This is a genomic window from Kaistella yananensis (genome assembly GCF_026107505.2).
GTDB lineage: Bacteria > Bacteroidota > Bacteroidia > Flavobacteriales > Weeksellaceae > Kaistella > Kaistella yananensis.
In genome coordinates this window covers 1-57,671 of record NZ_JAPCHZ010000007.1, presented here as the reverse complement: position 1 = coordinate 57,671, position 57,671 = coordinate 1, and the positions used below count along the sequence as shown (strand labels likewise).

The 57,671-nt window shown below is 38.9% G+C and carries 54 protein-coding genes, 1 pseudogene and 1 riboswitch (1 of these 56 running past the window's edge); of the genes and pseudogenes, 23 read left to right on the top strand and 32 right to left on the bottom strand.

Annotated features, from left to right (window positions below; translation table 11 throughout):
- The 10 genes and pseudogenes from OK344_RS13070 to OK344_RS13025 all read right to left on the bottom strand — a co-directional run.
- On the bottom strand, nucleotides 1-2,213 hold the 5' portion of the coding sequence (locus OK344_RS13070) for an efflux RND transporter permease subunit (protein ID WP_265145179.1). It extends 946 nt beyond the left edge of the window; only the first 2,213 of its 3,159 coding nucleotides appear in the window; its start codon is at nucleotides 2,211-2,213; the stop codon falls past the left edge of the window.
- A gap of 18 nt (nucleotides 2,214-2,231) precedes the next feature.
- The gene (locus OK344_RS13065) at nucleotides 2,232-3,614 is read right to left on the bottom strand and encodes a TolC family protein (protein ID WP_265145178.1); all 1,383 of its coding nucleotides are present in this window, start codon (nucleotides 3,612-3,614) and stop codon (nucleotides 2,232-2,234) included.
- An 85-nt stretch (nucleotides 3,615-3,699) separates the two neighbouring features.
- Complete coding sequence (locus tag OK344_RS13060) at nucleotides 3,700-4,128, bottom strand: HYC_CC_PP family protein (protein WP_265145177.1); 429 nt, start codon at nucleotides 4,126-4,128, stop codon at nucleotides 3,700-3,702.
- A 43-nt stretch (nucleotides 4,129-4,171) separates the two neighbouring features.
- Nucleotides 4,172-4,564: pseudogene (locus OK344_RS13055) on the bottom strand (YkgB family protein); the annotation flags it as partial.
- A gap of 53 nt (nucleotides 4,565-4,617) precedes the next feature.
- Nucleotides 4,618-5,016: a hypothetical protein gene (locus OK344_RS13050; RefSeq protein WP_306400632.1), complete on the bottom strand. Its 399-nt coding sequence runs from the start codon at nucleotides 5,014-5,016 to the stop codon at nucleotides 4,618-4,620.
- Nucleotides 5,017-5,714: 698 nt separating this feature from the next.
- Nucleotides 5,715-6,053, bottom strand: coding sequence for a CRISPR-associated endonuclease Cas2 (cas2, locus tag OK344_RS13045; protein ID WP_265145176.1), 339 nt, complete (start codon nucleotides 6,051-6,053; stop codon nucleotides 5,715-5,717).
- Entirely contained in the window at nucleotides 6,050-6,943 is an 894-nt protein-coding gene (cas1, locus tag OK344_RS13040) for a type II CRISPR-associated endonuclease Cas1 (RefSeq protein WP_265145175.1), read from the bottom strand. The genes cas2 and cas1 overlap by 4 nt, the downstream gene beginning before the upstream one ends.
- A complete protein-coding gene (gene cas9, locus OK344_RS13035; protein WP_265145174.1) occupies nucleotides 6,940-11,265 on the bottom strand; it encodes a type II CRISPR RNA-guided endonuclease Cas9 in 4,326 nt (1,441 codons plus the stop codon). The genes cas1 and cas9 overlap by 4 nt, the downstream gene beginning before the upstream one ends.
- 474 nt (nucleotides 11,266-11,739) lie before the next feature.
- Nucleotides 11,740-11,940 carry a hypothetical protein gene (locus OK344_RS13030; RefSeq protein ID WP_265145173.1) on the bottom strand — a complete coding sequence of 67 codons (201 nt, stop codon included), beginning with the start codon at nucleotides 11,938-11,940 and terminating at the stop codon, nucleotides 11,740-11,742.
- Nucleotides 11,941-12,091: 151 nt separating this feature from the next.
- Nucleotides 12,092-13,018: a malate dehydrogenase gene (locus OK344_RS13025; protein ID WP_088469833.1), complete on the bottom strand. Its 927-nt coding sequence runs from the start codon at nucleotides 13,016-13,018 to the stop codon at nucleotides 12,092-12,094.
- Between the two features lie 607 nt (nucleotides 13,019-13,625).
- Between OK344_RS13025 and epsC the strand changes: the two genes are divergently transcribed.
- Together epsC and cysK are read left to right on the top strand one after the other, a co-directional pair.
- On the top strand, nucleotides 13,626-14,441 hold the full coding sequence (gene epsC / locus OK344_RS13020; protein WP_265145172.1) for a serine O-acetyltransferase EpsC: 816 nt from the start codon (nucleotides 13,626-13,628) through the stop codon (nucleotides 14,439-14,441).
- 272 nt (nucleotides 14,442-14,713) lie between these two features.
- Entirely contained in the window at nucleotides 14,714-15,646 is a 933-nt protein-coding gene (cysK, locus tag OK344_RS13015; RefSeq protein ID WP_265145171.1) for a cysteine synthase A, read from the top strand.
- Nucleotides 15,647-15,784: 138 nt separating this feature from the next.
- Here the strand turns inward: cysK and OK344_RS13010 are convergent, their stop codons facing one another.
- The 6 genes from OK344_RS13010 to OK344_RS12985 form a co-directional block, all read right to left on the bottom strand.
- Nucleotides 15,785-16,519 carry a hypothetical protein gene (locus OK344_RS13010; protein ID WP_265145170.1) on the bottom strand — a complete coding sequence of 245 codons (735 nt, stop codon included), beginning with the start codon at nucleotides 16,517-16,519 and terminating at the stop codon, nucleotides 15,785-15,787.
- A 1-nt stretch (nucleotide 16,520) separates the two neighbouring features.
- The gene (locus OK344_RS13005) at nucleotides 16,521-17,537 is read right to left on the bottom strand and encodes a catalase family protein (RefSeq protein ID WP_265145169.1); all 1,017 of its coding nucleotides are present in this window, start codon (nucleotides 17,535-17,537) and stop codon (nucleotides 16,521-16,523) included.
- 49 nt (nucleotides 17,538-17,586) lie between these two features.
- Entirely contained in the window at nucleotides 17,587-18,141 is a 555-nt protein-coding gene (locus OK344_RS13000; RefSeq protein ID WP_265145168.1) for a biliverdin-producing heme oxygenase, read from the bottom strand.
- Nucleotides 18,141-20,330 (bottom strand): ATP-binding protein, encoded by a 2,190-nt coding sequence (locus OK344_RS12995; protein WP_265145167.1) that lies wholly within the window; start codon nucleotides 20,328-20,330, stop codon nucleotides 18,141-18,143. The genes OK344_RS13000 and OK344_RS12995 overlap by 1 nt, the downstream gene beginning before the upstream one ends.
- Nucleotides 20,331-20,386: 56 nt before the next feature.
- Nucleotides 20,387-21,403: a nucleoid-associated protein gene (locus tag OK344_RS12990; protein ID WP_265145166.1), complete on the bottom strand. Its 1,017-nt coding sequence runs from the start codon at nucleotides 21,401-21,403 to the stop codon at nucleotides 20,387-20,389.
- A gap of 206 nt (nucleotides 21,404-21,609) precedes the next feature.
- Nucleotides 21,610-21,819 carry a LytTR family transcriptional regulator DNA-binding domain-containing protein gene (locus OK344_RS12985; RefSeq protein ID WP_407936716.1) on the bottom strand — a complete coding sequence of 70 codons (210 nt, stop codon included), beginning with the start codon at nucleotides 21,817-21,819 and terminating at the stop codon, nucleotides 21,610-21,612.
- A 242-nt stretch (nucleotides 21,820-22,061) separates the two neighbouring features.
- Between OK344_RS12985 and OK344_RS12980 the strand changes: the two genes are divergently transcribed.
- The 4 genes from OK344_RS12980 to OK344_RS12965 all read left to right on the top strand — a co-directional run bounded on the left by OK344_RS12980 (nucleotide 22,062) and on the right by OK344_RS12965 (nucleotide 26,496).
- Nucleotides 22,062-23,969 carry an oleate hydratase gene (locus OK344_RS12980; protein WP_265145165.1) on the top strand — a complete coding sequence of 636 codons (1,908 nt, stop codon included), beginning with the start codon at nucleotides 22,062-22,064 and terminating at the stop codon, nucleotides 23,967-23,969.
- A gap of 65 nt (nucleotides 23,970-24,034) precedes the next feature.
- Complete coding sequence (locus OK344_RS12975; protein WP_265145164.1) at nucleotides 24,035-24,934, top strand: 3-hydroxyacyl-CoA dehydrogenase; 900 nt, start codon at nucleotides 24,035-24,037, stop codon at nucleotides 24,932-24,934.
- 116 nt (nucleotides 24,935-25,050) lie between these two features.
- Nucleotides 25,051-26,049 carry an alpha/beta hydrolase gene (locus OK344_RS12970; RefSeq protein WP_265145162.1) on the top strand — a complete coding sequence of 333 codons (999 nt, stop codon included), beginning with the start codon at nucleotides 25,051-25,053 and terminating at the stop codon, nucleotides 26,047-26,049.
- Between the two features lie 81 nt (nucleotides 26,050-26,130).
- On the top strand, nucleotides 26,131-26,496 hold the full coding sequence (locus tag OK344_RS12965; RefSeq protein WP_265145161.1) for a Crp/Fnr family transcriptional regulator: 366 nt from the start codon (nucleotides 26,131-26,133) through the stop codon (nucleotides 26,494-26,496).
- Nucleotides 26,497-26,707: 211 nt separating this feature from the next.
- Here OK344_RS12965 and OK344_RS12960 read toward each other — a convergent pair whose 3' ends face one another.
- The 7 genes from OK344_RS12960 to OK344_RS12930 all read right to left on the bottom strand — a co-directional run bounded on the left by OK344_RS12960 (nucleotide 26,708) and on the right by OK344_RS12930 (nucleotide 30,331).
- Nucleotides 26,708-27,286: a c-type cytochrome gene (locus OK344_RS12960; RefSeq protein ID WP_265145160.1), complete on the bottom strand. Its 579-nt coding sequence runs from the start codon at nucleotides 27,284-27,286 to the stop codon at nucleotides 26,708-26,710.
- An 86-nt stretch (nucleotides 27,287-27,372) separates the two neighbouring features.
- A complete protein-coding gene (locus OK344_RS12955) occupies nucleotides 27,373-27,852 on the bottom strand; it encodes a beta-barrel fold lipoprotein (RefSeq protein ID WP_265145159.1) in 480 nt (159 codons plus the stop codon).
- Nucleotides 27,853-27,900: 48 nt separating this feature from the next.
- A complete protein-coding gene (locus tag OK344_RS12950; protein ID WP_265145158.1) occupies nucleotides 27,901-28,410 on the bottom strand; it encodes a DUF6252 domain-containing protein in 510 nt (169 codons plus the stop codon).
- On the bottom strand, nucleotides 28,407-28,895 hold the full coding sequence (locus tag OK344_RS12945; protein WP_265145157.1) for a hypothetical protein: 489 nt from the start codon (nucleotides 28,893-28,895) through the stop codon (nucleotides 28,407-28,409). Before OK344_RS12945 ends, OK344_RS12950 begins: the two co-directional genes overlap by 4 nt.
- A 123-nt stretch (nucleotides 28,896-29,018) precedes the next feature.
- Nucleotides 29,019-29,642 (bottom strand): porin family protein, encoded by a 624-nt coding sequence (locus OK344_RS12940; RefSeq protein ID WP_265145155.1) that lies wholly within the window; start codon nucleotides 29,640-29,642, stop codon nucleotides 29,019-29,021.
- A 135-nt stretch (nucleotides 29,643-29,777) separates the two neighbouring features.
- Nucleotides 29,778-29,999, bottom strand: a complete 222-nt coding sequence (locus tag OK344_RS12935; protein ID WP_265145154.1) for a hypothetical protein — start codon at nucleotides 29,997-29,999, stop codon at nucleotides 29,778-29,780.
- Between the two features lie 116 nt (nucleotides 30,000-30,115).
- Nucleotides 30,116-30,331, bottom strand: a complete 216-nt coding sequence (locus OK344_RS12930) for a hypothetical protein (protein ID WP_265145153.1) — start codon at nucleotides 30,329-30,331, stop codon at nucleotides 30,116-30,118.
- Nucleotides 30,332-30,586: 255 nt separating this feature from the next.
- Between OK344_RS12930 and OK344_RS12925 the strand changes: the two genes are divergently transcribed.
- Nucleotides 30,587-32,551, top strand: a complete 1,965-nt coding sequence (locus tag OK344_RS12925) for an ATP-binding protein (RefSeq protein WP_265145152.1) — start codon at nucleotides 30,587-30,589, stop codon at nucleotides 32,549-32,551.
- A complete protein-coding gene (locus OK344_RS12920) occupies nucleotides 32,541-33,173 on the top strand; it encodes a response regulator (RefSeq protein WP_265145151.1) in 633 nt (210 codons plus the stop codon). The genes OK344_RS12925 and OK344_RS12920 overlap by 11 nt, the downstream gene beginning before the upstream one ends.
- 492 nt (nucleotides 33,174-33,665) lie before the next feature.
- Here the strand turns inward: OK344_RS12920 and dnaK are convergent, their stop codons facing one another.
- Together dnaK and OK344_RS12910 are read right to left on the bottom strand one after the other, a co-directional pair.
- Complete coding sequence (gene dnaK, locus OK344_RS12915; RefSeq protein WP_265145150.1) at nucleotides 33,666-35,564, bottom strand: molecular chaperone DnaK; 1,899 nt, start codon at nucleotides 35,562-35,564, stop codon at nucleotides 33,666-33,668.
- A gap of 282 nt (nucleotides 35,565-35,846) precedes the next feature.
- Nucleotides 35,847-36,233, bottom strand: coding sequence for a c-type cytochrome (locus OK344_RS12910; protein WP_265145149.1), 387 nt, complete (start codon nucleotides 36,231-36,233; stop codon nucleotides 35,847-35,849).
- A 148-nt stretch (nucleotides 36,234-36,381) separates the two neighbouring features.
- On the opposite strand from OK344_RS12910, the gene OK344_RS12905 reads away from it, so the two are divergent.
- The 8 genes from OK344_RS12905 (at nucleotide 36,382) to OK344_RS12870 (ending at nucleotide 43,462) form a co-directional block, all read left to right on the top strand.
- Entirely contained in the window at nucleotides 36,382-36,879 is a 498-nt protein-coding gene (locus OK344_RS12905) for a c-type cytochrome (protein WP_088469821.1), read from the top strand.
- A 32-nt stretch (nucleotides 36,880-36,911) separates the two neighbouring features.
- Complete coding sequence (nosZ, locus tag OK344_RS12900) at nucleotides 36,912-38,912, top strand: Sec-dependent nitrous-oxide reductase (RefSeq protein WP_265145148.1); 2,001 nt, start codon at nucleotides 36,912-36,914, stop codon at nucleotides 38,910-38,912.
- 50 nt (nucleotides 38,913-38,962) lie between these two features.
- Nucleotides 38,963-39,547, top strand: a complete 585-nt coding sequence (locus OK344_RS12895) for a hypothetical protein (RefSeq protein WP_188320441.1) — start codon at nucleotides 38,963-38,965, stop codon at nucleotides 39,545-39,547.
- 39 nt (nucleotides 39,548-39,586) lie between these two features.
- Nucleotides 39,587-39,997, top strand: coding sequence for a nitrous oxide reductase accessory protein NosL (locus OK344_RS12890; protein ID WP_253313039.1), 411 nt, complete (start codon nucleotides 39,587-39,589; stop codon nucleotides 39,995-39,997).
- A 6-nt stretch (nucleotides 39,998-40,003) separates the two neighbouring features.
- Nucleotides 40,004-41,230 (top strand): nitrous oxide reductase family maturation protein NosD, encoded by a 1,227-nt coding sequence (locus OK344_RS12885; protein ID WP_265145147.1) that lies wholly within the window; start codon nucleotides 40,004-40,006, stop codon nucleotides 41,228-41,230.
- A 78-nt stretch (nucleotides 41,231-41,308) separates the two neighbouring features.
- On the top strand, nucleotides 41,309-42,022 hold the full coding sequence (locus OK344_RS12880) for an ABC transporter ATP-binding protein (protein WP_265145146.1): 714 nt from the start codon (nucleotides 41,309-41,311) through the stop codon (nucleotides 42,020-42,022).
- On the top strand, nucleotides 42,019-42,786 hold the full coding sequence (locus OK344_RS12875) for an ABC transporter permease subunit (protein WP_265145145.1): 768 nt from the start codon (nucleotides 42,019-42,021) through the stop codon (nucleotides 42,784-42,786). The genes OK344_RS12880 and OK344_RS12875 overlap by 4 nt, the downstream gene beginning before the upstream one ends.
- A gap of 121 nt (nucleotides 42,787-42,907) precedes the next feature.
- Complete coding sequence (locus tag OK344_RS12870) at nucleotides 42,908-43,462, top strand: fasciclin domain-containing protein (protein ID WP_265145144.1); 555 nt, start codon at nucleotides 42,908-42,910, stop codon at nucleotides 43,460-43,462.
- An 84-nt stretch (nucleotides 43,463-43,546) separates the two neighbouring features.
- On the opposite strand, the gene OK344_RS12865 is transcribed toward OK344_RS12870, so the two are convergent.
- Both OK344_RS12865 and OK344_RS12860 read right to left on the bottom strand, forming a co-directional pair.
- Nucleotides 43,547-44,761, bottom strand: coding sequence for a hypothetical protein (locus tag OK344_RS12865; RefSeq protein ID WP_265145143.1), 1,215 nt, complete (start codon nucleotides 44,759-44,761; stop codon nucleotides 43,547-43,549).
- Nucleotides 44,761-45,357: a Crp/Fnr family transcriptional regulator gene (locus tag OK344_RS12860; RefSeq protein ID WP_265145142.1), complete on the bottom strand. Its 597-nt coding sequence runs from the start codon at nucleotides 45,355-45,357 to the stop codon at nucleotides 44,761-44,763. Before OK344_RS12860 ends, OK344_RS12865 begins: the two co-directional genes overlap by 1 nt.
- 107 nt (nucleotides 45,358-45,464) lie before the next feature.
- Here OK344_RS12860 and ppk1 point away from each other — a divergent pair, with 107 nt between their 5' ends.
- The 3 genes from ppk1 to OK344_RS12845 all read left to right on the top strand — a co-directional run bounded on the left by ppk1 (nucleotide 45,465) and on the right by OK344_RS12845 (nucleotide 50,647).
- Complete coding sequence (gene ppk1 / locus OK344_RS12855) at nucleotides 45,465-47,534, top strand: polyphosphate kinase 1 (protein WP_265145141.1); 2,070 nt, start codon at nucleotides 45,465-45,467, stop codon at nucleotides 47,532-47,534.
- Between the two features lie 3 nt (nucleotides 47,535-47,537).
- Nucleotides 47,538-47,734: riboswitch (cobalamin riboswitch) on the top strand.
- A gap of 27 nt (nucleotides 47,735-47,761) precedes the next feature.
- On the top strand, nucleotides 47,762-49,585 hold the full coding sequence (locus OK344_RS12850) for a TonB-dependent receptor plug domain-containing protein (protein ID WP_265145140.1): 1,824 nt from the start codon (nucleotides 47,762-47,764) through the stop codon (nucleotides 49,583-49,585).
- 15 nt (nucleotides 49,586-49,600) lie between these two features.
- Nucleotides 49,601-50,647 carry a DUF5074 domain-containing protein gene (locus OK344_RS12845; RefSeq protein WP_265145139.1) on the top strand — a complete coding sequence of 349 codons (1,047 nt, stop codon included), beginning with the start codon at nucleotides 49,601-49,603 and terminating at the stop codon, nucleotides 50,645-50,647.
- Between the two features lie 46 nt (nucleotides 50,648-50,693).
- On the opposite strand, the gene OK344_RS12840 is transcribed toward OK344_RS12845, so the two are convergent.
- The 4 genes from OK344_RS12840 to OK344_RS12825 form a co-directional block, all read right to left on the bottom strand.
- Nucleotides 50,694-52,115: a CCA tRNA nucleotidyltransferase gene (locus OK344_RS12840; RefSeq protein ID WP_265145138.1), complete on the bottom strand. Its 1,422-nt coding sequence runs from the start codon at nucleotides 52,113-52,115 to the stop codon at nucleotides 50,694-50,696.
- A gap of 70 nt (nucleotides 52,116-52,185) precedes the next feature.
- Nucleotides 52,186-52,314, bottom strand: coding sequence for a hypothetical protein (locus OK344_RS12835; protein ID WP_265145137.1), 129 nt, complete (start codon nucleotides 52,312-52,314; stop codon nucleotides 52,186-52,188).
- A gap of 75 nt (nucleotides 52,315-52,389) precedes the next feature.
- Nucleotides 52,390-52,635, bottom strand: a complete 246-nt coding sequence (locus tag OK344_RS12830; protein ID WP_265145136.1) for an oxidoreductase dimerization domain-containing protein — start codon at nucleotides 52,633-52,635, stop codon at nucleotides 52,390-52,392.
- A 41-nt stretch (nucleotides 52,636-52,676) separates the two neighbouring features.
- On the bottom strand, nucleotides 52,677-52,928 hold the full coding sequence (locus OK344_RS12825; protein WP_088469808.1) for a hypothetical protein: 252 nt from the start codon (nucleotides 52,926-52,928) through the stop codon (nucleotides 52,677-52,679).
- A 221-nt stretch (nucleotides 52,929-53,149) separates the two neighbouring features.
- Between OK344_RS12825 and OK344_RS12820 the strand changes: the two genes are divergently transcribed.
- Genes OK344_RS12820 through OK344_RS12805 form a run of 4 tightly spaced genes read left to right on the top strand, consistent with a single transcriptional unit; the run spans nucleotide 53,150 to nucleotide 56,934 of the window.
- The gene (locus OK344_RS12820; protein ID WP_265145135.1) at nucleotides 53,150-53,608 is read left to right on the top strand and encodes a GtrA family protein; all 459 of its coding nucleotides are present in this window, start codon (nucleotides 53,150-53,152) and stop codon (nucleotides 53,606-53,608) included.
- A 54-nt stretch (nucleotides 53,609-53,662) separates the two neighbouring features.
- Nucleotides 53,663-54,388: a lysophospholipid acyltransferase family protein gene (locus OK344_RS12815; RefSeq protein ID WP_265145134.1), complete on the top strand. Its 726-nt coding sequence runs from the start codon at nucleotides 53,663-53,665 to the stop codon at nucleotides 54,386-54,388.
- A 40-nt stretch (nucleotides 54,389-54,428) separates the two neighbouring features.
- Nucleotides 54,429-55,877 (top strand): MFS transporter, encoded by a 1,449-nt coding sequence (locus tag OK344_RS12810; RefSeq protein ID WP_265145133.1) that lies wholly within the window; start codon nucleotides 54,429-54,431, stop codon nucleotides 55,875-55,877.
- Nucleotides 55,867-56,934 carry a DUF3810 domain-containing protein gene (locus OK344_RS12805; RefSeq protein WP_265145132.1) on the top strand — a complete coding sequence of 356 codons (1,068 nt, stop codon included), beginning with the start codon at nucleotides 55,867-55,869 and terminating at the stop codon, nucleotides 56,932-56,934. The genes OK344_RS12810 and OK344_RS12805 overlap by 11 nt, the downstream gene beginning before the upstream one ends.
- 550 nt (nucleotides 56,935-57,484) lie before the next feature.
- Here the strand turns inward: OK344_RS12805 and OK344_RS12800 are convergent.
- Nucleotides 57,485-57,671: hypothetical protein (locus tag OK344_RS12800; protein WP_407936714.1), on the bottom strand; the 187-nt coding region annotated here is incomplete at its 5' end.

The following is a 57,671-nucleotide window of genomic DNA, read 5'->3' as shown; positions in this document are numbered from 1 at the left end:
ATATCTTGTGCGTCTAAACCTAACTGTGCCGCACGAGTACGATCAATGTTGATTTGGAGTCCAGGATAATCCATTGACTGTGGAATTTGCTGATCACGCAAATATTCAATTTCCTTCAATTCCGCCAATATTTTGTTAGCGTACATCCGGTTCATTTTTTTCATCATCCCCGAAACACGAACCTCAATAGGTGTACTGGTCCCCTGACTTAAGATTTTCTCCGTTAATTCAATCGGTTCAAATGAAATAGACAATTCCGGCATTTTTTCTTTGTAATAAGCACGCAGTTTGTCTTTCAGTTCGTCTGAGTTTCCGGTGGATTTTTTCAATGCTACCTGCATCAATGCCTCATGTGGACCTGCATTGTAAAGATAAATTGGGCTAATCGCAAAAGAAGAAGGATGTTGACCAATAAAAACTGAAGAAATTGCTATATTGTCTGCACCAACATTATTTTTCAGGTGCTCTAAGAATTGTTTTACTTTCATTTCTGTCACTTCAATCCGGGTTCCTTCGGCTGCTTTTATACGAACCTGAAATTGTTGGGAATTGGATGTAGGTAAAACATCTTTTCCTGTTATTTGATACAACGCAAATCCTCCGACCAATGCTAAAACTAAGCTTAAGCTGACAATTATTTTTTTGCGATTGGTTAATCTCGATAAAAAGGCTACAAATCGACTTCTGAATTTGGAGAACCAGTCTTCTTTGTGTGCAGGATTTTCACAATGATCTTTTTGGTGTTTCATGAGCCAATTTGCCATTACTGGAACAAAGGTTTGAGACAACAAGAATGAAACGATCATCGAAAAACCAATTGCCATTGCCAACGGCATGAACAACGAACCTGGAATTCCTGTCATCATAAATGCTGGTGCAAAAACCGCCAAAATACAAAGCATAATTAGCAATTTCGGAAAGGCGATTTCTTTACATGCATCCCAAATGGCTTGCGCTCGGGTTTTCCCCATCGCAAAATGCTGGTGGATGTTTTCGATGGTTACGGTACTTTCATCTACCAGAATTCCAATAGCCAATGCCAAACCGGAAAGCGACATGATGTTGATGGTTTGTCCAAATAATTTCAGGAACAATACCCCGGAAATAATCGAAATAGGAATGGTCATGATAACGATCAAAGCAGCTCGTCGATCGTTCAAAAAAAGCATGACCATTAGACCTGTTAAGAGTGCGCCCAAAACACCTTCTATAACTAAACTTTTCAACGCATTGGTAATATAAACCGACTGATCAAATTCGTAAGAAATCTGTACGTCATCAGGCATATTTCGTTGAATGCTGGGTAATTCTTTTTTCAAAGTATTTACCACATCCAATGTGGATGCATTTCCTGCTTTTGCAATATTAATATAAACCGAACGCTTTCCGTCAATCAATGCGTAACCAGTTGCAATATCGGCTCCGTCTTTTATCGTGGCTACATCACGCATGTACACATTATCAACCGAGCCTTTAAAAATAGGAATATCGCCTAATTCAGCAACTTCTTTCACGGTGTTATTCGTTGGTGTCAGATAGTTTTTATCTCCGATATACACATTTCCAGAAGGCGACGTAATGTTGTTTCGACTTATGGCTTCAACGATCTGTTCAGGTGATAAGTTATGAGCACGAAGTTTATACGGATCGATATTAACCTCAATAGTTCTTGGGCTTCCACCGAACGGAGGAGCCGTTGTCAACCCCGGAATTTTAATCAAAAAAGGCCGTGCATTGAAATTGGCAATATCCTGCAATTGATTGTTAGTTTTTGTAGCACTTCTAAATACCAGCTGTCCCACAGGTTGTGATGAAGCATCAAATCTGATGATGAACGGCGGCGGTGCCCCGGGTGGTAAAAACACCTGAGAACGGTTGGACAGTGCATTGATCGTAGCAATTGCTTCCCCCATTTCAGTACCTTCATAAAAGGTAACTTTCATTAAGGTAAGTCCTTGCGTATTTTTAGATTCGATACTTTTGATACCATTGGTAAAAAGCATCATATTTACATACATTTTCGTAAAGTATCCTTCCATCTGTTGTGGAGTGTAACCATTGAACGTGTGCGCAATGTACACCACCGGTAAATTCATTTCGGGAAGAATATCTACTTTAATATCTTTGGTTGCTTTGAGACCAAAAAATAATAATCCCAATACCAAAACCATAATTGCTATGGGTTTTTGAAGGGCAAATTTTATCATATTCATAAACGAATGCTTTAAAAATTATGGCGTTAATAATTGAATGTTTCCTTGTGCAGATGCCAGTAGTAATAATGCTTGCCACACATTATTCTGTGCAATTTCATAATCAATTTCGGCTCTGTTCAAGCTAAACAAGGCTTGCGTATAATCAACTAAAGTAGTTAAGCCATTTTCATACAAAGCGGTTTGTTGTTTGTATGCCAAAGCAGCCGCACCTAGTTGAATTTTTGTTTCCTCGAAAGTGTCATAGGCATTTTTTAATTGGGCATTTGCCTGATGAAACAATGTATTTAATTCCTTTTGTTGTGCATCAAAGGTGTATTGAAGAGATTGTGTAATATATTTCTGTTCCTTCACTTTTGTATTGTAGCGAAAAAGATTGGTGATGTTCCAGGTAAGTGAAACCCCTAATAAATAGTTGCTACGATCTATTCCAACACCTTTCAAATAATTAGTGGAATAAGCTGAAAGATCTTGCGCATAATTGGACTGGAACCCAGAACCACGACCTTGAACTACACCAAAAGCCGATAGATTTGGTTTTCTATGCGCTTTTAACACTTCGACACTTTGTTCGCTTTCATCGATCTTTGTTTGTTGAAATTTTAAATACGGATGATCGGAAACTTTGATTGCTGTTATTTCCATTGATTTTACTGGCAGCGTAGTACTGTATAGGCTATCCAACTTGTAGGTTTTAAAATCGTCATTCATTAAATCTGCCAGTTGCTTTGACCACATTAGTTCTTTATCGTATGCCTTTATTAGCAACGATTTGGCATTAGACCATTCCGCTTTTGCCAACTGTGCATCCACTTCCGGTATCAGCCCGCTTTTGGCTCTGGCGTGGGTCATTTCATAAAAAATCTGCGCTCGTTCAGTGTTTTTTTCCTGCACATATTTAACTCGCTGGCTTGCCAGCAAATTGAGGTAAGCGGCTGCCACTTTTATCTGTTGCTGAAATACTTCCTGTTGCAGATCGGCTTTAGCTGTCAATTCTTTTTTACTTCCTAGTTCCACCTGGTTTTTAATTCGTCCGAAAGTGAACAAATTCCAGTTGACATTTGCGAAGTAAAGCGAACCAAATGCGGCATTCCAGTTTTGTTCTGCCAAAGGCATAGAGGTTGCCGCAGAACCCAATCCGCCATAGGCATACATTGGCCCATGCAATGCATTGATGGTGCCGAAACTTTGTTGTGCCGAAAGGGTGAAATCGGGGAGGTATTGTTGCTTTTGAAAAGCGGTATTTTGAGCCGAGGCGTCGACTACTTGTTGTTTTGCTTTGATTTTATCGTACTGGTTTTCTGTACGATGAAGGGCATCTTGCAATGTTAAAACTTGTCCGTAACTATTGGTATAGCCTGCAACTAGCAAACATGCAGATGCAATGAATTTTAATTTCATTATATATAAAATTTAAAAATTGGGTATAAAAAACTATTGCAACTCCGAAACTTTCGAAATCGCTCGCATAGATTTTAGTCTAAAATCAAATTCTATAAACGCAATGTAAAATGTAAAGAGGATTGCCCGGAATCAGGACTTTAGTAGAAGAATAAGCGGTGTTTTTTTCTATATCTAAAACAATAGGTTCAAAATCGAAAACCGTACCCAACATTTTGTTAGGAATAGCATCGCCCCAGAATTTTACCGAAAAATCAAAATTGTTATGTTTTTTTACACTGTCATCAAGTTTTATAATTTTCGATACATGCTTACAACAATTCTTCTTCTGATCTTTTAAACCCTTCTCCTTTGCAGAACAAATTGGACAAGGTTTGTCCTGATTTTGCTGTTGGGTGTTTGAAAAGCTGTAAACTTTACTCGCCGTTCCTTTACATAAATGTGCATATTGGGTAAAGCCCGAGGACAAAACCAAATAGCAAAGTGAAAGAAATATGACGAACAGTTTTTTCATAGTTTAAAGTACAAAGATAAACACTTTTTTTTTAGAGCTTATATTATTTAGGTAATTTATTGTAAGATTTTGGGGTTCTTTGAAGTATTCTTTTTGCACTATCAGAAGCAACAATTAGCGCAGCTCCCAACATGATAATATCTTTTATCACCAACCTCCCTGCACCTGATAGATATGGAACCCCATATTGCGGGGTTGGAAAATCTCCACCTAGATTGGGGACATACACTTCAGGCGTGGTAATCAGGAACGATAAGGTAACAATAGACATTATGAATGTCAACAGGCCACCTATTAGACCTATTTTTGGGAACCAAATTCCGAGTATTACCGCCAATCCTATCAAAACAATGACCGTTCCTAAGCCGTATGAAAATAAGTATGTGCCATTACCGGTATGCCAATCTACATTTTTCTGTACAGTTTTTCCTTCCCTTTGCTGCCGCACGAAATGAAATTCGACGAAGTCAATCCTTTCGTGTGGTCACATTAAAAATCAAACGTTCTAAATACTTCAATATCATCTAAAAGTCCTTTTTCATCAGCATAATCTCTTGCACTGCTGTAAATATATTCTTCTGCTTTATAAACCAAACCAGCTTCCACAGGGTTTTGGTGCACGTAATCTATTTTTTGTTTAATTACCTTGTTGCTCCACAGTTCGATCGGTTTATTATCATGTCGCCAAAACTGATAATGGGTTACGTTCGAACTTTTTGCTGCTTCTTTTCGAAAGAATTCCAATAGAAACTCTTTCCTGCTTTCTCTCGGATTTTCTCCAATGGCTTTAACAATAGCTCTACTGGTAAACCTTTTCAAATCACCAATCAGCAATTCAGGTTTTTGTCCTTTTATACTTCTAAAAACCAAATGAATATGGCTCGTCATGATGCACCATGCATGAATTTTTAAACCTTTTTCTTTCTGGCAAAACCTCACACTTTCCAAAAATAATCTTTATATTCATTCCGTGTAAACACATCAAGCCATCCCACCGCAGCAAAACTGATAAAATATAAACCTTCAGGGTTTAGAAGTTTGTAATTTCTGCTCATATTAAATCATTCTTTAATAAAGATAAAAATAATTTAATGAACTAAAAAAATGGTTTTATTGCAATGGCCACACGAAAGGATTGACTTCGTCGAATTTCATTTCGTGCGGCAGCGGGGGAATTGCTTTCAAAAATTATTATCTTCGTGACACGACACAACAAATTGAATCTGTAATCGACGCTATTTTTAGTTGTGAATTGCTTTCAAAAATTATTATCTTCGTGACACGACACAACGAAATTATTATGCCTAATCTTACAGTTTATGTTGTGAATTGCTTTCAAAAATTATTATCTTCGTGACACGACACAACGTTTGGACAGGGATTCTTTCTTCATCTGCTGTTGTGAATTGCTTTCAAAAATTATTATCTTCGTGACACGACACAACCTCAATCAAAAAAACCTCCTGAATCAGGAGGTTCCTGAGGTTTTTTCAGGATTTTAAATTGGTAGATTTCAATTCGATTTTTTCTCAAAATAGGCTTGTTTTTGAAATGCTATTTTTATATTATTCCTCACAAAACAAATTCTAAAAAAGTTCTAATTGCTGATACATTTGTGGTGGCTCCTCTTTATTTCGAGCAAAAAATATTTCAATATCCCCAAATTGTTTATCGGTAATGCACATAATGGCAACTTTTCCAGCTTTGGGCAAGATGGCTTTTACCCTTTTTATATGAACTTCCGCATTTTCTCTACTTGGACAGTGGCGCATGTACATCGAAAACTGAAACAATGCAAAACCGTCGTCCAGCAATCTTTTTCTAAAAAGATTGGCATCCCTCATGTTTGCTTTGGTTTCCGTCGGCAAATCGTATAAAACTAAAACCCACATAATTCGGTATGCATTAAACCTTTCGGCATTCATATCAATTCAGGATAAGAAATTTGTCGTTTTTCTCCGGTGTAGCATTTGTACAAAGACGAAACCGTTGTTTTCACCGCAACCATCAAAGGTCTTGTTTTATCATCAATCTTCACGTCTTTGGTGGCAATTTGGAGAATATGCGCCTTGAATTCTTTGGTTAAATCTTCCGTTTCCGGATTTCGGGTGAGCCAATCCATAACCAGCCAATCCACAAAAGGGCGATAAGGTTCCATCATATCATCCGCCAAACAATAAGGATTGTATTTGTTTTTATGAAAAATCCCCAAAACAGGAAGCAAACCTGTTTCTACAATCGCTCTTGCAACAATACTTCTTAAAACAGAATACCCAAAATTGAAAAACTGATTGGGTGAATCTCCAAACCTTTGCCGAAGAAAATCCAGACTGATGAGGTACTTCCAGTAATGTTGCGCAGCAATGCCTTCCATATTGGTAAGATCGCCACTTTTCACATTATTTCGGTAATCGATCATCGGTTCATAATAATTGCCTAATCTTCGGAGGACTTCTTTCTGGTTTTCGATTTTACATTCTATGGTCTGTTTCCAAAGTTGTTTTTTGAGCGGTTCGCTCGCCTCCATTTGATCCTTTATACGGTCGGAAAATTCGGTATGCCCGTGAAGCGGAAGCATGATGCCGTGTGGAAGATGATGGGCGTCGCAACTTACAACGACCACATTATTCCCCATCATTCGCTGGATGAGCTGATGTGATATGGTAATCTGAAAATGATCCAACATCAGCAATCCCAAATCTTCAACAGGGACTTTCCCTTTCATCTGACCACTTTCCGGCTCCATAATATACATTTGCTCATCTTTGAGTTTGAGGTAAGCGGGATTTCCAATGTAGATGGAGCGGGTGATCATAGTTTTGAAATATTTCCTAAGCGGTCAAAATTAATTTTTAAACAAAACTCTTTAATCGACTTTTCCCCAACTTTTTCATAACAGTCTTGTGAACCATATTCTACTTTTTTTGCTATAGTATCAGCAATAGTATGCTTTAAAAAATAAATTTGTTTTTTGCTGAATTTTTGTACTACATAAATACTTTTGCTTCTTTCCGATATATTGTTCCAATAATCTATAAATAGAGGACTTGATTCATCCAAGACAACTTCTTCATTATCATCTGGGAAATATACAAAGTCACCTTGTTTTACAGTAAAAAGTAATCGTGCGTTATTTCTTTCTTCAAAATATTTTTTAAATAATTCTTCTTTATTGAAATTTTTCTTATCATCTGAAACATTAAATTCGGATTTTAAGAGATTGGCTGCATCAAAAAAGGTAATTAAATCATAATGACGTTCCGTTTTATTTTGTTTTAATTTTTTATCAAAGACTTCTTTTTCCATTATTGCAAAAAGATAATTATCACCTGTCTTTACATACAGAGAATTATTAAAAGACTTTTGCCTGTCTAATTTTTGCAATGAAATATCATCTTCATCATCAGTTTTTTTCTTTTTAGATTTTGCTGGATCTTTATAATAAATTTTTATTGTGGAAATTGGTGGGTGAGGTTTTGAATTTCCTTTTTCATCTTTTCGTTCTGCGAGTTTTTTATTTAAATCCAAAACTCCTTCTGCTGAAAAAGCATCTTCTTTTTTCCCATAGGATTTTAGATGATCAGAAATAGTTTCTTTTAAGAAAGGATGTACTATTTTTTCAATTGTTTTCTCGGTTGCAAATGCCTTTCCAGCCAATTTAGTAATCGGAATTCTGTATATCTCTTTTCCGCCGGAAAGTCCATACAAAGTCCCTTCGTGCAATTGTCCTCGTAATTTAATTTGTTTATTTCCTCTAATATCGTATTGCAACAAAAGTTTATCTTTGGGTTTATGGGAAACTACTATTTCCTTCATTTTTTGTTCCGCTTGTTCAGGGAAACCTTTCCAAGGCATTTCAATAGCTCTAAATTTTTCCAGTTGCTTAAATATTTCTCGTCTTTTTTCTTCTTCTAAATTCAAAACTTCATCAAGCAACTCGGTCTGACTACCCGTGAAACCGGGAAAGAACATTTCTTTATTTTTATCTAACCATATTTTCAGAACCTGATTGAGATCGTTTAATCTTTTGATATGAGCTGGTTGCGTACATGCAATTACGAGAGCATCCATTGCGTGATGTCTGTGATCTATTCTTTTACTCCAACCTTTTATGATCAGTTTATTGTTTTTCTTTCTTATAAATTCACTTTTAAATTTCTTTATAAAAACATCCTCATCTAGAATTGGTTCGTTAAAATCTACACCTGCCTTTTCACATTCCTTAGCTTTATTTTCCGTCTCTTTCTTATAATTATCATATTCTAATTGCGCAAGTTTTGGCAATACTGTTTCATATCTTTCCTTTAATAAAACTTTAAACTTATCGGTTAATCCCCAATGATTTCTCAGATAATCCGTCACACCTCCTGTTGTGGTTTTTACATTCTCATTTCCGACAATTTTATTCAATTCTTCACGGATTCGGATAGAAATATATTGTGTATCTTTTATCTGTCTTTGGATTGGATCTTCGGGAATAGATGTTGCCAAAAGATTTTTTCTTTTCTTCCCTGAAAAATATTTGTTGGCGTGATCAATGAATTGTTGTTTTGTATAGATTAGATGATTCACAGAACCCGCCTCAAAATATTCCATAGAAGTCCTGTTTCCTTTTTCATTATTTATAGATTTTTCACAAATGATTTTATTTGCCAAAGAATCATCAAAATATCTTGATTGAGGAATGATGTGATCTACATCGTACCTTTCACGATTAAACAATTCTGAAAGTGGAATTGGCTGACCAGTATAAGGCGATATGTGACCTTGCGATTCCCAAATTTTTAACTTTTCTATTTCAGATTTTGAAGGATCATTATAGTTTTTGATATAGGCTTCTTGCACGTTTTCCTGAGAAACCCATAATTTATACTTTTCGATATTTGCAATAGAAATCTCTTGTTTAAGTTCTATCAATTTGCTTCTTATTTCAGCATTGTGTTTTTGACTTTTTAAATTTGCAGAATACATTTTGCCCCGTTCAATGGCATTGTTTTTAAGTTCTCTTGCTAACTCCACTCTTATTTCGTCAGGCTTGAAACCGTATTTTTTCCAAATCTCTCTGACAATAATCAAAGCTTCATTAATGATTTGCTCCGCCAAAGGATTTCTTAGTTCTCCTTGTTTTAATCTTGAAATTTGAGTGAATTCTTTTATTAATTCGTCTTTAGAATATTCTTTGGCTGTGTGTTTATCATAAACTAATATTGTTGCAATAGCGTTTACAATTCCTCCATCAGATAGAAGATCCTGATTCTTGTCTAAAAATTCCTGTGCCGACTTTTCAAAAGGATCTTCGACGTTTTCATTTAAAAGTTTAATAATTTTATCATTTAGCGTATCAGAAAAATTCTGATCAAAAAACTTTCCTGCTCTAACCAATGGTAAAATATTTTCAATTGCTTTTAAACTTAAATTAGAATAGTTTCTGCTGAATTTTATTTTAGAAGTTTTAATTGCAACAGATTCCTTGTTTTCTAATTCAGGTGAATATTTTTCGATAAAAGCTAATATCTTTGAAGTTCTGTCACTTGTCAAATCATATTCATTACCTTTACCATTATAGAGTATATCCCAAACTTCAACCTGTCTTTCTGAATCATCCAGACCAAATCTATTCCACAAGTCACCTAAAGTTTTTTGCAGAATTGCTTTTGTATCATTTCCTTTCAATTTGTCTTTGGCATTCATTCCGTTAAGAAAATCCACGTTTTCTCTCAAGTTAAATTCTTTTTTAAGTTTGGTTAAAATAGGACCAAAGGAAACTTCTTTTTTACTCTGCAATTCTTCATACAACCATTCCTTTAGAGCAGTCGGTATTGGTCTGTCGATATATTTGTATTTGATTTCGCCTTTTCTGTTTACACCATTTTCCGTTTTGGTATTAATGACCAACTTATTGATTTGTTCCCAAATTTTATATTCTTGAAATACAGGATGACTTTTTGCTACAACTTTTTCAGTAGGTTCGAAACGACAGTTAGAAATTAAGTCTGATTGGTCTTTTAATTCTCTTTGGTAAAATACCACCTGATTTTTGACCACATATTTCAATCCTTTTTCTAAACCTGTTTGTCGTAATTTTTTCTGACTTTCTTTTTGTCCAGGAAAAATGAATTCTAATATTTTTTGTAATCTGTTCTTTTCTAAACCGTCAAGAAACGGATAATATTTCGCTTGTTCTTTCCAAACTGCTTCAAACTCCGATTCGTATCTTGAACGTAAAATCACATTATTACGGATTTTTGCCCATTTATTTTCTTTCAGAACATCGAATAACAGTTCTGAGATAAAATATTCCCGACCAATTTCTTTTGATTTATCAGCTAACTGTTTTTCGATGTTTTCCATTTTTTTCCTCCAACTTGTTTTGTTAGGAAGTTTTATGGTAATTGTATCTCCGGATTTAGCACGACGAATATTAACCTGAAGTTCTGAAGAATCATTTTCTTTTAAGCTATCTAAAAAAGTTTCAGCGTCAATAGTTCCGTCTTCTGTTTCAATCTTAATTTTTCTTTTATTGAGTTTTTTACCTTTAAAAGTAAATTCCTCTGGTAATCCTAACGATAGAATTTTAGAGAAAACTACAAAACTTTCATTTGTTTTTTCTTTTTCTAGATTTTCATCATCGTTACTATCTTCCTTTTCTGGTTCTGAATTTCCTCCAGAATAACCTCTAAGTTGATTGTATTTATAAATGATTTTTCCTAACTCTTCTAATTCAATCTTCTCTGTCAAGGCTTTTACACGCAATTCTATTAAATCAAAAGCCGTCAACTGTTGCTGATTTTTAGAAATTGGAAGTATTGAAATTTTATCTAATCTATTTGGGTCAGAAAATTCGTTTACCAGTTTAATTTGGTTTGGTAACATTCCCAGTTGTTGCAAAATATAAATCAGCTTATTTCTTCTCTGCTTATATCTCTTATTAAGTTTTCTTGTTCCTCTAGCAATTCTCCTGTTCGCATTTTTAGTTTGAGCCTGACCTTGTTCAAACTTACTTAATTCTGCACCCATCGGTATAATCCGACTTCCCATTCCAAGAATTTCACCTTGTTTGTTTTCAAAATCTTGTTTGATTAAAGCCCATCCTATAGAGTTTGTTCCCAAATCCAGTCCGAGTATGTTTTTTTTCATAGTTTGTTTTATAACTTCCTAATTTAGTAAATTTTTTTCAATCTTTATTGGACAACCTTTTCATGTTAGAAACATTTTGTATCTTTGCTATGAAAGCAATTCACAATAAGGATTATTCCGTTGTGAAAACATTTGGGTTGCCTCTTGTCCATAATCAGGGGGCTTTTTTGTATCCACAATCTATCGTATTTACGTAAATTCTCCTGCGCTAACAAATCAACGATTCTTCTGTAACCGAAATCTATTATTTTCTAAGCCTCTTTTATAAAATTATAACCATACTGTATTCATAAATTACTCATGAACTATCCATGAAGTATCCATGAAGCATCTATGAAGCATCTATAGAGATGACCAATTTGTGACCCGTCCTCAACTAACTACAAATATTATAGAACATCCTGAAAACGCTATATAACAGTACTTTTTACATCTGAAGGAGTGACTCTCTTGTGTATATCGGAAGTGCAAAATTTAAGTTAAGATATAGAAAATATTGGCTTTTTTGACGCCAAATCTGTCTGAAAAACCAAAGAATTTCGGTTTAAAAAAGACTCTTTTGGGAAGTTTTAGGGCGTGATTTTCCCAATTTTTATGCTGAAATTTTTGTGCTTGGGACATTTCGAGTCGGTTTTGGACGATTTTTATTTCCTTTCGTACATTTTTTAATTTCATTAGTACGGAATTTTTGTTTCATACTAATGAAATTTTTTTTCATACGTACGAAAATATTTTTTGTCCTTACGTTTTCAGGCTATTTTCAGTATAAAAAAAGAAAAAACCTTCCAAAAAGCGGAAGGTTTTAACTATATGATGAAAAGTCGAATTAGAATTTCAGATCTCCGTTTACTTCTCTTACCGCCTTAGCAGCTGTTTCGAATTTTTCTTTTTCAGCGTCTGTAAGTGCGATTTCCACGATTTTTTCAACACCGTTGGCACCGATAATCGCCGGAACGCCTAAACAGATATCGCTTTGCCCGTACTCGCCGTCGAGCATCAGGGAACATGGAATCATTTTTTTGTGGTCGCAAAGGATCGACTGTACCATTACGGAAACCGCCGCTCCCGGTGCATACCATGCAGAGGTTCCTAAAAGTTTGGTTAATGTCGCTCCTCCTACTTTGGTTTCCTCTTCCACATAAGCCTGTTTTTCAGCATCCAGGAATTCAGTTACAGGAACGCCGTTTCTTGTTGCTTTGCTCATTAGCGGTAGCATTCCAGTGTCGCTGTGCGCCGCGATCACCATCCCGTCCACATCTGAAATCGGGCATTCCAGAGCTTCTGCCAGTCTGTATTTGAAACGTGCGGAATCCAGGGCTCCACCCATTCCGATAATTTTGTTTTTCGGAAGTCCTGAAGTTTTATGAACCAGATACGCCATGGTATCCATTGGGTTGGAAACCACGATGATGATAACATCCGGAGAATGTTTTACCAAATTCGCGGTTACTTCTTTTACGATTCCGGCGTTGATTCCGATGAGTTCTTCTCTTGTCATTCCCGGTTTTCTTGGGATGCCGGAGGTGATTACGGCTACTTTCGAGCCTGCGGTTTTGCTGTAATCTCCGGTAGTTCCGGTAATTTTGGTATCAAAACCATTCAGCGAAGCGGTCTGCATCAGATCCATTGCCTTACCTTCGGCAAAACCTTCTTTAATATCCACCAGAACTACTTCGGCGGCAAAATTTTTCATCGCAATGTATTCTGCACAGCTTGCGCCCACTGCTCCTGCACCTACAACGGTAACTTTCATATCTTTTTATTTATTGTTTTTTAATGGTGATATGGAACCTTACGGTGTCATATCTTTTTATTTATTGTTTTTTAATGGTGATATGGAACCTTACGGTGTCATGTCTTTTTATTTATTGTTTTTTAATGGTGATATGGAACCTTACGGTGTCATATCTTTTTATTTATTGTTTTTTAATGGTGATATGCAACCTTACGGTGTCATATTTCTTGATTTATTTGTTTTTTAATGGCAATATGGAACCTTACGGTGTCATATCTTTTTATTTATTGTTTTTAATCGTAATAGGAAACCTTTCGGTTGCATATCATTTACTTTTTTAAAAGTTTTTTCTGAAGTCAAATTTACAAAATATTGAAGTTGCAGACAAAAATGAGCGTGTAAAGTTTTATCAAAAAATCGTTATCCCCCAATATTCTGATCACAACCTCTTACAGAACGTTTTCTGTTACGTGCCGGAGTAAGCGGAATCTGATGACTTCCGACAGAGCAGACTGTTGCCGATCATCTTTTTTATGAATCGCTCTATTCAGTTTTTCTTACCATGAATCAATTATTTTTGGATAAATTCTTGCATACCTTTGTGTCAACTTTCCGAAAAATCATTATGAGTTTTACAGAACATCTTCACCAGGGATACCGCAACAGAAAATTTGATATCGACAAAAGGAAAACCGAAGATTTTATCGACCGGTTTTTCCGGTTTATATTTTTCCTCGAATACCATCGCTGTTCGGAAATCCCACAGATTGAAGAGCGTCTTGAACGTTTTAAGACTGAATTCAAAGAAATTCTTTCGAGTGTCATGAAAGGCCAGGAGGCCGTAGAAAGCGATGTTTTTTTCGCGAAATTTCCTAAAATCTACCGCAAGCTCGAAAACGATGCTCGGTATATCTGCGAAAACGATCCGGCCGCAAAGAATATGGAAGAAGTTATGTTCTCCTATCCCGGTTTTTTTGCCATTGCAGTGTACCGTTTTTCGCACGAACTTTTTAAAAATAATGTTCCGCTAATTCCCCGAATCTGGACCGAATTTGCACACAGCAAAACCGGAATCGATATTCATCCCGGGGCAGAAATCGGCGAAAATTTCTTCATCGACCACGGAACCGGAATTGTGATCGGAGAAACAACGGTGATCGGAAAGAATGTGAAACTTTACCAAGGCGTCACGTTGGGCGCGCTATCGGTGACTAAAGATTTGGCCAATGAAAAACGGCACCCGACCATTGAAGATAACGTGGTAATATATGCCAACGCAACTATTTTAGGTGGTGAAACCATAATCGGAGCACACGCACTCATCGGTGGTAACGTATGGATTACCGAAAGTGTCGCGCCGAACTCTGTCGTATTTCACAGGGGATTGGTGACGGTGAAAAATAAACTGCCGGTGAATGAACCGATAAATTTTGTTATTTAAATACGGGGTGATGGGTGATGGATGATGGGGCGGTTTTTGAAGAACTTAGGGGAGATGCAAAGTTACCACAGAGAACACAGCGTTCTATTTAGAGGACACAGAGATTAATCATCACCTTTTGGGGTCTTTTGAACAAATAAGATTAAATTTTGTGGTTGGTGTGGTTTTTTTACCACAGTGTGCACAAAGATTTCACAAGGAGGCACACTGACGTGCATTGAAATTGAAAGGCAAAATCTGCCGGCAATTGAAATAACTTAAAAACAGAATATATGAAACTGAACAATGTTTTGGAAGCCATCGGGAATACTCCCACGGTAAGAATCAATAAACTTTTCGATAAGAACGTAGAAGTATGGATGAAACTCGAAAGACAGAATCCAGGTGGCAGCATTAAGGACAGAATTGCCCTCTCGATGATTGAAAAAGCTGAACGGGAAGGCAAAATCGACAAAGACACACTGATTGTAGAGCCTACTTCGGGCAATACGGGCGTCGGGCTCGCTATGGTGTGCGCTGTGAAAGGTTACAAACTCGTGCTGGTGATGCCAGAAAGCATGAGTGTGGAGCGCCGCAAACTGATGTCGGCGTACGGCGCACAGTTTGTGCTTACCCAAAAAGAACTGGGAACGTCGGGTGCCGTAAAAAAAGCGCAGGAAATGGCACAGGAACTCGACAATGTGTGGATTCCGCAGCAGTTTGAAAACGAAGCAAATCCCGATATTCACCAAAAAACTACCGCCCAGGAAATCCTTACCGATTTTCCCGAAGGTTTCGATTACCTCATCACCGGCGTGGGAACAGGCGGACATATCACCGGTGTTACCCAGGTACTGAAGCATAAATTCCCCAACCTGAAAAGCTTTGCCGTAGAACCACAGGACTCCCCTGTAATTTCAGGTGGAAAACCGGGACCACACCCGCTGCAGGGCATTGGTGCCGGATTTATTCCCGGAGTTTTAAATACCGGTCTTCTCGACGGCTCTATTCAGGTGGAAAAAGAAGAAGCCTATGAATTCAGCAGAAGACTCGCACGTGAGGAAGGAATACTTGCAGGAATCTCCACCGGGGCATCGCTGGCCGCCATCAACAGAAAACTTTCGGAAATTCCCGAAGGTTCGAAAATCCTCACCTTCAATTATGATACCGGAGAACGTTACTGGTCTACAGAAGGGCTTTTCGGAGAAAATGTTTTCGAATCTTAACGGACGCTAAATTTCCCGCAGATTCCTGATTTTTTCAATATGATCATATTCAAAAGTTTAAGTCAGTGAGATCTGCTCAATCAGCGAGAGAGAAAATTTCCCATAGAAAATTAAAATCCTGCGGCATGCAGGATTTTTTTATGAATACATTTTCTGGCATTTGGGGCAAACGTAAGTCTTGCGTTTTACTTTTCCCATCTCATCAATAATGAGCTCTGTTTTGTCTTTAGGACAGATCTTTTTTCCATAGATCAGCGTTTTTTCTTTTACCTCATCTGTTTTCAGCTGATCGAGAAATTCGTAGGCGTAATTCACCACCGTTTCGATCAGGTAAACCAATTTTTTCTCAGGGATGTTTTTCACGGGACTGTCAGGATTAATTTTCGCACGGTAAAGCGCTTCAATCCTGATGATGTTACCAACGCCGGTAAACAGCTCCTGGTCCAGCAGCGCATCACCGATCATCTGGTCGGCATAATGTTGCTGAAGTGTGCTCAGGACGAACTCTCCGTCGAACTCCTCTTTTAAAATATCTGTTTTAAAATTAAAATAATCGGTTGGTTTTCCCTCGTACAATTTGGGATGGGCGACATAAAAATTTATTTCAGAATGAGGAAAATGAAGCGAAAAGCTGGCATTCACCTTTTTTCTTTTATTCACAAGCATGCTTCCGAAAAGCCCAAGATGCACACCCACAAAGAAATCCTTAAACACGAAAAGCAGATTTTTCCCGTAGGCATCAATGTCAAAAATTTTAATGTAGTCGATGGCAGATTTATCCATTTCGCTGTAGCCGGAAGCTTCAGAAACGGTTTTTCCTTTGAAACGCTGGAGTCTGTTTTTTAAATGTAAGATGGAAGGTCCTTCGGGCATGTTATTTCGCTTGGTTTAAAAACTGCCGGGTGGCGACAGACTGGTTATAGATTTTCTGGCGGATTTTCTGCATTCGTCCTACCGGCTGCAATTCTTCCGGGTTTTCAAAAGGGTTGAATGAGAGGTTTTCGTAACTGATGGTTTCGTAATCTGAAATATTCTGTTTCGGTAATCTAATTTTCCCTACCGTAATGAACTCCGAATGTTTTTCCTTCCAATCTTTCAGCAGATTATTTACCGGCGTTTTCTTTTCATCAACCGCCAGCTGAACCTGAAAATCGAGTAAAAGTTCACTATTCAGAAAATAGTTCCTTAGGGTTTTTGCCTGGTCCACCTCTTCGCCTTTCTGCGCTTTTTTGCCCGGTGAAGGTTTCAGACGGATTTTCACCATGCGTTCTCCGAGCCGGAAACAGCCAACAGAATGAAAATCGTACGAGGAAATCCACTGTTTTTCAATATCCAGCACCTTCATGACGTTGTTGAGGATGGGCAGAATTTCTTTATCAAAAAAGAGACTTAACCCCGCTTTAATTAGTCCGGGAATCTTTAAAAATGAAAGCGAAAACGGCGTTCCCCGCGAAATTATAAACCGGTTGGCTTTGATGTGAAGTTTTAAAAACTTCGAAACCGAATTTGTTACAAAAACCGGAAGATTTACCAAAGGAAATTTTGCGCTTACAGGAATGTTTTTATTATAGATTTTTACGGCACATCCATACAGCGGATATTCGCCGCTGCCTTCTGAAACAAAGGCATTCGGATGCGAATAACGGATAATGACGCCTAAATTGTGGCCCTTTAAAAATTCAGAAAAATCAGCCACTTCATTGACGACGGGAATAAAATCTCCGCGCACAAAACCAAAAGATTTGGCATGGGCATTACGGGTAGAAATTCTCTTTTCATTGAGTTTATGGGAAACCGAGACGGCTTTTTCGATGAGTTCAACATCCTCATTCAGGAGCTGTTCTTCTTCGGCGGTTAGGTGATCATATTTTGGCGAATAGGTAAGGTACATCTTGAGAGATTTTTCTATTCAGAGTAACATCAAATATGAAACCACGAATTTACACCGAAAGGCTCAGCAGGAACTGATAAGCTTTTTCTGCCCCGGAAATACAGTCCTGATGCCTTTCAACAGTGATCTCCTGATCTAAAACCTGTTTGAAATTCTTCCAGTAAGAACCAGTATTTTCGCCATAACACCGAAAATAACTGAAAGACAAATCTTGAAAATCCGGATGCTTTGAAAGCTGTTTTGCGATGACATTTCCACCTAAAGTGGAACCTTCCATCACGTATAAAATCCCGAACGCTTCGGCTTCATTATTTATTTCCATAGGCGTTAGGGTTGCTGATTCTTCAATATTCAGCACTTCCATATCCTTTTTAATAGAAGCCAGTTTTCTTCTTTTTTCAAGATTGAGTTGCTGTGCATTCTTAGGAGTTATCGCAGAAAAAACAGCATCTTCAAACTGCAGAAGGAAAAGGTAATTGTAGTGGATGAGATTTCTGTAATCAACGACTGAAAAACGACCGTCGAAAATCCTCTGGGAATTGAAATGTGCCTCCACACGGTCGTGCAGGATTTTGGTATTTGCTTTTAAAGTTTCAGAAATCATTAAGGTTTTTTAAAGGTCAAAATAAAGGTCGTTCCTTCATTTTCTTTACTTTCATAGGTAATATTTCCGCCCAGACGTTTCATAATTCGATATGCAATGGAAAGACCTACGCCATTCCCTTCAAAGGATTTGGCATTGTCCATCCGGTTGAAGATCTTGAACATATGGGCCTGTGCTGATTCGGGAATTCCGATTCCGTTATCTTTTACTGTGTAAATTACATAGTCGCCTTCCACTTTCCCATTGATTTCCACTTTTGGATTCTCACTTTTGGAAGAATATTTCACGGCATTGCCAATGATGTTCAGGAATACCTGGGTAAGCATGGTTTCGTCTCCCATTACATTAGGCAGGTCGCCCACGATAATTTCGGCATTTTGGTTAAGTGTTAGCTTCATATCGCAAGAGACTTTATTGATAATAGCGGTGGCAGACAACTCCTGAACTGTGATTTCGGATGATTTCGCACGGCTAAGGTTCAGTACGTCACGCATCATGTTTTCCATACCCAGGATTTCCTTTAAAATATTGGCGATTCTTTTGCGGACTTCAGGATTATCGTGATGGGATTTCTCGAGGAGCTGGGCATTGAGTTTAATCACGGTTAAAGGCGTGCCCAAATCATGTGAAATGGTGTATGAAAAACTGTCGAGTTCCTCATTAAGATTGCGGAGTTCTTCATTTAATTCCTGCACCCTTCTGAACTGGGTGTAGGTTGTTTCCAGAATGGTTGCCACCACTTTTTTAGCGGCGAAAATATCTTTGTTTTTCCAGGGCTGTGCTTTTCCTTTGATTTCTTCGATATAGGTTTCAAAAGATTTGCGCGGGGAGATTACAATCAGTTCCTCACCGTCAACGATTCTGGCTTCGGTTTTTTTCGCGGGATTGCCTGCCCACAGGATCTGCCCGTCGATTTCTTTGCGGAACCAGATTAGCAGCTCATTACGTTTGTCGTCGGTAAACCCGAACATCACGCCTGCTGCATTCTCTATCCTACCCAGATTTGTCTGCTGAGGGTTACTGAAATGATTGGTGGCGTAAAAATTCTTCAGGGGATTTTCTCTTGCGTACTGTACTATTTTGAGGATATTTTCATCGGAAGGTACCTCGCCTGAAGTCCTGATGTGATGTCCCACAATAATGGCCAACCCATCGGCCTGAGGATATTCCTGCATTATGGCAACGTTGCTGAAAAGAGACTCTTCCAGATTATCATGCGCCATGAGTTTGGATTTCAGAGCTACAATTTTGCGGTCGAGGGCCACACTGTCGGCAAGCAACTGTTTCGATTTATAGGAGGTGTAAGCGTTTGCCGCGATGACGGTAAAAACCTCAGCATGGATTCGGTTCACCAGATCGATATGTTTGGGTTCAATATTCTGGCAGGTGACCATGCCCCACAATTTATTATCGACGACAATGGAAGTGCTGAAACTGGACGACACACCTGTATTTTTGAGATACTGGCCATGAACCGGAGACATCGCCCGCACCGAGGAGTAGGTTAAATCTATCGCCCCGTCTGTACTGCTGATGATTGGAATTGGATCAGCATATACATTGCTGAAGATCCGTTTGCGCTTTTTAAGGTAAAGTTCCCTTGCCTGTCTCGGGATATCGCTTTCAGGATAATGAAGATTTAAAAAACTCTCTACCTTATTCTTAACAATCTCGGCAATGACTTTACCACTGCCGTCTTCAAGGAAACGGTAGACCATGATTCGGTCGTATTCCACCACCTCGGATACCGAGGCCAGCAACGCGTTCCAAATTTCTTTGGAATCGGTTGCATTGTGAATATTCTCGTATTTTTTGGTGATATAGTTCTTGTGGTTAAAGTGTTCGATAATCTGCTCAAACTCCAAAAACACATTTTCTAAATACCTGTAAATGGTTAAGTGAAAAGGTTTTCCTTTAATTTCTATTCTGTCGAGAAAAACATCTGTTTCTCTCATGGTTTTAAAATCAAGGTTGGTAAGAACAACCGAATCCAGCAAAGCGCGGAAGGCCTGGGGATTGTCACTTATTTTTTTACCAAAAGAGCCTTTATCCATAGGAAAAAGCTCTGAAATATTCTGTGAGAAAAATTTCACTGTTTGCGAATCAGCATCCAGCCCGATAAGGTATCCAAAATCCTGGATATGACCCGAAATATGTATTTTTTCCTCGTGGCAATCCACAAAATTCATAGGCAGAAATAATGAATGTAATAAACAAATATACTACTTTTATTTAACATAATAATCTACTTTTCTTCTTCGAAATAAAGGCGGTAATATTTGCCTTTTTCATCCTGGCCCGTCTCAATCATCTTGCGGTCGCCGTGAACATAGATATGAAAGTTCTTATCGAGCTTTATGACGCTTTTGAAGCCCCGGCTCTGTTTTTTAACGGCCGCTTCGCTGATCGCAAAATCTTCTGAGATGGAAACCTGCATTTCCTGTTCGTAATCGGATTTGAAATTTCCGAAACTTTCAATCACATTGGGATCTTCCAGCACTTCTCTGGTAAATTCATCGTAATCGAAATTCTCCTTTTCGTTGAAAAAAGTGATCGATTTATTCAGAAAATCTGCCTGATCGGCTTTGGTGGTTTCAAATTCCTGAGGAAGTTGCTTGGTGATATATTCTTTGTACACCGTGAGCGTTTCCTGGGTTTGAAAATATTCGTCGTCGCGCTGTTTTACTTTCAAGAAATCCTCGAACCAATAGTACATATCGCCATTTTTGTTGTTATCCACCACGGAAACGGCATAGCCTGTTTCTTTACTGCTGTTGTAGATCAACGCACCTTTATCGAGTTTGGAAAGCCCGATTCCGTAATCTTTTTCAATTTCAAAAGCTTCATTCTGAGGGGAAATTTTCAGGAAAGGATTTTTATTTTCAGTTTTGAATATTCCGATATAATCAATCTTATTCCCGTCTGCATTTTCTTCACCTTCAAAATAGACGATAAACAGCTCACCACTCTGCACACGCGGATTTTCGGCCACTTCGTAAAGGTGCTGCGCAATATTTTCAGCTTCGTAAACAAATTTGTCTCTGTCGTCGAAAATTTCAGAAACCGAGCTGTACACCGGATTATTGACCAAATAGGTATCGCTATAGAAACTAAACTGTTCTTCGGATTTAAAGGCTTTCAGGAAGAAATCTTCCAGCAGTTCCTTCATTTCATCTTCAAGCTGAAGCTCCTCCTGCGAAAGAATTAGTGATTCCTGATTGATTCTGTTTCCAACTTTATGTACAATGATTTTTGAGAGCATTTTTAAGTTTTAAATAAAGTTGCAAAGATATTCTAAAAGGAAGAAGCGAGAAAGTTTCCATGGAAATTTCCACAGAAAACATTTTATTCAAAAAAATGGCTGATTTTAATGATAAAAACTTTGAAAATAACGATTACAAAAGCTGATTACCTTCCATAAATTTCCGGAAATCATCGCGGTGCGCTTCGGAAATATTGATTCTCTGATTATTGATAATCGATTGATGCGCTCAATTTGTTCAATCTTATCCAAAGCGACGATGTAGGATCAATGCACGCGCATGAAATTGTTTTTGGCAATTCTTCTTCGAGTTTTTTGAGCGTCATCAAAGTGAGAACCGGCCTTTGTTCTGTGGTAAGATAAATCTTCACATAATCCTTCAAACCTTCAATGTAGAGGATGTTTTCAAAATTGATTTGAATTTATTTATAGTCGGATTTCGCAAAGAAAAAATCGCTTTGTTGCGGCGCGATTGAATACGGAACTGTGTGTTTAAAGAAGAAATTTCGAATAAACTTTTGGTGCGCTTCTCTAACCTCTAACTTCTAAAATGCAACTTCGCGCTTCTTACTTCTAATCACTTTTTGACAAATGTCAAAAGATAAAAAAACCTGCGGTCGTACCTTTGAGTCATCATTAATCCACAAAAAAATTAAGTATGAACACAACCGAAAATCACAGAAAAGTCAATCATCAACCCGATGCAAGCCAAACGCGCCTGCAGAATGTTCCTACCAACACAATGCCTTTTCCCGATCAGATTGGGAATTACCAAAGAAATATCGGACTTCCGGACGGCAAATTTAAAGACAGCAAAGTTTATATTGTAGGTAGCGGAATCGCCGGACTTTCTTCTGCCTATTATTTCATTCGGGATGGCCAAATTCCTGCCGGAAACATTACTTTTTTGGAGCAACTCCATATTGAAGGCGGTTCTTTGGACGGCTCGGGAAATGCGGAAACAGGATACATTATTCGCGGCGGACGTGAAATGGATTTTACCTACGAAAATTTATGGGATATGTTTCAGGATATTCCCGCTTTGGAACTTCCCAAGCCTTATTCCGTGCTCGATGAATACCGGATTGTAAACGACAACGACCGCAACCACTCCAAAGCAAGGCTCATTCACAACAAAGGCAAAATACAGGATTTCAGCAAATTCGGGCTCAACAAAAAAGATCAGTTGGCGGTGATGAAACTTTTGCTCGCGAAAAAAGAAAATTTGGACGATTTAACGATTGAAGATTGGTTTTCCGAAACCTTTTTGGAAAGTAATTTCTGGTGGTTTTGGCGCACCATGTTTGCTTTTGAAAACTGGCAAAGTTTACTGGAACTGAAACTCTATTTTCACCGTTTCCTTCACGCGATCGATGGTTTGAACGACCTTTCGTCGCTGGTTTTCCCGAAATACAACCAATATGACACATTCGTAGTGCCTTTAAGAAAACATTTACAGGAACTCGGCGTAAAAATTCAGTTTGGAACCGTGGTGAAAGATTTGGATATCGAAATAAATGCTGACAAAAAAATCGTCAGAAACATCATCACCGAACAGAACGGTTCTGAAGTGAACATTGCATTACGCGAAAATGATTTTGTGATCGTCACTACTGGATCGATGACGGAAGATACACGCTACGGCGACAATGTTACGGCGCCATTGGTAGATTTTACCAAAGAAAATTCCGGCAAATCAAAAGGATGGACTGTTTGGAATAATCTGGCAAAAAAATCTAAAGTGTTTGGCAAACCTGAAAAATTCAATTCGGATGTTTCCAAATCGGCGTGGATGTCGGCAACGCTCACCTGCAAACCGTCTGCTTTTGTAGAAAAACTGAAAGAGTATTCGGTGAACGACCCGTATTCCGGCAAAACCGTTACAGGCGGTATTATTTCGATTACCGACAGCAATTGGGTGATGAGTTTTACCTGCAACAGACAGCCCCATTTCCCGAATCAGCCGGATGATGTTTTGGTCGTCTGGGTGTATGCTTTGCTGATGGACGAAAAGGGAAATTACGTTCAGAAAACAATGCCGCAATGCACCGGTAACGAGATTTTGGCAGAGTTGGCCTATCATTTAGGTATTGAAAATCAACTGGACAATATCATACAGAATACGATTGTGAAAACCTCTTATATGCCGTATATCACCTCGATGTTTTTACCGCGTGCCAAAGGTGACCGTCCACAGGTGGTTCCCGATGGTTGCGTGAATCTCGGACTTGTCGGACAGTTTGTGGAAACCAATAACGATGTGGTTTTTACAATGGAAAGTTCGGTGAGAACAGCGAGAATTGCGGTTTATGAACTTCTTGACAGCAATAAACAGGTCCCTGATATCAATCCGTTGCAATACGACATCCGTCATTTGTTGAAAGCCGCCAACACTTTGAACGACGGCAAAGGTTTTCCGGGAAGCGGAATTCTGAACAAAGTTTTGAAGAATACCTATTTTGAGCATATTCTGCCGGAAATTTCGCACGACGAACACGATGGTTTTTTCGCGCAGCAATGGGACAAACTGAAAGGTCTCTTTGAGCATAAGCAAGAAGGGGAGTAATTATTAAACCTGAAAAACCTGAGAGGTCTTGAATACCTGTAAGGTTTTCTAAAATTTAAAAAAAAATGACAACAATAAAAAAAATCACCGTAGCTGGAAGCGGCGTTTTGGGTTCGCAGATTGCTTTTCAATCCGCACTGCACGGCTATGACGTGACCATTTACGACATCAACGCTGAGGCAATTGAAAAATCCAAAAAACTGATTGATACTTTTCTGCCCCGATACAAATCGGACCTTCAGATTTCATCTGAAAAACTGGAAAAAGCCTATCAAAAACTGCAGTTTTCCATCAGCCTTCAGGAAGCGGTTTTCGAAGCGGATCTGCTGATTGAAGCCATACCGGAAAGTATCGGCATTAAAAAGGAATTTTACCGAAATTTATCCAAAATCGCTCCCGAAAAAACCATTTTTGCCACCAATACTTCCACACTCTTGCCGAGTTTATTGATGGATGAAACCGGAAGGCCGGAAAAATTTCTCGCGTTGCATTTCGCCAACGAAATCTGGAAACACAACACGGCGGAAATTATGGGTACCGAAAAGACCAGTCCCGAAGTATTTGAAACACTCGTGGAATTTGCAAAATCTATCGGAATGATTCCACTTCCACTGAAAAAAGAACAGCCGGGCTACATTCTTAACACGCTTTTGGTGCCGCTGTTGAGTTCGGGAATTCTGCTGTATGCTAAAGGCGTTGCCGACATTGAAACTATCGACAAAACCTGGATGCTCGGAACCGGTTCGCCAATAGGGCCGTTCGGTATTTTGGATGTAGTTGGTTTGGGAACGGTATATCACATTTTTAAAACCGAGGCGGAACGTACCGGAAATGAGGAAAAAATGAAGTTTGTCAACGTGCTGAAAAATCAGTTTATCGATGCCGGAAAACTCGGCGTTTCAAGTGGCGAAGGCTTTTATAAATATCCTAATCCGACTTTTCAGGGTAAAGATTTTTTGAAATAGAAAGTTTTCATTGTTACAGCAAGGGCGTCCGGAAATTTCCGGGCGTTCTTTTTTGATATATGTCAAAACTAAATTTAAAAGAAAGCCCGAACTTTGCCTTAACAAACAACTGGAGAATGAAAAAGAACTTTTTACTGCTGCTGATTTTCCTTTCGGGGTTTTTCTTTTCGCAGGAATATACGCCGGATATTTTGGGAAACGGTTTCGAGCAGAAAACATTGAATTTTCCGAACGATTACGAAGGAAAAGTTACCGCAACTATCATCCGCAAAAAAGCGGAAATTCCGACCCATAAAGCAGTGTTGTATATTCACGGGTTTAACGATTATTTTTTTCAGGCGGAAATGGCTGAAAGATTCAATGAAAAGGGGTTTGACTTTTATGCTTTGGATTTAAGAAAATATGGGCGTTCGTATTTGACGCATCAAACTTTTAATAATGTCAGAAATCTGGACGAATACAATGCCGAAATCGATGAAGCTTTAAAAATCATTGCTGCTGAAAATCATAACAAAATTCTGTTGGCAGGGCATTCAACCGGCGGCTTGATTACGACACGTTATTTGAAATATCACACTGAAAATCCGAACATTGCCGGACTTTGGGTTAACAGTCCGTTTTATGATTTCAATATGGGTTTTCTGGCGAAAAAAATTGGGGTTCCCATCATCAGCGGTTTGGGAAAACATCATCCTGACACCAAAATTGGCGGTGGATTTTCCACTTTCTACGGTGAAAGTCTGCATAAAGATTTTAAAGGTGAATGGAATTATGATTTAAAACTGAAACCCAATGCCAACGGGAAAGTCAATTTTGGATTTATCCGTGCCATTCATCGCGGACAGAAAGACATCCGCAACGCAGAACTCAAGGTTCCGGTATTGGTGATGCATTCTGAAAAATCGGGCTATCCAAAAGTCTGGAATGAGGAAGTGACTTCCACCGATATCATCCTGAACGTTAAGGATATTCATAAAAATGCTGAAAATTTTAGGGGGAATCTCACGATAATTCCCGTTAAAGGCGGCATTCACGATTTGGTGCTTTCCAAAAAACCGGTGCGAGAAAAAGTATATTACGAACTTTTCAGTTGGCTACAGAAGATTAATTTTTAATAGTTTATTTTTAATGTTTAGTTTGTGAATAATGCCTCATTTCTGGGGCATTATTTTTATTTTTGTACAAATTGAATCCTGATGACTTTTCCCGAATTCCTTTCCACCTACATCACCATCGATGATGATATCCGCAGTTTTCTGAACACCCAGACCGAAAAAATTTCTGTGAAAAAAGGAACCGTTATCAGCGATCAGAACACTTTAAACCGCAAGGTGTATTTTGTAGAAAAAGGGCTTCTGCGCTCGTTTTATTTTGAAAAAGGAAAAGACATCACCACCAATTTTTACCCAGAAAACAGCATTCTCGCCAATAAAGACACTATTTTTGAGAAAATTCCGCCACGGCATTCCATTGAAGCCACAGAAGACAGTGAGATTGTCTTTTTCCGTTATTCGAAAATGGAAGAGCTCTGCGAAACTTCGCTTATCCTTTTCAATAGTTGAATTAGGAAATAATTTGTAATAGCCACTACTTGATGTGACAGTTTGGGCTTAAAAATAGTTTTCAGAATACTCCCACTTTGTTTTTGATAATTTTCTGTTGTTTTGTCATTTTCTTAATCTGTTTAAAAGTTAAAGTTTTTTATCTTAACTGTCAGATTAAGTTTTGACTAATTCAAAAAATATAACGTAAAGTTCTTCTAAGGAAAACTCTTTAGTTACTGGCAGTTACAGGACTAGGCACCACATTTTCAACAGGTTTAATAGATTTTAAATAAGCGAAAATTGCCTGCAAATCCTCGTCTTTCATTTCCGTAAAGTTGAACCAGGGCATCGGTGGAAGCAGTGGTCTTCCGTTGGCCATTCCTTTGTATTTCCCCTGCGTCATGGCGGTTTTAAACTGTTCGAAAGTCCAGTTGCCGATACCGGTTTCGTCGGGAGTTAAGTTGGCTGCGAACGAAATTCCCCACGGTCCGGCCGCGGCCGTCATATCCGGACTCATCTCGGCAAAACCTTTCTGGGTTTTTTCTTTATCAAATTCAGGTATGGCGTTCTTGCCCTGAAAACCGGAAAGGAGCAGTTCTTCAATCAGTTCCGGACCTTTTGGCCCCATTTTCTTGGGCGTGTGGCAATCGTTGCAGCCGGTGATGGTGACGAGGTATTTTCCGTATTGAACCAGTTCGGCAGAATCTTTCTTTACAAAAGGTTTCTGATCCGGATCGGGAGCAGAGGTTTTCTGGCAAGAAATTAAAAATATAGCTAAAAAGGCGGCGGATATAGATATTGTTTTCATGATTTTTTTTTAAAGAAAGAAAGTCCCGGTTGCAACCCCGAGATTCTTTTCTGAAAAATTATTAACTGTATGAACTATGAAACTACTTAAAAATTAAACTGTTTGCTCCAACTTGCTCCATCTGTTGAGAGATTTATTGTCTCATTAACTTCTTCTTTTCCGTTTTTTTCAATCTTGTAAGATCCGGTAATAGCACCGCCATAGTTTATGATCTGTCCTCCTGCCGCTAATGCTATAACTTTAAAATTTGTTTCCAGTACGTAAGTTTTGGTGCTTCCCGTAAAATTGGTGTTGTTTAGGCCTACACCAACTTGCCCATTCTGTGTTACACCGTTGATCTTCCATACCGAGGTGGTAGCTGCAGCATCAGACGCTGCTGCGGCTAAACTGACATAATCATTGGCATCTACACCATTCAGGGTTATGGTGATTTTATACATATTTCCATCCTCAGTAGAACCGCCGCCATCATCATCTCTGCTGCACGACGAAATTCCAAACACAAGGCCTACAGCCAATAGAAGCATCAAGCTTCTCAACACGATTTTTTTGTACATTGTTTTCATAAATTTATTTTTAATTGTTATTCCTTTTTTTTCCTATACGATTTCACATTAAAGTACATTTTTCTGTGCTTCTAAATAGAATTCACCGTTTGTGATACTAACCGACTGCCCGGTTTCGTAATTTTTTCCAACAAATTCAAAAGTTCCTCTCACTTTATTATCCTTAAATTCGGTTATAATCATTTGTCCTGAATGCTTGGGATAAATTTTACTGCTGTTGTTTACATCTTCGCCGTATTGTGCAGTGGTCCATGGGTCGTCTTCGGCAAGAGAATAGGTTCCCACACCTGTGAATTCATTAAGAGAAAATGATAGCATTTCAAAATTTTTTCCGTTGAGCTTAGTTGAAACAACCATAAGTTGAGTAAAATTCTTTTGAGTATCTCCCACTACAGCCTGATAATCTGTCAGGAAGCTTCGTGTTTGGGAGATATCTCCCTTTTTTAGGCTTCCGTTCTCCTCCATCCGGATAAAATAACCACCTGATCCGCTGCCTTCATCTCTGCATGAGAGGCAGAAAAAAAGACCAAATGCCAAGTATAGAATCACAGATCTCATAACTTCAATGTTACAAGACCATCTTCCATTTCAGTAATATTCTGGCTGGTGTACACACCGTTAGCTTTTGCATTTATTTTACGCATCAGGTTTTGGGTATCGCCTTTGTGAATGACTGTAATCGTAGATTTCCCATTGCTGTATTTCATTTTAGAGGAGGTTACACCGTCTGTATTTTCTAAAAGGTCATTCAGTTTCTGCAATTTTTCCATCTCCATGCCGGAGACGGTTATTACCGTTTTGTTCGCTCCATTTGTATCAGTGAGGGAAGCTGTTGAGTTTTCTTTTTTCTTGCCAAGCATTCCTGCCAGTTTTCCTCCTGTTTTTCCTGCCCTGTCTGCTGCGTTTGCAGCTCTGTCCACCTTATAGGTGGCACTTTCTACCTTTCCTGCGAGCCTGTCTATTTTATCGAAGATACTTTGTGCTTTCGCATTTGCCGTGAATGCAGCTGTAAATATTATTGCTGCTAATACTGCATTTTTCATAATGTGTTTGATTTTAAAAGTTTACTTATTTCGTTTGTTTCTCTGATTACAAATTTTGACCTTTTGGGTTCTGGTTTCAATCGCTGCAAATCAGTATTTTTTTCTACTTATTTTTTGGTAGTTTTAAAATTTATAAGCAATACCTGCCTGTAGAAAGCTCATGGTCATTTTCTCGTCATTGGTGGGGTTTTTAATCATGTTGGAGAGGCCGAGGCTGTATCTTGCCTCTATGTACACGCTTTTGAAGGCTCTGTAATCTATGCCGAACTGCACGCCAAGTTCTGTAGACTTAAGGTTATCGTCCAGGTATTTTTTGTATTCTTTTTCCAGTTCTTTCAGCTCTTCATCGGTTACACCAATATCTCCTGATGTTTTAAACTTTACATTGTTGCTTATTTTCGAGGATAAATAACCTCCGGCAAAAACTCCCAGCTCATAGGTTACGTTATATTTTAGCGACACAGGAACCACCAGCCGGTGTAGGTGGTTGATCTGCTTTATAGTAACACCAGCATTTTCGTAAGTAGTCTGGCTGCCCAAATTAGCATACATTGCCTCTATCTGCATTGCTAATTTTTCGCTCAATCGTTTTTCTGCGCTAAGTCCGGCGTAGTATCCGGATTTTGGTTCAAATTTTTCGTTAGCTGTTTCAATATTTGAGTTGAAATTGGAGTAGGTATAGCCGGCTTTTAGTCCAAATCTGGTCTGCTGGCTGTACATTCCGGAAAAGATTATTCCGGCAGACATTAATAAGATTTTTCGAATCATAGCTTTATTGTTTTTATAGGTTATTCTATTTTCTGTTCAACATCCTTGTATATTTCCACGGTCGCAGTTTCATATTCGATAGGAGACCAGTGCTAAGTATTTTTTCTTATATCGTTAAACTTTAATGTCGACGGTTGTTCCGTCTTCCTTTACGGTCACAATCTTTGATTCTACTTTTGAATCCAGATAAGTGTAATTATAGCCTTGATAAATGGGTTCTGAACGCATATAATTACCGTAACCGTTGTAATAATCTGTACGGCCTGCCTGAACATAGGCCAGACCAGTTCCTACATAAGTGAAGTTGGTTTCGATATAATATTTGCCGGGCTTCATTTGTGGAAAGCTAAATTTTCCGCCGCGCCCCACTTTTGCTTCCAAACGGTGGCTGAAGGCGTCTTTCGACAGTACGGCAACGTACTTTCTGCTCTGTGCGTACCGGTCTCTTAATTTTAGATACTCCTTAAAATATTCGGTATAGGGAAAAGCATCACTACAGTTCCTTCCGGAGCGAAGTGTTTGGTTCCTGTAACATCCATTCCGATGATGGCGTTCAGATAATTTTTTCTGATGTTGTTGTCAGTATATTCACGGATAACGGCCGTTCCGTTGATCGTAGATTTTCCCAGTGCCAGCATTTCTTTGGCTTCAGCGCTGTTGAACTGCACTTTTTCCGCAATACTTCTTTACGGTTATCCGTCTGTGCACTCACCCACGTCGCAGCTGTTAGTATTATCAGGGGCGTCAGCAGGTTTTTCATAAGTGTCATTTTTTTTAGGTGTTTTAATAATCCAAAAATGAGAAACCATTTAAGGTAATGCCACGCCTGTAATTCAGTATTTTTTTCTACTTGTTTTTAGGTATTTTTTTGATATTCATCTCTTTTTATTTTTGATTAACTTTAAATCAAATTAATACTGATCATGTGCAGGGTTCTCATTTTTAGTGCGCTAGTCTTAATTAACCTCGTATTTGCGCAGAAAGCGGACAGCCTGCTGCGTGTTGCTGCCATGGAGAAAGATCCGGTTAAAAAAGCGGAAGTTTATCTGAAATTGGTCAAGTTTACCGCACAAAGCGATTCGGCTAAGGCTCTTTCTTATCTGAAAAAGGCGGAAGAGCTAACCCCAAAACATCATAAAGTAGGACAGGCTAGAATACAAAATTCGTGGGGCTTCTATGAAATGCCTAAAAATCCAAAAAAAGGAAAAACACATCATCTGAAAGGATTGGAAATTTTAGGAAACGAAAATTCTGAGGAGGCACAAAACCTCCGCGCTATGCTGTGGACCAATGTAGTAGCCGATGAGCAGCGCATGGGAAATGCACACGAGGCGATGAAGCTGATGATGAACCACGCAATACCCGCATCTAAAAAAGCAGCCGACAAATCTTTTCTTGCCAACAATTATCTTACAGCAGCGATCATTTTCTATAACGACGAAAATTTGGACAAGGCCTTACAATATGCGGAACAGGCCATCAGTACAGCAAACCTGAAGGGAAATACCGCTCAGTCAAAGGAAGTCGCGGAAACAGCGCAACTGGTGTCTGCAGAAATTTTTTTGAAGAAAGAAGACTATCCCAAGGCAAAACGCAGACTGGATCTGATGCAAAAATCCTTATCCGAAAATAAAAATCCCGATTTCCATAATGAACTGCTGCACCTACAAAGTATTTATTTCTTATATACGGGCAATGCAGCTGAATCGTTAAGAAAGGCTTCGGAAGGCTTGAGCTTGGCAGAAAAAAATCAAAACCCCTACCACCTCACACGCCTCACCTTTATGAAATCGAAGGCAGAGGCAAACTTGGGTCTTTACGACGAAGCTGCTGCTACGCTGAAAAATCTTTTGAACAATGAATTCTATGTAAAAAATTATGCGGACAACCTTGCTACCATCTACGATGAATTGTGGATGTTGGAAGAAAAACGCGGTAATTTTAAGAATGCCTTTCAGTATGCCAAAAAGAGAATTGCCGTTTCAGACAGCATGAAGATTATTGACCAAAACGAAGCCATCAACGAAATGGAAACCAAGTTCCGCACCGCCGAAAAAGAAAAACAGTTGGCGGTTCAGGAGCTTGAAATCAACAAAAAAAACCAATATATGTGGACGTTTATCATCACCACGCTAATCTTTTTGGGCAGTGGCCTATATACCTTTTTTTATTACCGCAACAGAAAAAAACTTTCGGAGCAGCGCGAAATAAACCTTCAGCAAAAACTCAGGGAAAAAGAACAAACCGAAGAACTCAATCTAACCAAAGCCATTCTGGATGGGGAAGAACGCGAGCGCGAACGCGTGGCAAAAGACCTCCACGACGGTCTTGGCGGTATGCTGGCCGGTGTGAAGATCAACCTGTCCACCTGGAGCAGCAACCATCTCGAGGAAAACCAGTATGAAAGTTTTCACAGAATTCTGAACCAGCTGGATTCCTCTGTTTCCGAACTTCGGCGTGTTGCCAGGAATCTGATGCCGGAATCACTTTTAAATTTCGGACTGGAAATCGCTTTGAAAGATCTCTGCGAATTTTACATGAAAGACGGTTTAACCATCGATTTTCAGGCGATTAATATTGAGAAAAATCTGCCGCTGAATTTGCAGGTGAATATCTACAGAATTGTTCAGGAACTGCTGAACAATGCCGTGAAACATTCGAATGCAGATAATATTCTGGTGCAGTGCTCACAAAACGCCGAGGAATTTTATATCACGGTAGAAGACAACGGCAAAGGCATCACCGAAAGTGAAATGAGCAAAGTGAAAAGTCTCGGTTTGAAAAACCTTCAAAACCGGGTCGATTATCTGAAAGGTAAAATGGAAATACAGTCCACAGAAAACCAGGGAACCTCCGTTAATATAGAAATCAATACCCATGTCGCATAACATCAACATCGTCATAGTAGACGACCATCCCATCGTCATTCAGGGTCTCAAAATGATGCTTGAAAATAAAAAATATTTTCAAATTGCTGCAACTTTTAATGATGGTGCCGGAATTCGAAATTTCATTAAAACAAATGAAGCAGATATCGTTCTGCTCGATATTACTTTACCGGACTCCAATGGAATCGAGCTATGCGCCGAAATAAAAAAAATGCGACCTGAAACTTCTGTAATTATGCTCAGCAACCGTTCGGAAAGAAGCATCATCATGCAGTGTATACAGAATGGAGCCAGCGGTTACCTGTTGAAAAATGCTACCATTGATGAATTGCACAGCTGTATCCGGGGCGCGCTTTCGGGAAACATTGTCTTTTGCAACGAAGTAAAGGAAATCATCAGCAAACCATCGCAAAATGAACTTTCCGGAATCCCACGCTTAACGAAACGCGAAAAAGAAATTCTAAAACTTCTAACCGAGGGAAAAACCAGTGTGGCCATAGCCGAAGAACTATTTTTAAGTCCTCTAACTGTTGATACACACCGAAAAAATATCATCCAAAAATTTCAGGTAAAAAATGTGGCGGAGTTGATTAATGTGGCGGTTCAGAATAATTTGGTGTGAAACAAATTTTTAATACTGTATCATCATAATTGCACTATCTCAATTCATTTTAATTCTTTTTCATCAAACTATTTTTAAAACTTCATTTGCTTCTTTTTCATGACTTCTATCTTTATTTGATGAAACAAAGGTAGAACCATAACCTATTGATTTAAAATGAAATAGAAATACCAAACAAGTTTATCGACCAACCGAAAGATTTCATCGACCAACAGGATTTGCCTAAAGAAGCGATCATATAATTTTAGGGAGTTTTTTAAAGATAAGGCAACATAAAGTCAACGTTTAAACAAAAAGCGATAAGCTTCACAAAAAAAACCGCCGTAGACATAATGTGTACGACAGTTACTAGAGCCCAAAATTTTTCAGAATAACTTTTCAACTTACACAGTTAGTGGGACGCTACCGTATATTTAAAAAAACAAAAAAAACGCTGTAAACTAATAGCTTGCAGCGTTTTTATAATTATTGTTAATCGGTTTTAATCGATCCTTATTTAACTTCTTCAAAGTCTGCATCCTGAACATCATCTGCACCAGAATTAGCTCCGGCATTTCCCTGAGAAGGATCTGCACCTGGCTGACCTTGCTGGCCTGCTGCGTACATTTCTTCTGAGGCTGCCATCCAAGCAGCGTCTAGAGCTTCAGTTTTGGTTTTTACAGAATCTAAATCTTTAGCTTCGAAAGCGGTTTTCAATTCAGCAACTGCAGTTTCGATGGCTGTTTTCTTGTCCGCAGACAATTTATCGCCAAATTCTTTCAATTGTTTTTCGGTTTGGAAAATCAATCCGTCAGCTTTATTGAATACTTCAACTTCTTCTTTTTTCTTAGCATCGGCTGCAGAGTTTTCTTCTGCTTCACGCTTCATTCTTTGGATTTCATCGTCAGAAAGTCCTGAACTTGCCTGAATTTTAATCGATTGCTCTTTTCCGGTTCCTTTATCTTTAGCTGAAACAGAAAGAATTCCGTTCGCATCGATATCGAAAGTCACCTCGATTTGTGGAACTCCTCTTGGTGCTGGTGGAATATCTGTTAAATCAAATCTTCCAATTTCTTTGTTATCGTTGAACATTGGTCTTTCTCCCTGTCCTACTCTGATGCTTACAGCCGGCTGATTGTCAGACGCGGTAGAGAATACTTCAGATTTTTTAGTTGGGATGGTTGTGTTGGCTTCAATTAGTTTAGTGAAAACAGAACCCATGGTTTCGATACCCAAAGAAAGTGGAGTAACGTCTAATAAAAGAACATCTTTCACATCTCCTGTTAAAACTCCACCTTGAATTGCTGCCCCAATTGCTACAACCTCATCCGGGTTTACTCCTTTTGAAGGTTTTTTACCGAAGAATTTCTCAACTTCCTCTTGGATGATTGGGATTCTTGTAGAACCTCCCACCAAGATGACCTCATCGATATCTGAAATGGTAAGACCTGCATCAGCCAACGCTTTTTTACAAGGCTCCATTGATCTTCTTACTAAATCTGCTGACAATTGCTCGAATTTCGCTTTTGTTAAGGTTTTCACCAAGTGTTTTGGTCCTGTAGCGGTAGCAGTGATATACGGAAGGTTGATCTCTGTTTGGCTTGAAGATGACAACTCGATTTTTGCTTTTTCCGCAGCTTCCTTCAATCTCTGTAACGCAATGGCGTCAGATTTTAAATCAACACCTTCTTCAGATTTAAATTCATCCGCCATCCAGTTGATGATTACATCATCAAAATCATCACCACCAAGATGGGTATCTCCATTGGTTGATAATACTTCGAAAACTCCGTCACCAAGATCAAGGATAGAAACGTCGAAAGTACCACCACCTAAATCGTAAACTGCGATTTTTTGGTCTTTATGATTTTTATCTAAACCATAAGCTAAAGCTGCAGCGGTAGGCTCATTGATAATTCTTTCAACGGTTAAACCAGCGATTTCACCAGCTTCTTTAGTAGCCTGTCTTTGGGCATCGTTGAAGTATGCAGGAACGGTGATAACCGCTCTCGTTACTTCTTGTCCCAAATAATCTTCCGCAGTTTTCTTCATTTTCTGAAGAATCATTGCAGAAATTTCTTGTGGGGTATATTCTCTGTCGTCGATTTTTACTTTTACAGTATCATTTGGTCCGCTTACCACTTGGTAAGGAACTCTAGAAACTTCTTTAGCATCATCTTTAAAGTGGGTACCGATAAATCTTTTGATCGAATATACGGTTTTGGTAGGGTTGGTTACTGCTTGTCTTTTTGCAGGATCACCTACTTTTCTTTCACCATCTTCGGTGAAGGCAACAATTGAAGGCGTGGTTCTTTTACCTTCAGCATTAGGAATTACAACAGGGTCTTTTCCCTCCATTACAGCAACACAAGAGTTGGTTGTTCCTAAATCGATTCCAATTATTTTACTCATAGTATGTATATTTTTGTTTTTTAAATTTTATTTGCAGTGGTTTTCTCCAATTTTGTACCAAGGAAAAAAGTGTGACAAATTGACATTTATTTTCTAAAATAATGGGGTAATTCGTAAAACAACATAAAAAATATGAAGACCCTGTGACTCCCATGCCGATTGTTGATAACCGCCGTATAATTACAGTCATAAAGCAATGATGCTCCCGATCATAAAAAAAACTCCTCAAGATATACAAAAGCTGTAAGGAGTTTTTTTATGAACAGTAAAATTTAAAAGGACTTATTTCTTCAACGTCAAAATATACTCAACCATTTTTTTTGCATTTTCTTTACTCATCCCTGCATGCGGAGTCATCGGAATTTCACCCCAGTTCCCTTTACCTCCTTCGATTATTTTGGTTGCCAGCATCTCGATATCTGCGTCAGTATATTTATCGGCAACTTCCTGGTAAGAGGGGCCTACGAGGCGGGTATCCGTTTTATGGCAGGTAAGGCAATCCATTCCTTCGATAAGCGCCAGGCCTTCATGTTTTCCGGCAGCTGCAGAGTCTACCACCTTCAGTGTGGGTTCTTCCAGCATTACATTACTTTCTTTCGCGGAATCAATCGGCTTTTTACTGCAGGAAGCAGCCATAACAAGTACACAAATCACTACGTATTTCTTCATATTGCTAAATTTTTAACAAAATTATTTTTTATTCTTTAAACATCTCCTACAAATTTGACGATAAAAGTCATATAAACCGTATGACTTGGATCATACTCGCATGAGGGCAAATGTTTCTACTTTTGAGTAAACAAAAAACAATTAAATTATGTACACACTTAAAACAATGGCACTTTCAGTGCTCACTTTGGCACTTTTCTCCTGCGGAGGGGATAAAAAAACAGATTCAATTCCTACAGCAACCACCACCGAAACTACAGCTACTACTACAGAAGCTCCTGCTGCATCCGGAACCAATGAGTACGATCCTAAAAGAGGTTTAGGACCACACGAAAACGTAGATGTAAGTAAATTTGATCCTGCTATGGCTGCTGCGGGCAAGAAGATCGCTGAGGTGAAGTGTACTTCATGTCACAAACCAACAGAAGAAAAATTGGTAGGACCAGGCTGGAAAGGCGTTACCCAAAGACAAACTCCTGAATGGATCATGAACTTTATCAGCAACCCGGATCCAATGATCGATGTAGACCCTGAATTACAGAAACAACTTGAACTTTGTTTGGTGAGAATGCCAAATCAGGGACTTGCTGATAACGAGGCAAGAGAACTCCTGGAATATATGCGCGAGATTGACGGTGCAAAATAATTTCTGAGAAGAAAAATTTTAATCAAATATATATGAAAAGTCTTAAATTATTGGGGCTCTCTGCCATTGTTGCCATAATAGCGCTGACAGGTTGCAAACCAAAAGGTACTGAGACCGCCGTAAGTGGCGACGCTGCACAAAAAGTTTACGTTGCTCCCGGCAAGTACGATGAGTTTTACAACTTCGTGAGCGGTGGTTTCAACGGGCAGGTAAACGTATATGGCTTACCTAGCGGAAGATTGTTAAAGGTTCTCCCTGTTTTTTCTGTAAATCCTGAAAACGGATACGGATACAGTGAAGAAACCAAACCAATGCTCGAAACTTCTCACGGTTTTATTCCTTGGGATGACCAGCACCACCTTTCCCTTTCGCAAACCAATGCGGAAGTGGACGGAAGATGGCTTTTTGCTAACGCAAACAATACTCCGCGCGTGGCAAGAATTGATTTAAAAACATTCAAAACTGTTGAAATTCTGGAGTTGCCAAACTCTGCAGGGAATCACTCTTCACCATTCCTTACGGAAAATACAGAGTATGTAGTTGCAGGAACCCGTTTTGCAGTTCCTACAGATGATGCCAACGGCGACGTTCCGATTGATTCATTCAAAGAAAACTTCAAAGGAGTACTTTCATTTATCGGAATCGATCAGCAAACCGGCGGTATGGATCTTTCTTTCCAGATTGAAGCTCCAGGGATCAACTTTGACCTTTCACATGCCGGTAAGAAAAAATCGGGCGACTGGTTCTTCTTCTCCTGCTACAACTCAGAGAAAGCAAATACTTTACTTGAGGTAAATGCTTCGCAGAATGACAAAGACTTCATCATGGCAGTGAACTGGAAAAAAGCTGCTGAACTGGTGAAAGCCGGAAAAGGAAGAAAAGTAACCACAGAGTATGCACATAACACATGGGACGAAAGTACGCACAGCGCAACTTCTACCATGAAAAAAGAAGTGGTTGTACTTTCTGTTGAAGATATGAAAGATGCTATGTTCATGATTCCTTGTCCTAAATCTCCACACGGATGTGATGTTGACCCAACTGGTGAATACATTATTGGTTCCGGTAAACTTGCAGCACTTATCCCAGTATTCAGTTTCGACAAAATGATTAAAGCGATTGCTGACAAAAATTTTGCAGGAGAATACGATGGCGTACAGGTGATTAAATATGAAGCTGCTTTACACGGTGAAGTTCAGAAACCAGGTTTAGGCCCACTCCACACAGAGTTTGACGGAAAAGGAAATGCCTACACTTCGATGTTCGTTTCTTCTGAAGTTGTGAAATGGAATATTAAAGACCTTAAGGTTCTTGACAGACAACCAACTTTCTACTCTGTAGGACACTTAATGATCCCAGGCGGTGATTCCGGGAAACCTTTCGGGAAATACCTTGTAGCGTACAACAAAATTACCAAAGACCGTTATTTACCTACAGGTCCGGAACTGGCACAGTCTGCACAGCTTTACGACATCAGTGGCGATAAAATGAAACTTTTGCTGGACTATCCAACATTTGGTGAGCCCCACTACGCACAGGCATTACCGGGCGAGATGCTTTCTAAAAATCAGGTAAAATTCTTTAAAATTGCCGATAACAAACACCCTTATGTAACCAAAGGAGAAGCGGAAAGTAAGGTGGTAAGAGAAGGAAATAAAGTACATGTTTACATGACCTCTATCCGGTCTCACTTTGCTCCGGATAATATTGAAGGAATAAGGGTTGGTGATGAAGTGTACTTCCACGTAACCAATCTTGAGCAGGACTGGGATGTACCTCACGGTTTCGCTATCAAAGGCAACGAGAATGCCGAACTGCTGATTATGCCGGGAGAAACCTGCACCCTAAAATGGGTTCCGAAAAAACCTGGAATGTACCCAATGTACTGTACCGACTTCTGTAGTGCACTGCACCAGGAAATGCAGGGATATGTAAGAGTATCGCCCGCCGGAAGCAACACCCCGCTTATCTATTCTTTGAATAATAAGAAGGACAACGCACAGAGTCCGGTAAAACAAGGGGAAACAAAATAAATTCAGAAATAAAGGGCAGATATTTCTGCCCTTTTTTAATTTTAAAAATAATGAAAACTCATACCTTAAATAACTTAACAAGAGTTTTACTAATCGTTTGCGGAATCGCCCTTATCGTTTCCATTTTTGTACCGCTTTGGTCCATTTATCTGGAAGCACCGCAATATCCTGAAGGTTTGGCCATGTATCTCTGGGCAAGTAAAATTACCGGAGAATACGAAATCATTAACGGACTTAATCACTATATCGGTATGAAGACCATCCACCCCGAAGATTTCTGGGAGTTTACAGTACTTCCCTATGCTTTAGGATTTTTCGCAGCACTTTGTTTACTGGCTGCTTTTTTGAATAAAAAGATGTGGCTTTATATCACTGCCGTTTTATTCATGATCTTCGGAGTTGCATTTATGGTCGATTTCTGGCTATGGGAATACGATTACGGACATAATCTGGATCCTAATGCAGCGATTGTAGTTCCGGGAATGTCTTATCAGCCACCACTAATCGGATTTAAGCAGTTACTGAACTTCGGTGCTTACTCTTATCCCAACATCGGCGGTGGAATTATGTTTGGCGTTGCATTAATTTTGGCTATATTAGCATTTATAGAGTTCAGAAAACCAAAATCTGTCTGAGATTTACATTAAAATACGATCAACTTAATTTTAAATCAAATGAATTTTACAAAACCACTTATTCTAGCAGTCTCAGTTTTAGCAATTATGTCTTGCCAGAAGAGCGGTCCCCAAGATTTCGCTCTCGGTAAAGACCAGTGCGATAACTGCCGGATGACCATCACTGAACAGAAATACGCTACCCAATTGATTACCCAAAAAGGCCGGGCTTATAAATTCGATGACATTATGTGTATGAACATGTATGAAAGTTCGAATCCCGACAAGGCCACCAATGCAAAAACCTATGTGATCGATTTCCCTTCCGGTAAATTTCTGGAAAAAGCTAAAGCTACCTTCATCAAAGGCGGCAGCATAAAATCCCCAATGGGCGGAAACACACAGGCTTATCAGGACAAAGCAGCCGCACAGAAAGCCGCTGCCACGCTTGGAGCCAGTTTAACCAAATAAAGAATTATGTTCAGATTAATGTTTCTTTTTTTTCCTGTACTCATATTTTCGAATATTCTGAAAGTGGGAAAAAACGAACAGTTTAAAACCATTAAACAAGCTGTCGCCGCATCAAAAAGTGGCGACAGTATTTTAGTGGAAAGCGGGGTTTACAAAGAAGGCAACCTCAGCATTACGCATCCTTTATCACTTATCGGTATCGGCAGGCCGGTTCTGGATGGGGAAATGAAGTATGAAATCCTCTCTTTCCGCGCGAACAATATCCTGCTGAAAGGCTTCCGAATCATCAATTCCGGTGAAGACGAAATTAAAAACATCGGTGCGGTGAGACTTTACGACAGCCATTATTCCACCATCGAAAACAATATCTTCGAAAACAACTATTTCGGCATCTATATACAACGCGGTTACCGGTGTATGATCCGCAATAATAAAATCACTTCAACACGGGCCACTTCACAGGAAGGAATTGGTGACGGAATCCACGCCTGGGTAAGCGAGGAAATCTGGATCAAAAACAATTATATTGAGGGTCACAAAGACGGCATTTACCTCGAAAAAGTTATTAAATCATACATTTACCGCAACTACTCTAAAAAAAATCTAAGATATGGCCTGCACTTTATGTCATCGAATGATGATGTGTATGTGGGCAATACCTTCGATAACAATAACGCAGGTGTGGCAGTAATGTACAGTAATAATGTGGGAATGGTGGGTAATAATTTCATCAACAACTGGGGCGACGCGAACTACGGCCTGCTGTTGAAAGACATCAGTTTCAGTAAAATAAAACATAACAGATTTCAGAACAACACGACTGCCATTTTTCTTGATGGCGCCACGAAAATTGATCTTTTCAAAAATGATTTCGAAGACAATGGGTGGGCAATGAAAATCAATTCCAACTGTATGGAAAACCGTGTGATGAACAACAATTTCATCAATAACACTTTTGATGTCAGCACGAGCGGCACCATGGCGATGAACGATTTCAAAAAAAATTTCTGGGACAAATATGAAGGTTATGACATGGATAAAGACAAAGTGGGCGACGTTCCTTTTCACCCGCTGAGTTTATATTCTGTTCTTGTAGAGAACAATCCATCGATCATGCTGCTTTTTAAAACATTCTTTGTAGATCTGCTCGACAAAACTGAAAAAATAATTCCCAGTCTTACGCCTGAAAATTTTGTGGACGAGCAGCCGCTGATGAAGAAAGTCGAATTATAAAAATGAAATACGAAGTTTGAAGTCCGCAGTTTGAAGTCGGAAGTTTGGAGCTTCCCACTTCCCTCCAAATATAGAATTATGATAGAAGTAAAAAATTTAACCAAGAAATTCGGCAAATTCACCGCTCTGGATGACCTGAATCTGATTTTTACGAACAGTAAATCCATTGCCCTCATCGGCCCGAACGGCTGCGGGAAAACTACATTGATTAAATCGATTTTAGGACTCAACGTCATCGAGACCGGTGATATTCTGGTGGACGGAAAAAGTGTGAAGGACGATTATCTTTACCGAAAAGACATCGGCTATATGCCACAGATCGGCCGCTATCCGGAAAACATGAGCATCGGGCAAACCATCAGAATGATTAAGGATACGCGGAAAACATCTGAAACTCATCTCGATACCGAACTTCTGGAAAACTTCGAACTGGAAAAAATCTACGATAAGAAAATGGGTACGCTTTCCGGAGGTACAACACAGAAAGTGAGCGCCGTACTGGCTTTCATGTTCGATCCGAAAATCATTATTCTTGATGAACCCACTGCCGGACTTGATCCTTTGGCGTCAGAAATCCTGAAAAACAAAATCATCAAAGAAAAAAACAGGGGCAAACTCATCATCATTACCTCGCATCTTCTGAGTGAGCTGGATGATATTGTGAGCGAAATTGTTTTTATGAATGAAGGCAAAATTATCGTTCAGCAATCGGTAACCGACCTGATGACCGAAAGAAAATCAGAAAAAATATCAGAATCCATCATCAGCATCCTAAAAGAAATGAAAAAATGAACAAGATCGCACGCTTTATCCTTTTTGATATTTTAAAAAATAAGATTATAATTTTCTATACCATTTTACTTTTCATTATTTCCTGGTCGGTACTCGGCCTCGAAAGCAATTATACCAAAGCTACACTGAGTTTGCTGAATGTAGTGCTTTTGGTAGTTCCTTTGGTCAGCATTATTTTTTCGACCATTTATGTTTACAACAGCAGCCAGTTTATCGAACTCCTTCTGAGCCAGCCGGTGCCGCGGGTAAAGGTTTGGTTTAATATTTTTTTGGGACTTTCCACGGCTTTGGTTCTGGCTTTTCTGCTGGGATGCGGCATTCCGATTCTGCTCTATTCGTCGATTGAAACAGGATTTTCGCTGATTATTATCGGTATTTTACTTTCGGTGATCTTCTCTTCTTTTGCGATGCTCTCGGCCATTATCAGCCGCGACCGTGCAAAGGGAATCGGAATCTCGATTTTCATCTGGATGTTTTTCAGCATTATTTATGACGGAATTCTGCTCGTTCTGATGTTCCAGTTTGCCGATTATCCTATTGAAGGAATCATGGCCACACTTGCAGGTCTCAATCCGGTGGGGCTTTCGCGAATTTTCGTTTTGCTTCAGCTGGATATTTCAGCGATGCTAGGTTACTCGGGAGCTGTATTTCAAAAAGTTTTCGGATCAGGCGGCGGCATGGGAATCTCGATGCTGATTCTGATGATCTGGGCAACGGTTCCATTTGTACTTTCTTTGATAAAATTCAATAAAAAAGACCTTTAATTATTTATTAAATACCGCTTTTTCGTTGTGGTGACAAATATCACAATTACAGACACTTGCATATGACCACAGTCATATCCCGCAGTTCATTTTTGTGCGTACTTTTAATAAAAATTAAGCAATGAAAAAATCGATTATCATTTTAGGTCTGGTTGGGTTCGCGCTGGTTTCGTGCAAGAAAAATGAAACCACCACGACAGATTCCGCTACAACTACCGAAGCCGTAGGTCAGGGACAGGAAGCTGTTCTGGACGATGATTCCAACCCAACAGTGGTACAGTTGGCGGCAAAAAACCCGGATTTATCAACTCTGGTGACCGCAGTGAAAGCCGCAAACCTCACAACATCTCTCAGCAACGCAGGTCCATTTACCGTATTCGCTCCACTGAATTCTGCTTTCGACAAACTTCCGGCAGGCACTGTTGACGGTCTTCTGAAACCGGAACAGGCTGATGCTTTATCTGACGTTCTGGGATATCATACGTACGTTGGAGTGATTAAAGAAGAAAATATGACCGACGGACAAAGTTTAGGAATGGTAAACGGAAAAAATATTACGATAACGATAGTAGACGGGAAGCCTGTAATCAACGGAAAAGCAAAAATTGTAGCCACAGTTCCTGCTTCTAACGGCATTGTGTATGCTATTGACGAAGTACTGCTGCCCGAAAAATAAATTCTGAATTTGTTAAATTTAATTGTAGAAATGGCTCTCAAAAATATTTTGAAAGCCATTTTTTATTAATAAAAGTATCTGTTTTTAATGCAGCTTTTTCGTCTTTAAGTTTACAAAGATGAGGAGCAGCGCAATAAAAATAAGTAAAGAAATGTACAGCAGGAAATGGTTTGCATAAGGAATCGAAATATATTTTATCGAAAAAATGCCCATCAGTCCCAGAAGAAATTCATTAAGGAAAATACCTAAAAGAAAAAGTTTAAGACCCAACAGCAGCGGTTTCGAAATGGTGAAGAAATTGGTTGCCAGAATCTCGTTCACCAAAAATGTTGCAATACACATCAGCAGCACCAAATGCAGATAAGCGATCACTACATTACGGAATCCGAAAGCAAACTGGTTTACTGCAGGAATATTGGAACCCAACTGCAGCGCAATTTTCACTGCAAATGCAAATCCCACGAAAAGAAGTACAAACCTGTGCATCGGCGACCATTTCACCACCAGATTCGTCCAACTTTTTTTTACAAAATCATAAATCATTACGGCCCCTGCAGTTTGGCCCAGCGTCGCTATAACAATCAGAGTAAACACGGCAGCCGGCAGCTTCATCCATAAAACCGAAAGCCCTACGCCGATGAAACAGCCAAGAAACATCAGCCAGAACAGCAATTTATTTTTCTTTTCAGAAATAGGCGTTCCGGCTTCCTTCAAAGAATACAGCAAAAGTCCGATGCAGGAAAATATAAAGAATCCGTTATACTGAAAATGCAGAAAATAATATTCTGAGGCCAGGTAAAGATCCTGGTTTATATTTTTAGAACTCATCATGTAGGCCAGGTTGAAAACTCCTGCCGACGAAATCACCGCAAAAAACAATCCTGCAAGAAACCAGATTTTTGAAGCATCCTGAATTTTCATGGAATCTCTGATGAAGAAATAACAGAATACAAAACTGGTAAGCAACGCTGCTGTAGAAGCTGCAATCGACGCCCAGAAATAACCGCCGTAGATGAACGTACCGAGCATTGCAAAAGATGCGGCAAGGTTAATAACGATTAAATATTCATACTTTTTTAGCTGAACCAACGGATTCACTTTGCTTATATAATTTACGATCAGTACATAAAGCACATTGGTGATCCAGCCATAAAAGGCGAAATGGGAATGCGCTTCCTGCAGATGTTTCTGATCCAGGAAAGGTAATGAATAAAGGATTTTATAACGCATGATGACACCCAAAAGCGCCACCAGAAAAAAATTGAAGACGGAAAATTTAAGCCAGAACGTGCGCTGCATCAATAATAAATTTTATGGTTAATGAGTTGTATTTTATCTTCTCTTTCCATTTTTTTTACGGTACGTATTACGGTTTCAATAGCCAGTCCGGTAGAGTTTGCCATTTCTTTCCTGGTAACGTCGATAATGGTTTTTTCATCGGGTTCAATGCCAATATTTCTTTTATGGATATTTAGAAAATTTAAAATTCTTTCGTGAGGACACTGGTGAACGATCGATTTGAGTCTCAGGGTTTTATCGTAGGCTTTTTTGGCCACCTCTTTGGTAAATTCAAAAAGAATTTCAGGATTCTCGAGCATAAATTTTTTATAAAGACTCTGATTAAAACTGAAAATCTCTGCACTTTCACTGGCGATCACCGCATTGGCGGGATATCTTTCAGAGAGCAGAAATGGCGGTTCGCCGAGAAACTGGTGGTCGTTCACCTTATTTATTAAAAATTCTTTCCCGTCGGAATCGGAGTTAAATATCCTGATTTCACCTTCTGTAAGATAATAAAGGTTCAATGCAATTTGATCTTCACGGAAAAGCGTATCCTTTTTTTTCAGATAAAGTACAGGAACCCTGTTTTTTAACAAAATTTCTCGTGTAAACATAGGCAAAGTTTGTCTCAAATTTAACGAAAATTTATCATTCTGCCTACGGTAAGACCGGTAAAAGTGAGCGAAAATTACCTATTTTTGAGGAAAATACAGTATGTTTTATGGCGAATCAGTTTAATCCGAGAGATGTTACCTGGCTTTCATTCAATGAGCGTGTTTTACAGGAAGCGATGGACGGAAATGTTCCGCTTCACCTGCGCATCCGTTTTCTGGGAATCTTTTCAAATAATCTTGATGAATTCTTCCGCGTACGCGTGGCCGGATTAAAACGAGCCATGGATTTTAAAGACAAATTCATTACAGAATCATTCTATCAAGCCCCAACAAAAATCCTGCAGCAGATTAACGAAATTGTAATCCATCAGCAACAGAATTTCGATAAAACCTGGCGAAAAATCCAAATCGAAATGGCGGAACAGAAAGTTTTCATCCGGACGGCAAAAAATCTTTCCCCGGCGCAGGAACGTTTCGTAAAGGAGTATTTTGATGAGATGGTTGAAAGTAACGTGATTCCCATTTTGCTTCATGAAAATGTGCCTATGCCCTATCTCCGCGACAAATCACTGTATCTGGGCGTGGCAATGAGAAAGAAAGAATTTCAGTACGAAAGCAAATTTGCAATTATTGAAATTCCTTCCCGGGCGGTGGGACGGTTTGTGCTGCTTCCGTCAGAGGATAAAGCAGAGAAAAACGTAATGCTTCTGGAAGATGTTATCATCTATAACCTCCCTCATATTTTCTCGTATTTCGGATATACTGATTTCGAAGCGCACTGCTTTAAAGTGACCAAAGATGCGGAATTCGATTTAGATAACGATATCAAAACCACGCTTGCAGAAAAAATTGAGAAAGGCATTAAATCGCGAAGAAAAGGAAAGCCTACACGGTTTGTTTTCGATAAGGAAATGGATAAAGCCCTGCTAGAATTTCTGATCCGTAAACTTCATTTAAGCAAAAAAGACAGTATAATTCCCGGCGGCAAAATACACAACTTCCGGCATTTTATGGACTTTCCCGATGTTTTTAAAATGTACCGGAAACCAGAGGAACGCAATTCTTTTGACCACGCGATGTTTATCGGACAAAGAGTTACGGATGTGATTCAGAAAACCGATGTTCTGCTCACCTTTCCGTATCACCGGTATACCCCGGTCATTGATTTACTCCGCGAATCGGCGATGGATCCCGAAGTAAAATCGATACAGATCACGGCCTACCGATTGGCAAGCCAGTCGAAAATCGTGAATGCCCTCATCAACGCAGTAAGAAATGGCAAGGAAGTTACAGTAATGCTGGAACTTCGCGCAAGATTCGACGAAGAAAGCAATCTGGAATGGAAAGAAATCCTGGAGCAGGAAGGGGTAAAGGTACTCTTCGGGATTCCGAATAAAAAAGTTCACGCAAAACTCTGCATCATCAAGAAAAGATCGCACAACAAAACCGTTCAGTATGGCTTTGTAAGCACAGGAAACTTCAACGAAAAAACGGCAAAAATATACGGCGACCATCTTCTGATGACTTCGGACCGCGGAATTATGGCCGACATCAACAAAGTTTTCAATGTATTGAGAAAACCTAAAGAAGACATTCTGCCCGCCCTGAAATCCTGTAAAAATCTACTGCTCTGTCCTCAGTTCATGCGCGAAAAAATAATGCAGCATATCGACAAAGAGATTGAAGAAGCAAAGGCAAACCGCCATGCAGAAATGATTATTAAAGTGAATTCTTTAAGCGACCGCGCCCTGATTCAGAAGATTTACGAGGCAGCAAATGCCGGAGTTATCTGTAGGCTGATCGTTCGTGGAATTTACTGTGCTGTGAACCAGAAGCAGTTTAAGAAAAAAATTCAGGCTATCAGCATTGTGGATGAATATCTGGAACACGCCAGAGTGATGTATTTCTACAACAAAGGAAACGAAGATATCTATATTTCTTCCGCCGACTGGATGACGCGGAACCTGGATTACCGAATTGAAGCAGCGGCTAAAGTCACCCAGAAAAATTTAAAGAAAGAAATTAAAGACATGCTCGATATTCAGCTCAGCGATAACGTAAAAGCCAGAATTCTGGATAAAAAACTGCGCAACGACTATGTAAAAACCGGCACAAAAGAAATCCGCTCTCAGGTGGAAACCTATCATTACCTCAAGAGTTTATCGGCCAAATCCTAACACCACCTTCTCATTCTTGTAGGTACAGGATTAAAAATGTACCTTTGCTCTGCTTTTGGAAAAGGGAATCACGTGAAATCCGTGAACTGTCCCCGCAACTGTAAATCACATAAAAAAATTGTTTCAATACAAAACCACTGGAAACGGGAAGGTGAAACAATGTGAAAGTCAGGAGACCTTGCCTAAAGTTTAACAACAAAAACGCTTTCGGAGGAAAAGCCTGATATATGAATAAAAAATATCTTTTCTCAGCAATACTGCTTTGCAGCCCTATGCTTTTACTGGCACAGGAACACGCCATAGATACTGTTTTTGTATTTGACAATCAATTGGATAACTCCAGAAAAGTTCAGAAAATATCAAAACTTAAGGAAGAAGATTTACTCAAAAACACCACGAATCTTTCCGAGGTTCTCCGTTTTCAATCTCCCGTTAATATTAAAGAAAACGGGCGGGGAATGGTTTCTTCGCCCTCTTTCCGTGGAACGACCGCACAGCAAACTGCTTTCATCTGGAATGGGATTAATGTGAATTCCCCTTTTTTAGGTCAGGGCGATATCAATAATCTGAATCTGCTCGGGTACGATCAGTTAGAAATAAAATCTGGTGGCGGAAGCGTGATTTACGGAAGTGCGGCAATCGGCGGAACAATTCACCTAAACAATGAACTGACTTTTAACAAAGGTTTCCGCCAGTCTCTTTTTATGGAATATGGCTCTTATGAGACAGTTAACACCTTTCTGAAATCATCTTACAGCGATGAAATCCTAAGTGTGAAATTTAGCGGCAATTATTCAGAAAGCAAGAATTATTACGAAGTTCCGGAGAAAAATTATCAAAACATCAACGGACAATACCAAAATAAAAATTTCAATCTCGGTGTTGCTTATAAAATCGGTTCGGGAAATACCCTTGCCTGGCAGACCCAGCACTTTAGCGGTTCACAGCATTATCCCACTACAGAATTCGGTTCCAGATCCAAATATCATTCCGATAGCTTCCGAAGCACGCTGAGCTGGAATTTTAAATCAAAAAAAATTCAGAATATTTTACGACTGGCTTATCTGGAAGATGAATTTCAGTATTTCAGTACGATAGAAAAGCCTAAAAGCAGCGGCGGAACAAGCGAAGTTGCTTTGCTGAAAAACGATTTCAACTATTCCATTAATGATGATTTTGCCCTGAATATCATTACCGATTATCAGCTCAATAAAGGCAAAGGTTACCAATCCGGAATTACGGATGTCGTAAGAAATGCCGGTGCTTTTGCCGCATTATTGCGATGGAGTCCTCACCAAAAATATTATTTCGAGGCGGGAATAAAGAAAGATATCGTTGAAAATCTGGAAACTCCCATTTTATTTTCATTATCCGGCCGACACGCCGTAAATCATTGGTATTCATTAATTTTCAATTTATCTAAAAACTTCAGATATCCTTCTTTTAATGATTTATACTGGCAACCGGGCGGAAATCCAGATTTGAAATCGGAAGTTGCACATCAGGTTGAACTCGGCAATAATTTCAAATACAGAAATCTCTCCTTAAGTCTGTCTCCCTATTATCTGCGAATAAAAAATATGATCCAATGGGTTCCGGGTTCCCTCGGATACTGGGTTCCGGTCAACACTTCAGAAGTAGAATCTTTTGGCCTCGAATCTCAGCTTGAATTAAAGAAAACCTTTGGTCAACATTCTGCAAAAATGAGTGTAGGATATGTGTTCACCCACGCGATCAATAAAGAAACCGGGAATTTCATGACGTACGTACCAAAACATAAAGTTTTCGGCAATGCAAGTTACCGCTACCGTTCTGCCGAATTATATGCACAGGCAATGTTTACCGGCCTCACCTACACAACCACTGATGAAGAAAAATCTTCTGCCATCCCATCCTATTTTGTAATGAATACCGGAATAAATATCCGTGTTCTGAGAAACCAGCAGTTGGGAATTAAAATCAACAATCTCTGGGATCAGGTATATGAAACTTCAGCATATTATCCGATGCCTAAAAGAAATTACAGCATTCAGTTACTAATTAACTTTTAAATAAATATAAAAAAAATGAAATTATCAAAAATTTTAGCTTCGGCTTTTGCCTTTACGTTATTGTTCAACATTTCCTGCCGAAATGAAGATCCTGTCGTGGAAGTTCCGAAAGGCGCTTATGAAAACGGGATTCTAATTGCAAATGAAGGAGGATTCTCAACCCCTACTGCATCGGTAACGTTTTTGCCGAACGATCTTTCAGCTCAGGAAGACAATATTTACGGTAAAAACAACAATAACGAAAACTTAGGAAATGTATTCCAAAGCATCGGCTTTAAAAATGATAATGCGTTTTTGGTAATGAATGTTCCAAACAAAATTGAAGTCGTAAACCGATATACTTTCAAAAAAACCGCTACGATTTCTGCCAATCTTGAGCAACCCCGTTACATTGCTTTCACAGGAAATTACACCTACGTGACCAATAATAACTTTTATGATGTCATGAAACTGAATATTTACGACGCCGGCAACAGCTTTGTGAAAAGCATTAATTTCGACCGTTATGCCGAAAAAGTAGTCGCTTCCGATGGCTTTGTATATGTACAAACCGATGGAATTACCTATGACACCAACTACAACGAATTACCAACCGGACATACCATCACCAGAATAAACCCTTCAAATAACCAGGTGGATAAAACCATCACGCTAACCGACAATGGCGCAATTCGTGACATGATTGCTGACGAAAACACGGTATATGTTTTATCATCAGATAACAACCAGACCTACCTTTACAAAATAGCGGCAAAAACGGCAACCGTGGAACAAATTGCTTTACCCGGTATTACCAATGCGGCAAAACTTGCGATAGAAAACAATAAAATTTATTTTGTGACAGCGGCGAAACAGCTGTATTCAATGAACGGAAATACCGTAGTTCCGATGTTCGGTTTTGAAACCAGAAACATTTATGGATTTAATGTAATCGACGGAAAAGTATATATTGCAGATCCTTCTTTCTCAGCCAACAGTATTACCAGAGTTTATAACACTTCCGGAACTTTACTCAAAACCCTTACTACCGGGATTGGGACCAATGGTTTCTACAAAAACTAAATTTTTTTAAAACGGTGTCAAGGTCTTTACTTTGACACCGCTTTTTTTAAGCAGGTTTCAATCCTAAAATCTGCGCCTCTTTGATAACGAAATTTCGGGCTTCAACTTTATCGTTGGCAATTTCGCCTTCCAGAATCGCTTCTTTTACTTTTTCCTTCAATATCCCGATTTCTCTTCCGGGTTTCAGGTTGAAAAGTTCCATAATTTCCTCTCCGGAAATGGGCGGCTGAAAATTCCTGACCTGATCTTTCTCCTCTACTTCTTTAATTTTCTGGGCAACATATTCAAAATTTTTCTTGAATTTCTGCTGTTTTGAAGAATTTTTAGTGGTAATATCGGCCTTGCACAGCGTAAAAAGATCTTCCAGATCCTCACCGGAATCAAAAAGCAGTCTCCGCAGCGCCGAATCTGAAGTTCCGTCATCGATTAAAGAAATAGGACGCGACGAAAGCTTCACGAGTTTCTGCACATACTTCATGTCGCTTCCCAAAGGCAGTTTCAGCCGGTGGAAAAGACTTTTCACCATTTTGGACCCCAGAAATTCATGTCCGTAAAAAGTCCAGCCAATGCCTTCCACAAATTTTTTGGTCGGCGCTTTTCCGATGTCGTGTAGAAGGGCGGCCCAGCGCAGCCAAAGGTTTTGGGTGTTTTTGGAAATATTGTCGACCACTTCCAGGGTGTGCCAGAAATTGTCTTTATGGGTCTGCCCTTCCACTTCTTCAATGCCGCGCAAGGCAGTAAGTTCCGGCATCACCAAAGGCAAAATACCGGTTTCTTCCATTAGTTTTAAACCAACAGAAGGTTTTTCCGAAAGCATTATTTTATTGAATTCGACCATAATCCTTTCCATGGAAACGATTTTGATTCTTTCGGCTTCTTTTTTTATGGCGTGAAGTGAATTTTCTTCGATTTTAAAATTCAGTGTAGAGGCAAACCGGATCGCGCGCATCATTCGCAAAGGATCATCCGAATAGGTTTGGCTGGGCTCCAGAGGCGTTCTGATGATTTTATTTTCAATATCAGAAATTCCGTTGAAAGGATCAATCAATTCTCCGAAGTTTGCTTTATTCAGAGAAATGGCGAGCGCGTTGATGGTAAAGTCACGGCGTTTTTGGTCGTCTTCCAGCGTGCCGGTTTCTACGGAAGGCTTTCGGGAATCTTCGGCATAACTTTCTTTCCGTGCCCCTACGAATTCCAGATCCAGACCTTCATGTTTGAACATTGCCGTTCCGTAATTTTTGAAGACTGAAACTTTTAATTTTGGGTTGATTGCCTGGGCTACTGCTTTCGCCAGATCCATCCCGTTACTTTCGGTAACGAAATCGATATCTGTTGGCACTTTCCTTTTCATCAGCAGATCGCGGACGTAACCTCCAACGATATAAACAGACTGATTATTCCGCGACGCTACTTCGGAAATGATTTTAAAGAGCTTTAGATTTTTATTTTGGTTGAGGTTGATATTCATAATTACAAAGTCTAATGATCGAAGTCAAAAGCTTTTTGCAAAGATATTTCTTTATTGTGAAAAAGTTGGTTTATCCAAAAGTAACAGTTCCGGCGGCAGCACCGACCAATCCCCAGAAAATAATCCAGATTGGCTCTCTGTATTTTAGATAAGTTACCAAAACGTGCTTAATGAACAAGTTTTCCAGGGTAAATTTCATTGGTTGATTATTTTTTCGAGCTCAATTTACAAAAAAATTATTCTTTAGTTCGATCTGTTGATTCTGCTTTATTTGTTAGATTTTTTCAACATCGAAAAGATCATTAAAAGATTCAGACATTGTGGGATGTGTGAACACCTGATCTCGCAAAACAGTGTAAGGTAAACCTAAATCCATCACTGTTTTTACGGTATTGATGATTTCGTGAGCTTCTGTGCAGAACAGCGTACAACCTTCAATTTTTTTGGTTTTTTTGTTGATTATGGCTTTCAGGAAAACGTTCGTCTGACCAAGAATTCCGGACCCGGAAAATTTTTGCAAAGATAACAAAATAGCAAAACCTGCATTTCTACAGATTTATTTTATTGTATCTTATTATTTTCATCGAGAAGCCAGTCATCGATTTCGTCTTCAAGGTAAGAAGTCTGGAGTTTGATGGCTTCCAGAAAATCATCCGGAATATTTGAAACGTCTGTATTCTCCAGATTCCATAACTCGTCGCTCATTGATTCATATTCTGAGTAAATTCTTTTGAAACGCGGGCTTTTCTGCTCTAATTCCTCTATTTTTTTCTTTTGAGGATTGAATTTTCTGTAGGGTCTGGAAGGATTCATGGAAATGTTTATTTTTTAGTTTTAAACTGTAAAATATCAATCAAATAAGTATATTCAGATAAAATAAACATTCCAATACTGTTTGAAAATGAAAAATTTATCAGATAGTCAATCGCTTTTCAGAAATTAAAATTAGTCATAAAATTGAAACAAAAAAATATTTTAACAAGAATTTCTTATTGTTTAACATATAGTTATAAATTTGCAGACACGCTTTTTTTATGAAAGAACTTTTACTGAAACAGAAACAGGTTGTGTTTTTCATTATTGCCGGTGGTTTGAGCGCAGTGATGGAAATTGGTTCTTTTAAAATCTTCAGTATTTATATTCCTTTAATTTTTGCTGATGAATACAATTACCACGGAATTTATTTCCCGCTGAGTAATATTTTCTCTACTGCATGTGGAATTATCACGAACTATTTTTTAAGTATTTGGTTTGTTTTTGTTCGTGGGAAACACTCCAAAAAAAGAGAATTTGCTTACTTTATGGGTGTTTCTTTTCTATCAACAATCTTAAGTTTAACATTTTTCCAGATTTTCTTCAGCTTTATCTTCATCGATCACCTTGACCTGGGATTCTTTGTAGTCAGCCAGGAAATGTTGAGTAAAATTTCGGCTATTCTTTTGGTTTCAGTTTTAAATTATACCGTTAAGAAAAATTTTATTTTTAATGGCTAGAAAAAGTTTAAGTTTGATGTTCTAACTGTAGATTACTGAAAACCGATTTCTCCAATGAAGAAAATCCTTAATTATATCTGGCGTGGCTGGATGATTGTGCTGGGTGCCGTGCTCACCATCAGTTTAGGAATTCCTGTACTGGTTCTTTCAATCCGCAAAGAGCATTATAAATATGCATACAAATTCATCAGGATTTGGTGTTACGGCATGTTTTACGGCATGGGATTCCGATATGATCTTAAAAAACTGACCGACAAAAAAATCGATAGAAACACGCAATACGTCTTTATCTCGAATCATACTTCGATTATGGATGTAATGCTGCCATGTATTCTGATGCCTCATCATCCGCTGTGCTACGTCGGCAAGAAAGAACTCGTAAAAATCCCGATTTTCGGCATTATTTATAAAAGAATCTGTGTCATGGTAGACCGCAGTTCAGCCAGGAGCCGGGCAGATGTATACCGCCGCTGCGCTGAAAGAATGGAGGAAGGCGACAGTATCGTGATTTTTCCTGAAGGCGGGGTTCCCGATGATACCTCCGTCATTCTCGACAGTTTTAAAGACGGTGCGTTTACTTTAGCTTCCAAACATCAGTCTCCGCTGCTTGTGTTTACGTTTGTGGGACTGAAGGAAATGTTTCCCTTTGATGCTTCCAAAGGATACCCCGGTAAGGTAAAAGTTTATCTCGCCGATATTATGAGCCCGCACCATTCAGCAAACGAGCTGAAAACAGCAGCACATGCCCAAATAAAAAAGATTTTGGAAAACTCATATTGAGAAAATAAATAGTTATATTTGTTTTAAAGAATCATAATAAATGTCGACAAACTATTCTAAAAAAACCAATTGGGGACAGTTCGTGCCGTTGGTAACCGTGTTTTTCTTCTGGGGATTTGTTGCTGCGAGTAACGATATTTTGATCCCGGTCTTCAAAAAAGCCTTTAACTTATCACAAAGCCAAAGCCAGTTGGTATCCGTAGCATTTTATGTTGCCTATACCGTTGGTTCTTTGATTTACATGTTTATATCCAAAGCGATAAAGCAGGATGTGATAAACAAAATTGGTTATAAAAATGGTTTAATTGTAGGACTTTTGATCTCTGCTGCGGGGACACTTCTGTTTTATCCTGCCGCAAATATGGGCTCTTTTGCGCTGATGATTTCAGGATTGTTTATTGTTGGTTTGGGCTTTTCGCTTCAGCAAATTGTGGCCAATCCTCTAGCAATTGAAGTAGGACCCACAGAAACCGGCTCGCAGCGTTTAACGATGGCGGGAGGAATTAATAACTTCGGAACTACGATTGGTCCACTGATCGTTTCTTTTGCAATTTTCGGTTCTGCATCAGCTGCAAATACCGAAGCGAGTATTGAATCGGTGAAAGTTCCGTATCTGATTTTAGGTGCAGCATTTGTTCTGGTTGCGATCCTTTTAAAATTCTCTTCATTACCTAAAGTTACCCCCACCATTACAGAAGATACGGAAGACGCTGTTCCAGGTGAACACCGAACTTCTGCACTTAAATACCCACAACTTGTTTTAGGGATGATAGCGATTTTCGTTTATGTAGGCGTAGAAGTTTCTACCGCGAGTAATTTACCTGCTTATATGGAAAAATCACTCGGGTTTTCAACCAAAGATATTGCTCCTTACGTTTCCTTGTATTGGGCTTCATTAATGATCGGCCGTTGGACCGGTGCTGTGGATGCATTTGACATTACTGCCGGATTTAAAAAAATTCTTAGGTTTTTGGCGCCTTACTTAGCTTTTGGAGTATTTTTAGCAGTAAATGCTATCGCCAAACATGATCTTTCCCATTTTTATGTTTACAGTCTTATTATTTTGGTTATGATTGCGTGTGATATTCTGAGTAAAGGAAATCCGGCAAGAATGCTTCTGATTTTCTCTTCAATGGGAATTATCGCGATTGCGATCGGAATGATGACTTCAGGAATGACTTCCGTTTATGCCTTCACTAGTGTTGGATTATTTTGCTCTACCCTTTGGCCTTGTATTTTTGCACTCGCGATTAATGGTTTAGGAAAACATACCAACCAAGGTTCGGGATATCTTATCATGATGATTATGGGAGGTGGAATTATCTCCTGGATCCAAGGAATGCTTGCGGATATGACGAACATTCACTTCAGTTATATCGTGGGAATTTTATGTTTTGCTTATCTGGTATTTTATGCGGTTCGCGTAACTAAAATCCTGAAAGCACAGGGAATCGAACTTGATCATTTGAAAAGTGAAAGTGCCCATTAAAAAGAACTATATTAAAAGAAAAAGATTTTGGGCAGGTAGTTTACTTGCCCAATTTCTTTTATTTTTCATCTTCTCAAAAACTGAAATTACTGTTCGTTTCTTTGAACGGTTTTTTGAATGGCAAAAATCCCTTCATCAGAAAATATTTGCACACAGCCCTTTTTCGGTCGGAGATGTGGCGTATATTTTACTCGCCATTATTTTCATTTTCTTTCTGATTAAAATTTTAAATAAAAAAACCCGGAACGCTTACCTTTTCAAATCTGTCATACTGCTGAATATTCTGTATTTTATTTATCAGCTGTTTTGGGGAATGCTTTATTTTCAGGAACCCATTATCCATAAACTTCCAAAAGAAGAAATTACTCTGGAAGAGACCAAAGCCTTAACCGTAAAATATCTTAGACACTGTAAACAACTTAGATTATTGGTGAAGGAAGATAAGGACGGTGTTTTTAAGGTAGAAGATCTGGAATCCGTAAAGAAAGAAATCCTGAAGCAACAGAGGCGTCTTCCCGGCTTTCCTCATCCAAAAAGCAGCAACGGTATCAATTCTCTAAAACCCAGTCTGTTTACAGGCATTATGAGCTATACAGGCATATTGGGATATTATAATCCTTTTACTGCAGAAGCGCAGTATAATGCAGCATTACCAGCCACTTACCTTCCTTTCACCTTTGCACATGAAAGTGCCCATCAGTTAGGTTATGCCCGTGAACAGGAGGCAAATTTCATTGGATACCTTATCGGGAAAAATTCGGAAAATAAGGAATTAAAATACAGCACGTACTATTTTGTATTAAAATCGCTCCTCAACAGTTTAGCAGAAAAAAATCCAGATTTTGTAAAGCAGATTATCGGCGAATATTCCCCAGGGATGAAAAGAGACCGGGCTGCTGAAAAAAGATTCGTGAAAGAGCATGAAGGTATTGTGGAAAATTTCTTTGGATTTACGAACGATCTTTTCCTGAAAAGCAACCAGCAGGAAGGCAGTGTTACGTACTCTTATTTTGTTGATTTAATGGTACGTTACGAAAGATACTCCGGTGTTAAATAGCAAAAAAAGAATCGCATCTTGCGATACGATTCTAAAAACACAAATGATGAAAAAAAATTTATGCCTTTCTAAAGACTTGCATCCTCATTAAGACGGCGTAAAATTACTACTTATCTTTTAACTGACCAAATTTAATCTATAAAACTGCTAAAAATCAGATAAAAACATATCCGATAGACAGCACATTAAGATAAATCTCATTCTTATAGAAAGCATTAATTAATATACTTATTTACAAAAGAAAATAAAAAAAGCCCAACCTAAGTTGAGCTTTTTTTGTAGCGAAGACGGGAGTATAGATTAATTTCAATAAACAACCATAAATATTTATTTTATTGTTTTTTAACATTTTACAATATTTTATAACACAATGAAAAACATTAAAACCCAATGAACAATCCCAAATTTAGTCCCCGATTTTTGAAGGAGGGACTAATAAAAATTACCCAAATTGAATTATTATTAGGTTTCGATATTGTCTCTGTCCCCCAATGATATAGAGACATACGCCCCCTAAAATTTATTTTAATTATCATTAGTTAGTCGTTCCTTAACAAAACCCACTATTTAATTTATTTTTAAAAACAGGATTAGAAAACAGCATAATTTGTATCTTACAAAATAAGAAAATAATTTTCTGTTTCAGTAGTTCCATCATTTTCTTCATGTTCCAAGCGGTTGCAGCTAGTAATGCATTGATTTGTGGTCCCGTTTCTCCCATGAAGTAATTTTTTGCC

Coding starts and splice junctions, on each gene's coding strand:
- OK344_RS13065 (WP_265145178.1), bottom strand. CDS start 3,614: ATGAAATTAAAATTCATTGCATCTGCATGTTTGCTAGTTGCAGGCTAT.
- OK344_RS13060 (WP_265145177.1), bottom strand. CDS start 4,128: ATGAAAAAACTGTTCGTCATATTTCTTTCACTTTGCTATTTGGTTTTG.
- OK344_RS13050 (WP_306400632.1), bottom strand. CDS start 5,016: ATGACGAGCCATATTCATTTGGTTTTTAGAAGTATAAAAGGACAAAAA.
- cas2 (WP_265145176.1), bottom strand. CDS start 6,053: ATGAATGCCGAAAGGTTTAATGCATACCGAATTATGTGGGTTTTAGTT.
- cas1 (WP_265145175.1), bottom strand. CDS start 6,943: ATGATCACCCGCTCCATCTACATTGGAAATCCCGCTTACCTCAAACTC.
- cas9 (WP_265145174.1), bottom strand. CDS start 11,265: ATGAAAAAAAACATACTCGGACTGGATTTGGGAACAAACTCTATAGGA.
- OK344_RS13030 (WP_265145173.1), bottom strand. CDS start 11,940: ATGAAATTAAAAAATGTACGAAAGGAAATAAAAATCGTCCAAAACCGA.
- OK344_RS13025 (WP_088469833.1), bottom strand. CDS start 13,018: ATGAAAGTTACCGTTGTAGGTGCAGGAGCAGTGGGCGCAAGCTGTGCA.
- epsC (WP_265145172.1), top strand. CDS start 13,626: ATGAGTTTTACAGAACATCTTCACCAGGGATACCGCAACAGAAAATTT.
- cysK (WP_265145171.1), top strand. CDS start 14,714: ATGAAACTGAACAATGTTTTGGAAGCCATCGGGAATACTCCCACGGTA.
- OK344_RS13010 (WP_265145170.1), bottom strand. CDS start 16,519: ATGCCCGAAGGACCTTCCATCTTACATTTAAAAAACAGACTCCAGCGT.
- OK344_RS13005 (WP_265145169.1), bottom strand. CDS start 17,537: ATGTACCTTACCTATTCGCCAAAATATGATCACCTAACCGCCGAAGAA.
- OK344_RS13000 (WP_265145168.1), bottom strand. CDS start 18,141: ATGATTTCTGAAACTTTAAAAGCAAATACCAAAATCCTGCACGACCGT.
- OK344_RS12995 (WP_265145167.1), bottom strand. CDS start 20,330: ATGAATTTTGTGGATTGCCACGAGGAAAAAATACATATTTCGGGTCAT.
- OK344_RS12990 (WP_265145166.1), bottom strand. CDS start 21,403: ATGCTCTCAAAAATCATTGTACATAAAGTTGGAAACAGAATCAATCAG.
- OK344_RS12980 (WP_265145165.1), top strand. CDS start 22,062: ATGAACACAACCGAAAATCACAGAAAAGTCAATCATCAACCCGATGCA.
- OK344_RS12975 (WP_265145164.1), top strand. CDS start 24,035: ATGACAACAATAAAAAAAATCACCGTAGCTGGAAGCGGCGTTTTGGGT.
- OK344_RS12970 (WP_265145162.1), top strand. CDS start 25,051: ATGAAAAAGAACTTTTTACTGCTGCTGATTTTCCTTTCGGGGTTTTTC.
- OK344_RS12965 (WP_265145161.1), top strand. CDS start 26,131: ATGACTTTTCCCGAATTCCTTTCCACCTACATCACCATCGATGATGAT.
- OK344_RS12960 (WP_265145160.1), bottom strand. CDS start 27,286: ATGAAAACAATATCTATATCCGCCGCCTTTTTAGCTATATTTTTAATT.
- OK344_RS12955 (WP_265145159.1), bottom strand. CDS start 27,852: ATGAAAACAATGTACAAAAAAATCGTGTTGAGAAGCTTGATGCTTCTA.
- OK344_RS12950 (WP_265145158.1), bottom strand. CDS start 28,410: ATGAGATCTGTGATTCTATACTTGGCATTTGGTCTTTTTTTCTGCCTC.
- OK344_RS12945 (WP_265145157.1), bottom strand. CDS start 28,895: ATGAAAAATGCAGTATTAGCAGCAATAATATTTACAGCTGCATTCACG.
- OK344_RS12940 (WP_265145155.1), bottom strand. CDS start 29,642: ATGTCTGCCGGAATAATCTTTTCCGGAATGTACAGCCAGCAGACCAGA.
- OK344_RS12935 (WP_265145154.1), bottom strand. CDS start 29,999: ATGAAGCCCGGCAAATATTATATCGAAACCAACTTCACTTATGTAGGA.
- OK344_RS12925 (WP_265145152.1), top strand. CDS start 30,587: ATGTGCAGGGTTCTCATTTTTAGTGCGCTAGTCTTAATTAACCTCGTA.
- OK344_RS12920 (WP_265145151.1), top strand. CDS start 32,541: ATGTCGCATAACATCAACATCGTCATAGTAGACGACCATCCCATCGTC.
- dnaK (WP_265145150.1), bottom strand. CDS start 35,564: ATGAGTAAAATAATTGGAATCGATTTAGGAACAACCAACTCTTGTGTT.
- OK344_RS12910 (WP_265145149.1), bottom strand. CDS start 36,233: ATGAAGAAATACGTAGTGATTTGTGTACTTGTTATGGCTGCTTCCTGC.
- OK344_RS12905 (WP_088469821.1), top strand. CDS start 36,382: ATGTACACACTTAAAACAATGGCACTTTCAGTGCTCACTTTGGCACTT.
- nosZ (WP_265145148.1), top strand. CDS start 36,912: ATGAAAAGTCTTAAATTATTGGGGCTCTCTGCCATTGTTGCCATAATA.
- OK344_RS12895 (WP_188320441.1), top strand. CDS start 38,963: ATGAAAACTCATACCTTAAATAACTTAACAAGAGTTTTACTAATCGTT.
- OK344_RS12890 (WP_253313039.1), top strand. CDS start 39,587: ATGAATTTTACAAAACCACTTATTCTAGCAGTCTCAGTTTTAGCAATT.
- OK344_RS12885 (WP_265145147.1), top strand. CDS start 40,004: ATGTTCAGATTAATGTTTCTTTTTTTTCCTGTACTCATATTTTCGAAT.
- OK344_RS12880 (WP_265145146.1), top strand. CDS start 41,309: ATGATAGAAGTAAAAAATTTAACCAAGAAATTCGGCAAATTCACCGCT.
- OK344_RS12875 (WP_265145145.1), top strand. CDS start 42,019: ATGAACAAGATCGCACGCTTTATCCTTTTTGATATTTTAAAAAATAAG.
- OK344_RS12870 (WP_265145144.1), top strand. CDS start 42,908: ATGAAAAAATCGATTATCATTTTAGGTCTGGTTGGGTTCGCGCTGGTT.
- OK344_RS12865 (WP_265145143.1), bottom strand. CDS start 44,761: ATGCAGCGCACGTTCTGGCTTAAATTTTCCGTCTTCAATTTTTTTCTG.
- OK344_RS12860 (WP_265145142.1), bottom strand. CDS start 45,357: ATGTTTACACGAGAAATTTTGTTAAAAAACAGGGTTCCTGTACTTTAT.
- ppk1 (WP_265145141.1), top strand. CDS start 45,465: ATGGCGAATCAGTTTAATCCGAGAGATGTTACCTGGCTTTCATTCAAT.
- OK344_RS12850 (WP_265145140.1), top strand. CDS start 47,762: ATGAATAAAAAATATCTTTTCTCAGCAATACTGCTTTGCAGCCCTATG.
- OK344_RS12845 (WP_265145139.1), top strand. CDS start 49,601: ATGAAATTATCAAAAATTTTAGCTTCGGCTTTTGCCTTTACGTTATTG.
- OK344_RS12840 (WP_265145138.1), bottom strand. CDS start 52,115: ATGAATATCAACCTCAACCAAAATAAAAATCTAAAGCTCTTTAAAATC.
- OK344_RS12835 (WP_265145137.1), bottom strand. CDS start 52,314: ATGAAATTTACCCTGGAAAACTTGTTCATTAAGCACGTTTTGGTAACT.
- OK344_RS12825 (WP_088469808.1), bottom strand. CDS start 52,928: ATGAATCCTTCCAGACCCTACAGAAAATTCAATCCTCAAAAGAAAAAA.
- OK344_RS12820 (WP_265145135.1), top strand. CDS start 53,150: ATGAAAGAACTTTTACTGAAACAGAAACAGGTTGTGTTTTTCATTATT.
- OK344_RS12815 (WP_265145134.1), top strand. CDS start 53,663: ATGAAGAAAATCCTTAATTATATCTGGCGTGGCTGGATGATTGTGCTG.
- OK344_RS12810 (WP_265145133.1), top strand. CDS start 54,429: ATGTCGACAAACTATTCTAAAAAAACCAATTGGGGACAGTTCGTGCCG.